Origin of the sequence: Musicola keenii (genome assembly GCF_014855505.1) — a bacterium.
GTDB lineage: Bacteria > Pseudomonadota > Gammaproteobacteria > Enterobacterales > Enterobacteriaceae > Musicola > Musicola paradisiaca.
Genome location: NZ_JAAWVW010000023.1, coordinates 1 through 48,840, shown reverse-complemented (window position 1 = coordinate 48,840; position 48,840 = coordinate 1). Strand labels below are relative to the sequence as shown.

General features: G+C 56.4%; 33 protein-coding genes, 2 tRNA genes, 2 rRNA genes and 1 riboswitch. Of the genes, 12 read left to right on the top strand and 25 right to left on the bottom strand.

Features of this window, described 5'->3' with window-relative positions; translation table 11 throughout:
- The 7 genes from HEP82_RS17820 to HEP82_RS17790 form a co-directional block, all read right to left on the bottom strand.
- Positions 1-3,679, bottom strand: a 3,679-nt coding sequence (locus tag HEP82_RS17820; RefSeq protein WP_192459294.1) for a DUF4347 domain-containing protein, incomplete at its 3' end; no start/stop codon positions are given.
- A 250-nt stretch (positions 3,680-3,929) separates the two neighbouring features.
- Positions 3,930-4,862: a phage tail protein gene (locus HEP82_RS17815; protein ID WP_192459293.1), complete on the bottom strand. Its 933-nt coding sequence runs from the start codon at positions 4,860-4,862 to the stop codon at positions 3,930-3,932.
- Positions 4,863-5,237: 375 nt separating this feature from the next.
- Positions 5,238-6,158, bottom strand: coding sequence for a phage tail protein (locus HEP82_RS17810; protein WP_192459292.1), 921 nt, complete (start codon positions 6,156-6,158; stop codon positions 5,238-5,240).
- Between the two features lie 272 nt (positions 6,159-6,430).
- Positions 6,431-8,536 carry an HlyD family efflux transporter periplasmic adaptor subunit gene (locus HEP82_RS17805; protein ID WP_192459291.1) on the bottom strand — a complete coding sequence of 702 codons (2,106 nt, stop codon included), beginning with the start codon at positions 8,534-8,536 and terminating at the stop codon, positions 6,431-6,433.
- Positions 8,533-9,843 carry an efflux RND transporter periplasmic adaptor subunit gene (locus HEP82_RS17800; protein WP_192459290.1) on the bottom strand — a complete coding sequence of 437 codons (1,311 nt, stop codon included), beginning with the start codon at positions 9,841-9,843 and terminating at the stop codon, positions 8,533-8,535. Before HEP82_RS17800 ends, HEP82_RS17805 begins: the two co-directional genes overlap by 4 nt.
- The gene (locus HEP82_RS17795; RefSeq protein ID WP_192459289.1) at positions 9,840-10,643 is read right to left on the bottom strand and encodes an efflux RND transporter periplasmic adaptor subunit; all 804 of its coding nucleotides are present in this window, start codon (positions 10,641-10,643) and stop codon (positions 9,840-9,842) included. The genes HEP82_RS17800 and HEP82_RS17795 overlap by 4 nt, the downstream gene beginning before the upstream one ends.
- Before the next feature lie 260 nt (positions 10,644-10,903).
- Positions 10,904-10,979 (bottom strand) — tRNA-Gly (locus tag HEP82_RS17790).
- On the opposite strand from HEP82_RS17790, the gene HEP82_RS17785 reads away from it, so the two are divergent.
- Complete coding sequence (locus HEP82_RS17785) at positions 10,953-11,204, top strand: hypothetical protein (RefSeq protein WP_192459288.1); 252 nt, start codon at positions 10,953-10,955, stop codon at positions 11,202-11,204. The genes HEP82_RS17790 and HEP82_RS17785 overlap by 27 nt on opposite strands.
- Here HEP82_RS17785 and orn read toward each other — a convergent pair.
- A complete protein-coding gene (orn, locus tag HEP82_RS17780; protein WP_012764106.1) occupies positions 11,191-11,733 on the bottom strand; it encodes an oligoribonuclease in 543 nt (180 codons plus the stop codon). The genes HEP82_RS17785 and orn overlap by 14 nt on opposite strands.
- Before the next feature lie 132 nt (positions 11,734-11,865).
- On the opposite strand from orn, the gene rsgA reads away from it, so the two are divergent.
- The 3 genes from rsgA to mscM all read left to right on the top strand — a co-directional run bounded on the left by rsgA (position 11,866) and on the right by mscM (position 17,244).
- Complete coding sequence (gene rsgA / locus HEP82_RS17775) at positions 11,866-12,915, top strand: small ribosomal subunit biogenesis GTPase RsgA (protein WP_192459287.1); 1,050 nt, start codon at positions 11,866-11,868, stop codon at positions 12,913-12,915.
- A 68-nt stretch (positions 12,916-12,983) separates the two neighbouring features.
- Positions 12,984-13,898, top strand: coding sequence for an archaetidylserine decarboxylase (asd, locus tag HEP82_RS17770; RefSeq protein ID WP_192459286.1), 915 nt, complete (start codon positions 12,984-12,986; stop codon positions 13,896-13,898).
- A gap of 31 nt (positions 13,899-13,929) precedes the next feature.
- A complete protein-coding gene (mscM, locus tag HEP82_RS17765) occupies positions 13,930-17,244 on the top strand; it encodes a miniconductance mechanosensitive channel MscM (RefSeq protein WP_192459285.1) in 3,315 nt (1,104 codons plus the stop codon).
- 77 nt (positions 17,245-17,321) lie between these two features.
- On the opposite strand, the gene epmA is transcribed toward mscM, so the two are convergent.
- On the bottom strand, positions 17,322-18,299 hold the full coding sequence (gene epmA / locus HEP82_RS17760) for an elongation factor P--(R)-beta-lysine ligase (RefSeq protein ID WP_192459284.1): 978 nt from the start codon (positions 18,297-18,299) through the stop codon (positions 17,322-17,324).
- A 703-nt stretch (positions 18,300-19,002) separates the two neighbouring features.
- Between epmA and frdA the strand changes: the two genes are divergently transcribed.
- Genes frdA through frdD form a run of 4 tightly spaced genes read left to right on the top strand, consistent with a single transcriptional unit; the run spans position 19,003 to position 22,310 of the window.
- Complete coding sequence (gene frdA / locus HEP82_RS17755; RefSeq protein WP_192459283.1) at positions 19,003-20,799, top strand: fumarate reductase (quinol) flavoprotein subunit; 1,797 nt, start codon at positions 19,003-19,005, stop codon at positions 20,797-20,799.
- Positions 20,792-21,526 (top strand): succinate dehydrogenase/fumarate reductase iron-sulfur subunit, encoded by a 735-nt coding sequence (locus tag HEP82_RS17750; RefSeq protein ID WP_192459282.1) that lies wholly within the window; start codon positions 20,792-20,794, stop codon positions 21,524-21,526. The genes frdA and HEP82_RS17750 overlap by 8 nt, the downstream gene beginning before the upstream one ends.
- Positions 21,527-21,543: 17 nt before the next feature.
- Complete coding sequence (gene frdC / locus HEP82_RS17745; protein ID WP_192459281.1) at positions 21,544-21,939, top strand: fumarate reductase subunit FrdC; 396 nt, start codon at positions 21,544-21,546, stop codon at positions 21,937-21,939.
- Positions 21,940-21,953: 14 nt separating this feature from the next.
- Entirely contained in the window at positions 21,954-22,310 is a 357-nt protein-coding gene (gene frdD / locus HEP82_RS17740; protein ID WP_192459280.1) for a fumarate reductase subunit FrdD, read from the top strand.
- Positions 22,311-22,851: 541 nt separating this feature from the next.
- Here the strand turns inward: frdD and HEP82_RS17735 are convergent.
- Entirely contained in the window at positions 22,852-23,205 is a 354-nt protein-coding gene (locus HEP82_RS17735; RefSeq protein ID WP_012764097.1) for a DMT family protein, read from the bottom strand.
- A gap of 143 nt (positions 23,206-23,348) precedes the next feature.
- Entirely contained in the window at positions 23,349-23,915 is a 567-nt protein-coding gene (efp, locus tag HEP82_RS17730) for an elongation factor P (RefSeq protein ID WP_012764096.1), read from the bottom strand.
- Between the two features lie 35 nt (positions 23,916-23,950).
- On the opposite strand from efp, the gene epmB reads away from it, so the two are divergent.
- Positions 23,951-24,979, top strand: a complete 1,029-nt coding sequence (gene epmB / locus HEP82_RS17725; protein ID WP_192459279.1) for an EF-P beta-lysylation protein EpmB — start codon at positions 23,951-23,953, stop codon at positions 24,977-24,979.
- Between the two features lie 41 nt (positions 24,980-25,020).
- Here the strand turns inward: epmB and HEP82_RS17720 are convergent, their stop codons facing one another.
- Positions 25,021-25,365 carry a DUF4156 domain-containing protein gene (locus HEP82_RS17720; protein WP_192459278.1) on the bottom strand — a complete coding sequence of 115 codons (345 nt, stop codon included), beginning with the start codon at positions 25,363-25,365 and terminating at the stop codon, positions 25,021-25,023.
- A 228-nt stretch (positions 25,366-25,593) separates the two neighbouring features.
- A complete protein-coding gene (pgi, locus tag HEP82_RS17715; RefSeq protein ID WP_192459277.1) occupies positions 25,594-27,246 on the bottom strand; it encodes a glucose-6-phosphate isomerase in 1,653 nt (550 codons plus the stop codon).
- Positions 27,247-27,416: 170 nt separating this feature from the next.
- Positions 27,417-27,618, top strand: a riboswitch (Lysine riboswitch).
- Positions 27,619-27,737: 119 nt separating this feature from the next.
- On the opposite strand from pgi, the gene lysC reads away from it, so the two are divergent.
- On the top strand, positions 27,738-29,108 hold the full coding sequence (lysC, locus tag HEP82_RS17710) for a lysine-sensitive aspartokinase 3 (protein WP_192459276.1): 1,371 nt from the start codon (positions 27,738-27,740) through the stop codon (positions 29,106-29,108).
- Positions 29,109-29,205: 97 nt separating this feature from the next.
- Here the strand turns inward: lysC and HEP82_RS17705 are convergent, their stop codons facing one another.
- Together HEP82_RS17705 and HEP82_RS17700 are read right to left on the bottom strand one after the other, a co-directional pair.
- The gene (locus HEP82_RS17705) at positions 29,206-30,852 is read right to left on the bottom strand and encodes a Na/Pi cotransporter family protein (RefSeq protein WP_192459275.1); all 1,647 of its coding nucleotides are present in this window, start codon (positions 30,850-30,852) and stop codon (positions 29,206-29,208) included.
- A gap of 228 nt (positions 30,853-31,080) precedes the next feature.
- Entirely contained in the window at positions 31,081-32,592 is a 1,512-nt protein-coding gene (locus HEP82_RS17700) for an MFS transporter (protein WP_192459274.1), read from the bottom strand.
- Between the two features lie 112 nt (positions 32,593-32,704).
- On the opposite strand from HEP82_RS17700, the gene HEP82_RS17695 reads away from it, so the two are divergent.
- Positions 32,705-33,589 (top strand): LysR family transcriptional regulator, encoded by an 885-nt coding sequence (locus HEP82_RS17695; RefSeq protein WP_192459298.1) that lies wholly within the window; start codon positions 32,705-32,707, stop codon positions 33,587-33,589.
- Positions 33,590-33,761: 172 nt separating this feature from the next.
- Here HEP82_RS17695 and foxA read toward each other — a convergent pair whose 3' ends face one another.
- The 3 genes from foxA to metH all read right to left on the bottom strand — a co-directional run bounded on the left by foxA (position 33,762) and on the right by metH (position 41,021).
- Complete coding sequence (gene foxA / locus HEP82_RS17690) at positions 33,762-35,879, bottom strand: ferrioxamine B receptor FoxA (protein WP_192459273.1); 2,118 nt, start codon at positions 35,877-35,879, stop codon at positions 33,762-33,764.
- Between the two features lie 138 nt (positions 35,880-36,017).
- Positions 36,018-37,013 carry a helix-turn-helix transcriptional regulator gene (locus HEP82_RS17685; RefSeq protein WP_192459272.1) on the bottom strand — a complete coding sequence of 332 codons (996 nt, stop codon included), beginning with the start codon at positions 37,011-37,013 and terminating at the stop codon, positions 36,018-36,020.
- Between the two features lie 321 nt (positions 37,014-37,334).
- The gene (metH, locus tag HEP82_RS17680; RefSeq protein ID WP_192459297.1) at positions 37,335-41,021 is read right to left on the bottom strand and encodes a methionine synthase; all 3,687 of its coding nucleotides are present in this window, start codon (positions 41,019-41,021) and stop codon (positions 37,335-37,337) included.
- A 223-nt stretch (positions 41,022-41,244) separates the two neighbouring features.
- Here metH and iclR point away from each other — a divergent pair, with 223 nt between their 5' ends.
- Entirely contained in the window at positions 41,245-42,078 is an 834-nt protein-coding gene (iclR, locus tag HEP82_RS17675) for a glyoxylate bypass operon transcriptional repressor IclR (RefSeq protein WP_012764083.1), read from the top strand.
- Positions 42,079-42,084: 6 nt separating this feature from the next.
- Here the strand turns inward: iclR and aceK are convergent, their stop codons facing one another.
- The 7 genes from aceK to rrf (HEP82_RS17640) form a co-directional block, all read right to left on the bottom strand.
- Positions 42,085-43,836: a bifunctional isocitrate dehydrogenase kinase/phosphatase gene (gene aceK / locus HEP82_RS17670; protein ID WP_192459296.1), complete on the bottom strand. Its 1,752-nt coding sequence runs from the start codon at positions 43,834-43,836 to the stop codon at positions 42,085-42,087.
- Between the two features lie 78 nt (positions 43,837-43,914).
- Positions 43,915-45,219: an isocitrate lyase gene (aceA, locus tag HEP82_RS17665; RefSeq protein WP_192459295.1), complete on the bottom strand. Its 1,305-nt coding sequence runs from the start codon at positions 45,217-45,219 to the stop codon at positions 43,915-43,917.
- 29 nt (positions 45,220-45,248) lie between these two features.
- Positions 45,249-46,847: a malate synthase A gene (gene aceB, locus HEP82_RS17660; RefSeq protein WP_192459271.1), complete on the bottom strand. Its 1,599-nt coding sequence runs from the start codon at positions 46,845-46,847 to the stop codon at positions 45,249-45,251.
- 305 nt (positions 46,848-47,152) lie between these two features.
- Positions 47,153-48,082 (bottom strand): homoserine O-acetyltransferase MetA, encoded by a 930-nt coding sequence (metA, locus tag HEP82_RS17655; RefSeq protein WP_192459270.1) that lies wholly within the window; start codon positions 48,080-48,082, stop codon positions 47,153-47,155.
- Positions 48,083-48,475: 393 nt separating this feature from the next.
- A 5S ribosomal RNA gene (rrf, locus tag HEP82_RS17650) occupies positions 48,476-48,591 on the bottom strand.
- Between the two features lie 43 nt (positions 48,592-48,634).
- Positions 48,635-48,710: transfer RNA gene (locus HEP82_RS17645), tRNA-Thr, on the bottom strand.
- A gap of 15 nt (positions 48,711-48,725) precedes the next feature.
- Positions 48,726-48,840 (bottom strand): 5S ribosomal RNA (gene rrf / locus HEP82_RS17640).

Sequence of the window (48,840 nt, the reverse complement as noted above, 5' to 3'; positions counted from 1 at the left end):
TAGCGCCATCCGGCACATAACGCAGCTGCGCCGTCGCACTGAGCAGCAGCGCCGATGAACTGGACACCGTGCCGACGCTGAACCAGTTGGCCCCGCTGTCCGTCGAGTATTGCCACGCCCCGTTGCCGCTCAGCGTCGTCAGCGCAATACCGCTGACCGCGCCGCTGTCCGCATCCGCATAACCGGCAGCGCTCAACAGCGACGACACCGTTGTGGACGACGAGGTGACGTTCTCGCTCGTGGAGGTCAGCGTCACCGACGCGCCGCTGGATAAGGTCGGCGCGTCATTGACGTCGCTCACCGTCAGTGACGCCTGCGCGCTGTTGCTGGAGAACGCGCTGCTGCCGCCGGTGGTCGAGGTATCCGCCAGCCCCCGGGTCGCCCCTGTGGTGGCCGTGCCGCTGGTCTGATCCCAGGCGTTGAAACTGAAGGCGGCGGTTTCGCCGTTAGCGCCATCCGGCACATAACGCAGCTGCGCCGTCGCACTGAGCAGCAACGCCGATGAACTGGACACCGTGCCGACGCTGAACCAGTTGGCCCCGCTGTCCGTCGAGTATTGCCACGCCCCATTGCCGCTCAGCGTCGTCAGCGCAATACCGCTGACCGCGCCGCTGTCTACATCTCCATAGCCCGTTGCACTTAGCAACGACGACACCGTTGTGGACGACGAGGTGACGTTCTCGCTCGTGGAGGTCAGCGTCACCGACGCGCCGCTGGATAAGGTCGGCGCATCATTGACCGGCGTAATGGAGAGCACCGCCTGGTTAGTACCGGCGCTATTCAACGAGCCGTCGTTGAACGTCCAGTTCAGGGTGACACTGCTCGGCGGACTGTCGGAACTGTTGGTATAGGTGATGGACTGCAAGACCGCATCGACAATCGCTGATGTCGCGTTGCTGTTGAATGTCAGCGCCAGCGTACCGTTTGAATTGGTGGTGACGCTGCCCACCGTCGTACCGTTGTAGGTAAAATTTTGCCCTTGCGTCAGTGTTCCCAGTAAACCGCTGTTGCCAAAAACATCGTTACTGCTGGCCCCGCCGTTGCGGGCGATGGTGAGCGATGCGCCGTTATAGTTGCCCTGGCTATTCAGCTCGGTATCCGCAACCGTGACATCACTGTCAATCACCACCGCGCTGCCGTTTTCGGTATAGGTGCCCCCGCCATTCAGGTTGCTGAATACCGGTGCGGAGTTGGTGGTCGAGGTGAGCGACGAACTGTTGGCCGCCGTCAGGCTGCCCGAAGTGGCCTGCAAGGCCAGCGTATCGGTACTGCCGCCGTTGGTATATTGAATAATCAAACCTGTGTAGGTAGCGATGCCCCCAGACGGCGTCAACGTTACCGTCGTGCCACTGGCATCCTGATCGCCGGATGTGACCGTAAGACTGTTGACGGTGCCATCGACCGTTCCATCGTTAGGGTCAGTGACCGAAAGCACGATGTTGGTGGTGTAATCCTGATCCACCATGCCGTTGGCATCGACCGCCTGCACCACCGGCACAGTGGTAAAGCTGGTGCTTTGACCATCCTGAACCGTGGTGGGGTCGGGCTGGGTGGAAAACACCAGTCGCGTCGCCACCACATCTGGATTGATCGATGCCGATGTAACGCTGATCAGGCTGCCGGACGCCGCTGTCAGCGTAAAGTTGGCGTCTGCGTCGCTGGCCGAGGTGTACTTCACGCCGCTGAAGGTGGCAATACCGTTTGAGGCAGTCACTTGGGTGGTACCGGTCAGCGAACCGCTGCCATTTTCGCTCAATGTCACCGAGCCGCTGAAATCAGTATCGATATTGCCGCGATCGTCAACAGCATACACCACAGGTTGGGTGGTAAAGTTGACGCCGCTGACGACTGAGGTAGACGGAGAGACGTTATAAACCAGTTTAGTGGCCGCCACATCAATACTGGCGCCGCTGCTGTTGGTGACGCTGGACTGGCTGCTAGCAAAGGTGGAACTGCCCGACCCAGTGGTAAAGTTACTGGCATTGACGGAGAGTATCACCGTGTGGTGATCGGTGATGTCGTTATTGCTGGCGTTATCGCTGTAATACGCCTTGATGGTGTAGGTTTCATTGCCGCCATCAGCAATCGATAAGCTGAGCCCGGAAAACGTAATTTTGCCGGTACTGCTGCTGTACGTACCGACGATATCAGTGGCATCCGGCCCACTGAGCAGGAAGATCATATTGCTCAGTTCTGATGATGTCGCGGTGCCGGTGACATCCACCGACAAGGTGCTGACGGTAGTGGCGACGCCATCCGATGCCCCCGTATCCGTGATGGTAAAATCCAGCAATGAGGTGGCGCTGGCAACCGAAGTTGCGGTGGTGGAAAACGTGGTTGCCTCGCTGGCTGCGCCGGCTGTTACTGTGGAGGTAGTGTCTGTTGACGTGATGGCCCGGACATCATTGATCACCAGATCCTGCATGCCGAAGGAAGGAATCGACGAGCCATTACTGGTTTTAATCGTCACAGAAATGACATCGTTAATCGCGGTTTGACCATTACTGAATGAGAAACTTGAAATGGTCTGCTCACCATCTTGTGTAGCAAGAAACGATGCTGTAGCCGTCGAGTTATCTGCATACGTCACGGTGATCGTAACGGTAGGCGCGCTTTCACTGCCCGACATCGACTCGGCATAATATTTGAACGAATTAATATCGAATGTATAGCCTGTCGCAGAGATCGTCACCTCAGTCTGATTGTTGACGTAATCAGAGCTATAAAGGTAATCAACACCAGAATATGTCGCGTTACCAAAGGAATCGACAGAAGTAAAGGTGATCGTCGCACCGCTCACCTGGCGCGTGAATACAGGCGATGTATAACTAAATTCACTTTCATGACCTGTATCACCAAAGGTCAGCGTATCCAGTAAATAATCATAATTACTGAACGACAGACCATGGCTATCGATGATGCCATCTTTGTTAACAGCCTCTAGCGTCCAGTTACCGCCAAGCGTTGATGCCCCGGTCGCATCCGTCGACGCGGCCACATCGGCACCCGTTAAGTCGGCCACTTCAGTAAGAAACTCCGCACCCGTATTGCTTGCCACATCACACCCGTACAGCAACAGATCCCCATCCTCCGTCAACGCGGAACCCAGCGTCGCCAAATCAGCGGCTCTTGATGCTGCCGTCGTCGTATTTAACGTTAACGTCCCCAGCGAAACCTGGCCTTCACTGCCATGGCTGATGATATGGATCGCATCATAGCCGCTGTGTGTTTGCGCCCATTCCGCCATCTGGGTCAGGCCATCTTTGCTGCTGTCTAGCAATACGACTTCTGTTCCGGCAGGCACCTGATTGACCAACGTTTGGTAATCAGCCACTGACGTGTCGACAAACACCACTTCTTTATGGGGAGTTTCACTGGCGACCGCCACAGCCTCGCTGCTATCAGAGGTTGTGCTCTGTGTACTGGTCCCTGAGGAAGATGAATCGGTGTGGTCGGTAGTACCATCGGCATGGCTACCGTCAGTCTGAGCGGCCGTCTCGGTTGAGGCCGTTTGCGTGGTCGTGGTTTGAGTTTCTGCGGTTTGATCGACCGTGGCGGCAATCGCACCATCAAACAACATACGGGCTTCCAGTGCATACCCCAACGGGATCTCGGAAACCGATGCAACCGGGCAAACCGAATGGCTGCCTTTCTTACGGAACAGATGACGCCATAACATAGAAGGACTCCGAAACCTCAAATTGCTGTCAACAATGATGCCAGTCAGTAACCGAACCGTTTGAAAACAAATAAATAATCGTTTTTTATTATGAGCAACTGTTTCAAATGACAAGAAAAGTTCAATTTATGTCTTCAGTTTGTAAATTGACAGTTATTTTTACATTTTGTGCTGTTTTCTGTGTTGTGATACCACTCGTTATTAGCAGCCAGAAGGGAGACAAACCGCCCCCCTTTCATTGAGCATCGCCTCAAGGACGAGTCGGGAAATACCCTCTGACTGCAATACAGGCCGTCATCACTAACGACGGATCGCGCACCGGTACCGAGACCACAACCGGCACCGTTACCGGAGCAGGCGTCGTCACATTCGCCCCCACCGTGACCGCCCCCGTTACCGGCAGGCTGATATTGCCCGATGCCGTTCCTGACAACTGGCCGCCGGTCGCGGTACCACTCACCGTACCGCTCGCGGTGCCGGTAACGCTGCCGTCCGGCCCTACCTGCCGATCGTTGGTGCCCGAAGGTGCATAGATCTGAGCAGTCGGCCCACCAACAGAGGTCAACAAGGCTTTATCCGTGAGACTCACGCTTCTGCCAGTGGTGGTGGACGAACCGATTTTGGCGATACCGGTGACACCCAGGCTGGTTACAGCGCTAAAAGGCAGGCTGGTGATACTGCCGGACAGCGCCAACGAGGCGGTGCCGCTGGCGACCGGTACTGAACCGGCGGTGCCGTTCAGCGTCAAGGTCGCAGGGTGCGTATGCGGTGGAATCTGTGCGGCAGTGAGCGTCACCGAGCCGTAACTGACAACGTTTGAGACTTCCTGCCCGACATACTGCCCTTGAGTATAAACCGACGTTGTTCCAGGTAGCTGTAGCAGGCCCGCGCCCATCACGGTTCTGCCCCGCAAATTAGGCACCGCGAAGGTTCCAGATGATGCACTACCACCATAAAGGGTGCCAATCACCGCATAGAGTGCCTGATACTGAGAGATGTTCAGCGTTTGGCCATTTGCAGGCAAATAATCATCGGCCGGGCAATAGGTACCGGCCATATAGCAAATGCTGCCGATATATGCGCCGTCGGCAGAACAACCCGCTACCGCCGGCGGCAAAAATACGCCGGCACTCAACGTGACGGCAATAGCTGATTTAACGAACAGATGTTGGACACGCTTCATACATCCCTCTCCTTAGACTGATACCGCTTCACCGCACGATGAAAGGCACCAGATAATTTTAATTATGCTGTGCCATCCCCATAAAATTGGGGGGCAGACTGTCACGAGATAGAACGAGGTAGAGCGGAAACGCATTGGGCTACAGTCAAAACATAGCCCAGCCGAGGTCAATCCGCCGCGTTAACCAAGAAATATTTATTAACATTGCGATGAGGGATAGATAAAAAATTTTACCTAATTATGCAGAACCATACCGAAACGTGGCTTAGCAAGGTTGTATCACTCCGTTCTCGCCGTCTTACCCAAGTAAAACGCCGTGTATTGATCCGCCCAGGCGGCAAAGATTCCTTTGCCGCCCTTGTACTAACAACCATCTTACGGACGAGATGGATAAATTCCCTCTACTGCAATACAAGCCGTCATCACTAACGACGGGTCGCGCACCGGTACCGAGACCACTACCGGCACCGTTACCGGAGCAGGCGTCGTCGCATTCGCCCCCACCGTGACCGCCCCCGTTACCGGCAGGCTGATATTGCCCGATGCCGTTCCTGACAACTGGCCGCCGGTCGCGGTACCACTCACCGTACCGCTCGCGGTGCCGGTAACGCTGCCGTCCGGCCCTACCTGCCGATCGTTGGTGCCCGAAGGTGCATAGATCTGAGCAGTCGGCCCACCAACAGAGGTCAACAAGGCTTTATCCGTGAGACTCACGCTTCTGCCAGTGGTGGTGGACGAACCGATTTTGGCGATACCGGTGACACCCAGGCTGGTTACAGCGCTAAAAGGCAGGCTGGTGATACTGCCGGACAGCGCCAACGAGGCGGTGCCGCTGGCGACCGGTACTGAACCGGCGGTGCCGTTCAGCGTCAAGGTCGCAGGGTGCGTATGCGGTGGAATCTGTGCAGCGGCGAGCGTCACCGAGCCGGAAGTAACAACGTTTGAGACTTCCTGCCCGACCTTCTGCCCTTGAGTATAAACCGACGTTGTTCCAAGTAATTGGCCCGCACCCATCGCGGTTCTGCCCCGCAAATCGGGCAACATAAAGTTGGTGGTCGCATTCCCCCCATAAAGGGTACCAATCACCGCATAAAGCGCCGGATACTGGGATACGCTCAATGTTCGACCATCTGCGGGCAAATAATAATTTGCCGGGCAATAGTTACCGGCCATATAACACACACTGCCGACGTAATCTTCAACCGAACAAGCAGCAGCGGCCTGTGGTAGCGACACTCCAGCGCTTAGAGCAACGGCAATCGCGGATTTAACGAACAGATATTGGACACGCTTCATACATCCCTCTCCTTAGACCGATGCCGTTTCACCACACGATGAAAGACACCAGATAGTTGTAATTATGCTGTGTCACCCCAACAGAATGGGGCATCTCAGGCTGTCACGAGATAGAACGAGGTAGAGCGGAAACGCATTGGGTTACAGTCAAAACATAGCCCAGAGAGGGTGATTTGCCGCGTCAATTTAGAAAAATTTCTTGATATTCACGAAAGGAATAGATGATCAAAAATTATAAATACACATTTATATCCACATAGATGCGATGCGCATCAAAAACCGCTTTCCCGAATCCCCAGCGCCGCCACCCGCCGCCATACCGCGCCGAGGATAGACTCACGTTCACCATCCAGTATCACGCTACCCCGCAAAGGTTGTGGCGGTGGCAGCCGATCATCCTCCACCCGAAAACGTATGCTGTACTGCGCCTGAACCGGCAGAGGGTTGTGATCCCGATCGCGGCGCACAGCGATCGGGCCGTGGCGATCGGACGCCAGCATTTCCCGTTGCAGGTAAGCAACGCCAGTGGGCGCGATATCGTTCAGTCGCACCGCCAGACGGGGATACGCCGGGTCATCGGCGATAAACGTGCCTGGCGCCCCCTCCTGCGCCCGTTTCAGCGCATCCTCCGGCAAATATCCCTGCACTCGCCCTGCGCCCGCGTCGACCACCCGCAACAACGGCATATCCGCCGTCAGCCAGCGCCCCACCGTCATATCCCGTGTCACATCCCTCACCAGCCCCGCCTGCGGCGCGACGATCGACAACCGTTGCTGCTGCGCCACCAGCCCTCGATAGCGCGCCAGCGATTCCGCCAGTTGCCGGTCAATCACCTGGGTTTCGCTGGCGGTTTCCTGACGCGCCGCGCCGCGCAGCAGCTTTTGCTGTAACACGGCGATCTGTTGGCGCTCAATCGCGATGCGATAATCCAAATCCGCAGAGGTCAGCTCCAGCAACACCTCTCCCGCCTTCACGCTCTGACCATCCACCACATGCAGCGCCTTAACCTGTGCCGGAATAGGCGCATACAGCACGCTGACATTTTCCGCCTCCAGCACTGCCGGAATGCGAATGCTGCCGCGCCATGGAAACAACAGGAATGCCAGAACCGCCGCGCAAATCAGGGCGGATCGCAGCACATTGATGGGGCGTGCCGCGTTACGCATAGACCACCATACGTACATCTCCTTTACAATCGGCAGCGCCACAAACCAGCCGATCTCAACCAGCATCAGGCCAATGCCGACCAGCTTGATGAAAAAGTGATACACCACCAGTGCGATACCGGTGAACAGGAAAAAGCGCCACACCCACGAGGCGTAACCCCAGATCAACAGTTTACGTTGCATGATAGGCGACCAGGTTTGCGGCGCCGGTCGACCATAGCCAAACAACGCTTCGCGCAGCCGCCAGCGACACAGGGCATAAGCGCGCTCCTGCAAATTCTCCACGCGCCAGAAATCACTCAGCAGGAAATAACCGTCGAACCTCATCAGGGGATTAAGATTGACGACCAATGTGGTTATCCAAGTTGCACTAGAGAGCATAAAAACAGCGCTGCGCACCGGGCCGTCAGGCAATAACGCCCATACCAGCAGTGCGATACCGGCCAGCAGCAGTTCCGCCAGAATGCCGCCGGCGCTGATCAGCAACCGGGCGCGATGATCCTTCAGTTTCCAGGCATCGCTTACATCGGTATAGAACAACGGAAACAGCACGATAAACGCCACCCCCATGTTTTGTACCCGGCATCCCGCGCGTTTGGCCATAAAAGCGTGCCCGAGTTCGTGCACAAACTTGGCGCAGAACAACGCGACGCCGAAAGTCGCCATACCTTGCAGGCTGAACAAATGGGGAAACGCATGGGTATAACGCACCCAGTCCCGGCTGACCAGAAAACCGCCCAGCAGTAGAATCAGCGGCAACCCAAAACGCAAAAAAGGCCGGCCATAACGCTGCAACCCAGGCCAACAGCGGCTCAGCCACGGGTCGGGACGCCACAGCGGAATACGGAAAAACAGGTACTGGTGCAGCAGGGACTTCCACAGGCTAGTCCGCATCGCCCCGGCTTTGATGGCATAAGCTTGCCGTTGAACCGGATCGCTGGCGGCGATCAGATCGTGATGACGCAGGAAGCGCAGCAATTGTTCCAGATCGCTACGCTGCAACAGCAGGCCCGGCTCGGTATTGGCGGCCGCCAGTACCGACTGAAGCTCCCGCAACGACCAATGCCGCAACAGGCGAATCGCCGAAGGCGTCAGCGTGAAGTAACGTCCGGTAGCCGGGTCAGACAATACCCATTGGGGCGCGCCATCCAGCCCTGCGGCCGACGCCACCAGTTGCAGATCGGCCCGCAGCGCCGGCAGGAATTCACTCATATCCCCACCGACTGACGCAATACCGCCAGCGGACGGCGGAACAGATAGACCGCCAGCGGCACATATTCGCCGGAGACTTTCGCCGTCCCTCGCAACCCGATGCGCGGCGGCTCGCCGGTGAAACGCGCATCCAGCCGATAAGCCAGATTACCTGCCGGCGTCGGCTCGGATTCATAAGCGATGCGATCCAGCAGCGCATCATGCGGCGTGACCGGATCGCTGTCGAGAAACAGGGTTATCGGCGCATCCGGCGCCAGACGAATAGCGTCGCCGACATCCAGCTCAATACGCAACGCCACCTGCGTCGGATCCGCTAAATCCATCAGGCGCTCGCCGGTTCTCACCGGTTTACCGCTCCAACGTTCAGCATCGGCAAATACGGCGATGCCGTCACGTTCGGCGCGAATCTCGGTGCGCCCCAGCAAGGCGTTGGCATAATCGCGTTCGGCGCGCTTCTGTGCCACCTGCGCGGCGAGGAAATCCAAGCGCGCCTTGGAATCGGCATCCTGAAACGCCCGTTGCGAGCTGGCGCGGTATTCCGCCTCCGCCACATTCAGCGCCCGTTCGGCGACATCCGCCTGCGCTTTCAATGTGGTGTCGTCGAAACGTACCAACAGGTCGCCTTTACGCACGCTCTGGTTAGGCTGAACGGCAAAAGACTGAATAACGCCATCCAGCGGCGCAGCGACCACACGCCCGTTAAACGGGATCACTTCTGCCGGCGCCAGCACCGACTGGCGTACAGGAATCAACAAACACGCCGCGATCAACAGACAGGGAATGGCGATCTTCCAGCGCCAACGCGCACGCCGCCAGGAAGAGAGTGGCTCCAGCGCCAACCAGGCGTGAGCGAAGGCGTGAGAGAGCCGCTCCGCCAGCAGTTGTTCGGCGTTCTGCCAGGGTTGTTCTCTGGCATACCAGATGCCGCCGAAAGGGCGCCCATGGCGATCGTTCAACGGCGCCCATAACGCTTCCGGTGCCGAAAGCGTTTGCCAGTCGTTGCGGGTTTGCTGATCCAACGACGCGGCAACAACCTGCGCACATCGCCCATCCGGCGGCAGTTGCGCACAGGCACGTTCAACAAAGGCGACAAAAGGGGCGTTGGGCGCAGGCTGCGTCACACCAGTCACGGCCCGAACGCGGCCGTTAATCACCAGCGCCGCATGGCGAAAACCAAACAGTGTCTGGCTATCGTTGACGATACAATAGGCCAGTTCTTCAACCGTTTTCGCTGAGCGGGCCTGATGCTCGAGATCCAGAAACCGGGCGAAAACACGTTCAGTGGAAACAGGTGGCGTTGTACTCAAAGTGACTCCGGAAAATGCGCTGTGCCGCTCATACCGGCCATCAGGCTGCTGTCCTGGGTTTCGATAATGCCGATCAGATTTAGCGTTTGGCTGCTTTCATCAATTCTGGCCCCCAATCGGGCGACGTGGGCGCGTAATGGTTTACCGGTTTCATCCGGCGTAAACGTGAAAGCCAGCCCAGGTTTAAGCACGGACAACCCACGGGAAGGAACCAGCAGATTGATCTCCAGACGACGGTTATTAACGATATCCAGCACCGGCATGCCGAGGCCGACGCTTTCATGCTCCTGAGCGCGCCGTTTCACTACCTGCCCATCGAACGGTGCCGGTATGCGGCAACGATTAACCTGAATCTGATAGACCTGGCTCTCCGCCTGCGCCTGGGCAAAACGGGCGGCAGACAACGCTACTGCATGCCGCCCGACCGATTTCATCTGCGCCAACTGCTGGTTCTGGCTCAACTCTGCCTCCGCCGCCCGCGCGGCTGCCTGTGAGGCCGCCAGCTGCGCCTGATAGATAGAGCAATCGAAGCGCACCAGCAGATCGCCTTTTTTAAACGACTCCCCTTCCCTGAACGGCATTTCAACGATACGCCCCGCCAAATCACTGGATAACGTTGCCTGATCTATGGCGACCAGAATGCCGCGCGCCGAGTTGTCGGCGGGCGCCAGGCTCGGTGTCTGGGAAGCGGGAGCAGCCAGCAGCGGGTCATCCGCCCGAACCTGAGCACCGCACGCCAGCGCCAGCGCACAAACCAGCCCGCCCGCAACACGTCGGGCTCGCGGATAGTTAGATGTCATGCTTACTACTCCCAGCCTGTTAAATCGTCGGTTCCGCCGGATGTACCATAGGAAAACCAGCGCATTATGTTCATTAGTGGTTGTTATTTCTGGAGTATAGCAATCAGTCGGGGAAAAAAGACCAACCAGCCCGGCAGAAAATCCGCGCATGACAGCAAAGCAGGAATAGCGAAACACAGAGAGTGAAGAGGACAAAAACAAAAAAACCACCTTCCGGTGGTTTCCTGCATCATGCAGATATACATCTGCACAACTGAATTTGGAGCGGGAAACGAGACTCGAACTCGCGACCCCGACCTTGGCAAGGTCGTGCTCTACCAACTGAGCTATTCCCGCATTGAGGTGCCGTACCTGAATTTCACTGCCGGTACGGGTTGCGCATTATACGAGAAAAGTTTTGTGCCGCAAGCCCTCAAACATAAATCCTCGTTCAAGTGCCGACAAAACCGTCAAAGCGCCGAGATTTTGTCCATGGCGACCGCCAAGCGGCCGTTTTCTGAACGTTCTCCCGCAGTGCGCGACGCACCTGGCGGGAGCGACATCGTGATTACAGCTGAATAAAGTGCTCGCGGTAATACGCCAGTTCCGCAACGGACTCGCGGATGTCATCCATCGCCTGATGGGTGTTGCGCTTTTTGAAACCGGCCAGCATCTCCGGCTTCCAGCGACGAGCCAGTTCTTTCAACGTACTGACATCCAGGTAGCGGTAGTGGAAGTAGGCTTCCAGTTCCGGCATATAACGGAACAGAAAACGGCGATCCTGACCGATGCTGTTACCGCAAATCGGCGATTTGCCCGCCGGCACCCACTGTTCCAGAAAGCGCAGGGTCGCCAGTTCGGCGGCGCGGTCGTCAAACGTACTGGCCTTGACGCGATCTACCAACCCGCTGGCGGTGTGAGTACGCACGTTCCAGTCATCCATCAGCGCCAGTTGGCTGTCGGATTGGTGCACCGCCAACGTCGGGCCTTCCGCCAGGACATTCAGATTGGCGTCCGTTACCAGCGTGGCGATTTCAATAATGCGGTCGCGCTCGGGATCCAGCCCCGTCATTTCCAGATCGATCCAGATCAGGTTGTTTTCGTTTACCATCGTCGCCTTTCCTGTGGAGTCAAGCCGCTGCCGGGCTATGCGCGTCCGGTGGCGGTTAATTAAAATGAAATAGTGTGTATTATAATCGCTTCAATTGTCACGGGCGATAAGCGATGAACCGAGAGAAACCGCGTGAGTAAAAAGAAACTGTCAAAGGGCCAGCAGCGCCGGGTAAGCGCCAACCATCAGCGTCGTCTGAAACATGCCGATCACAGCGTCGAATGGGATGACAACCAGTTGGGCGAGCCGCAGGAAGGCGTCATTATCAGCCGTTTTGGCATGCATGCCGACATCGAAGCACCGGACGGCGTCCTGCACCGCTGCAACATTCGCCGTACCATCAGCTCGCTGGTTACGGGCGATCGCGTCGTCTGGCGCGCAGGCAACGAGACACTTTCCGGCATCAGCGGCATCGTCGAAGCGGTGCATCCGCGCCAATCGGTGCTGACCCGCCCGGATTACTACGACGGGCTTAAGCCCATCGCCGCCAATATCGATCAGATCGTGATCGTCTCCGCCATTCTGCCGGAACTGTCCCTCAATATTATCGACCGTTATCTGGTGGCTTGCGAAACGCTGGAGGTCGAACCGTTGATCGTGCTGAACAAAATCGATCTGCTGGACGAAGAAGCGCGCGAATTCGTAGAAGAGGTGATGGATATCTATCGCCGGCTCCATTACCGGGTGCTGATGGTGTCCAGCAAGACCCAATCCGGCATCGCCGAGCTGGAAGCCGCCCTCACCCATCGCATCAGCATCTTTGCCGGCCAGTCCGGCGTGGGCAAATCCAGTCTGCTCAACGCCTTGCTCTACCCCGGCGAAACGCGCATTCAGATTAACGATGTTTCCGACGGCTCCGGGCTGGGCCAGCACACCACCACTGCGGCTCGGTTGTATCACTTCCCGCATGGCGGCGATGTGATCGACTCCCCCGGCGTGCGGGAATTTGGGCTGTGGCATCTGGAGCCGGAACAGGTGACGCGCGGTTTCATCGAGTTTCGCGACTACCTCGGCAGCTGCAAATTCCGCGACTGCAAACACGATACCGACCCTGGCTGCGCCATCCGGGAAGCGCTGGAGCGTGGAGAGATAGCGCCGGAACGTTTTGATAATTACCATCGCATTCTTGAAAGCATGACGCAGGTAAAAACGCGCAAATCCTTTTCCGGTTCGGATAACTGACATTTATCGTATCCACCGCTACAATGCGCCCCTTTCCACCGCGAACACTGACTATAACGAGGTTGACTGTGCTGGACAGTATCAAGATCGCGCTACACCATGCGCTTCCGAAAGTCGGGTTAACCCGACTGGCAGGCTGGGCCGCCGACAAGCAGGCGGGCAGATTGACCAAACTGGTGATCGACCTGTTCGTCCGCTGTTATAAAGTCAATATGCAGGAGGCGCAGCAGCCGAATACCGCCGCCTACCGCACCTTTAACGAATTTTTCGTCCGCCCGCTGAAGCCGGGCATTCGTCCGGTGGATCCACTGCCGCAACGCCTGGTGATGCCAGCCGACGGTATGATTTCCCAACTGGGCGTCATCGACGATGACCGTATCCTGCAGGCCAAACAGCACGACTACTCACTGGAAGCGCTACTGGCCGGTAACTACATCATCGCCGATTTATTCCGCGACGGTCTGTTCGTCACCACTTATCTTTCGCCGCGTGATTACCACCGCGTGCATATGCCGTGCGACGGCGTACTGCGCGACATGATTTATGTGCCGGGCGATCTGTTTTCCGTTAATCCGCTCACGGCGGAAAACGTTCCCAATCTGTTTGCCCGGAATGAACGGGTTATCTGTCTGTTTGATACGCCGTTTGGGCCAATGGTGCAGATTCTGGTGGGCGCGACCATCGTCGGCAGTATCGAAACCGTTTGGGCCGGGGTCGTTACGCCGCCGCGCGAAGGCATCATCAAGCGCTGGGCTTACCCGCCGGAAGGCGAAGACGCCGTCGTGCTGGAAAAAGGCGATGAGATGGGTCGTTTCCGGCTAGGCTCCACGGTGATCAATCTCTTTTCACCAGGCCACGTGCAGTTGATGCCTGGGCTTGCCAGCCAAAGTACCACCCGGATGGGCGAAGCGCTGGCTGAAGCGTTAACACCGGCTGATTCGTCCCCCATCAACGGCAGCGACTACCGCCAACATACCCCCTGACCCCGTCATCGCCATCACGAGGAGGCCAGCCGTGCGTCTGATCCTGATTTTCCTGTTGGGATGCCTGTTATCAACCACGTCGCTGGCGGCCTCCGAGCCCGGCGAAGCGCAGTTGCAGCAGGAGCTTCAACAGGCGCAAGCCAATAAAGACGCCCCCGGCCAGGCAGATATCATCCGGGAACTGCAGTCCGCACTGCGGTTGCTGGATGATCGTCGGGAAACCCGCCAACGCGCAGATCAATACCAGCGCATCATCGACGATTTTCCCCGGTTGATGCAGGACCTGCGCCAGCAATTGATGGCGGAGGAAAATAAACCGCCGTCATTGCCCAAAACCCAATCCGTCAATGAACTGGAACAACTGATTGTCCAGTTCGGCAGCCAGTTGCTGGAACAAAGCCGTCAACTCCAGCAGGAGCAGGATCGACTGCGTGAAATCAGCGATTCGTTGACCCAACTGCCGCAACAGCAAACGGAAGCCAACCGCGCCCTGAGCGATGTGGAACGCCGCGTGCAGGCGCTGGGCTCGCCGACCACCGCGCTGGGGCAAGCGCAGGCCGCCGCGTTGCAAACGGAACTGTCGCTGCGTAAAAGCCGGGTCAATGAACTGGAGCTGGAACAACTCTCTGCCAGTAATCGACAGGAACTCTCGCGCCTGCGGGCCGATCTCTACAAAAAACGCCGCGACCGGCTGGATAACCAATTACAGTCGCTGCGCAGCACGCTGAATACCCTACGTCAGAAAGAAGCCGAGCAGGCGCTGGAGCGTACCGAACTGCTGGCGGAACAGGAGGGCGAGCTGCCGGAAGCCATTTCCCGCCAGTTGCAGCTCAACCGCGAGCTCTCCGTGGCGCTCAACCAGCAGGCGCAGCGCATCGATCAGATCGCCGCCCAGCAACGGCAGACCACGGCGCAAACGCTGCAAGTGCGTCAGGCGCTCGGCACCCTGCGTGAACAAGCGCAGTGGTTGGGCGCCTCTCCGGCACTGGGAGAAACGCTGCGCGCGCAGGTGGCGCGGCTACCGGAAATGCCCAAATCTCAACGGCTGGACGGTGAAATGGCTCAGTTACGGGCCCAGCGTCTGCATTATGAGGATCTGCTGAACCGGCAGAGCCAGGACGCGCCAGCCTCTGTAGACGGCAACGCAACGCTCTCTGCCGCACAGCAGAAAATATTCAATGATCAGCGGCGCACCCAGCGCGATCTGCTGACCTCGCTGATGTCCGGTTGCGATACGCAGATTCTGGAGCTGACCAAACTGAAAGTCGCCAGCAACCAGCTGGAGGACGCGCTTAACGAAATTCGCGACGCCGCCCACCGCTATCTGTTCTGGGTCGCGGATGTGGATCCCGTCGGTTTCGCCTACCCGCTCGAACTGCTGCACGACCTCTCCCGGCTGTTGTCGCTGGATACGCTGACACAACTGAGCGGCGCGCTCCTCATGATGTTTACCAGTAGCGGCTCGCTGTTGCCGTTGCTGGGCGCATTGCTGCTGGTCGGGCTCAGCATCAGTTCCCGCCGCCACTACCATGCGTTTCTGGAACGGGCCAGTAGCCGGGTCGGCAAAGTGACGTTGGACTACTTCATGCTGACGCTGCGCACCGTGTTCTGGTCAATAATGGTGGCGATTCCGTTGCCGGTGCTCTGGGCGGCGTTGGGATATGGCCTGCAAAACGCCTGGCCCTATCCGGTGGCCGTCGCCATCGGCGACAGTGTGACCGCCACCGTCCCCCTGATGTGGGTAGTGATGATCAGTGCGTCCTTCGCTCACCGGCAGGGTTTGTTCATCGTGCATTTCGGCTGGCCGCCGCGACAGGTGGCGCGCGCCATGCGCTACTACCGACTCTCCATCGGCTTTATCGTTCCGCTGATCATGGCGCTGATTACCTTCGATAACCTCAATGATCGGGAGTTCTCCGGCTCGCTGGGGCGACTGTGCTTTGTCCTGCTGTGCATGGCGCTAAGTCTGGTCACTACCGGGCTGAAACGCGCCGGGATCCCGCTTTATCTGGATAAAGAAGGCTCCGGTGAGAATCCCATCAACCGGGCGATGTGGAACTTATTGATTTGTATTCCCCTTTTCGCTGCGCTGGCTGCCTGCCTTGGCTATCTGACCACCTCGCAAGCGCTGCTGGCCCGGCTGGAAACCTCGGTCGCCATCTGGTTCTTCCTGCTGGTGGTGTATCACATCATCCGGCGTTGGATGCTGATTCAGCGCCGCCGCATCGCGTTCGACCGCGCCAGGCAGCGCCGGGCGGAAATTCTGGCGGCGCGCGCCCGCGGCGAAGAAGATCAAACAGCCTATGAATCCGGCGTCGACAATATTGAAGAGCCGGTCGTCGATCTGGACGCCATCAGCGCCAGATCGCTGAAACTGGTACGCTCGATTCTGACGCTGATGGCCCTGGTCTCGGTGATCGTGTTGTGGTCGGAAATCCATTCCGCCTTCGCCTTTATGGAAAACATCAGTTTGTGGAATGTCACCAGTTCGGTGAAAGGCGTCGACAGTATCCAGCCGATTACTCTCGGCGCATTGCTGATCGCCACACTGATTTTCATCATCACCGCCCAATTGGTGCGCAACCTGCCCGCGTTGCTGGAGTTGGCGGTTTTGCAGCATATCGAGCTGTCGCCCGGCACCGGTTACGCCATTATCACCGTCAGCAAATACCTGCTGATTCTGGTGGGCGGCCTGATGGGATTCTCCATGATAGGCATCGAATGGTCGAAGTTACAGTGGCTGGTCGCCGCGCTGGGTGTGGGGTTGGGGTTCGGGCTGCAGGAGATCTTCGCCAACTTTATCTCCGGCCTGATCATCCTGTTCGAAAAGCCGATTCGTATCGGCGATACCGTCACCATCCGCGACCTGACCGGCAGCGTGATGCGTATCAATACCCGCGCCACGACGATTTCCGACTGGGATCGCAAAGAGATCATCGTCCCCAATAAAGCGTTCATCACTGAACAATTCATCAACTGGTCGCTGTCCGACTCGGTAACTCGCGTCGTCCTGACTATCCCCGCACCCGCCGACGCCAATACGCAGGATGTTACCGCGCTGCTGTTAGACGCAGTGCAACGCTGCTCGCTGGTGCTGGACAACCCGCCGCCGGAGGTCTTTCTGGTGGATCTGCGCCAGGGCATCCAGATTTTCGAATTGCGTATCTTCGCCGCAGAAATGGGCCACCGCATGCCGCTGCGCCACGAATTGCATCAGTTGATTCTGGAAAGTTATCGCCAGCACAACCTGGTGATGCCGTTCCCGCCGTTCCAGGTACAGATGGATTCGGTGCAAATCGTCGGGCGCAATGCCGCAGCCTCAACTCGCACTGCCGGTGGGTTATAGCCTTTCAGCAAAAAGAAAACCACGGTAAGCAACGGCTTCCGTGATTTTCTGCGGCAGACAACAAAAAGAACGGTATATCAGGCGCGTTCTACGGTAAACGCGATAACATCGCCGATGGACTCTGCATTCAGCGCCAGCATAATCAGACGATCTACCCCCAACGCCACGCCGGAACAGGGCGGGATCCCGGCGCTCAACGCCGAGAGCAGGTGTTCGTCGATCGGTTGTACCGTCAGGCCACGCGCTGCACGCTTACGGTTATCCTGTTCAAACCGCTGACGCTGTTCGTGGCTGTCGGTCAGTTCGCAAAAACCGTTCGCCAGTTCGATCCCTTTGAAGTAGGCCTCGAAGCGCTCCGCCACCCGGTGATCTTCGGTGCTGATTTCGGCCAGTGCGGCCTGCGTCGCCGGGAAATGGTAGACGAATGCCGGCTTGTCACGCCCGATGTGAGGCTCCACTCCCACGGTGAACAGCAGCTGCAGCAACGTATCGCGATCCTCTTCCTGACAAGCGACATCGCCGACGCCCAGCTTTTCCGCCACGTCGCGCAGTTGCGCTTTGTCGGCGGACAGCGGGTCGACCGCCAGATGGCGCTGAAACGCCTGCTGATAGGAAAGCATCTCGGCGCTCTCGCACTCCAGCACCTGCTGCAGCAGATCATCCACCTCGTTCATCAGGCGGTACATATCATAATGAGGGCGATACCACTCCAGCATGGTGAATTCCGGATTATGGAAACGACCGGACTCTTCATTGCGAAAGCTGCGACACAGCTGATAGATAGGGCCGCTGCCGGCCGCCAGCAGGCGCTTCATGTGGTATTCGGGACTGGTTATCATGTAGAGCTCGATGCCATCCGCTGCACCGGGGCCGACAAAACGGGTCTGGAAAGGAAATAGGTGAATGTCCGTGACCGTCGCTTGACTTAGGGCTGGTGTTTCCACCTCTAACACCCCGCGATCAGAGAAGAAGCGACGAATTTCTTTCATGATGGACGCACGCTTCAACAGATTGGCAATCGGAGCACTGGGCTGCCAGCTTACCGTTTCGCTCATGATGGTTTACTCCTAATCAAACGGAGGTGCAGTCTACCCGCATCATAGGGGCCAGACAATCCACCGTGTCGACGAATTAGACAACGCTACGACGGTACCAGAGATTAGCGGGCACATAATTAGAGGGCCATGCTGCCGGGCATCGAATCACGGCGTAGCGGCAAGTTTTACAACGAAACATTCGCTAAACGTCGCGGCATAATAAACACGCGCTCGGCATACGGCATACCCACAATTACCCCCATCATGCGTCAAGTTGGCGGTGTGTGAGCGGCGTTTGCCCACCCGAGTCACTGACTGAAGTAAGCATATCGGGATTCATTCACTTGCCCTCTTCCCGTCACCTGAATTATTTAGGGTATATCCAGTTGAAGATTTTCCCATATCGGCAACTAACCTATTATTAAAGAAATAAAAGTGCCATTTTTACCTGAATCACATTTTCCATCATGTTTTACCGATTATTTCTTATGAATTATTAAAAAACAGCAAAATGATGGATCACATCAAATTTCAGACGATAATGAATCGCTATAATCATTCCCATACAAAAAAAGAGTATTAATAGCTTAGTATTTGATACTCTGACATTTTTTAACTGACTTGATGCTTTGAAAATTAAACGGAAAATATTAAGGGCACTGTTTTAACCCATATTATTTTCTTAATTAATTTATTTAACTTAAGTAACTGGAGGAATGCAGTGCAAACCTTTAATGCCGATTTGGCCATTATCGGGGCCGGGGGAGCAGGTTTACGTGCAGCTATTGCAGCTGCTGAAGCTAATCCCCAACTCAAAATTGCGCTGATCTCTAAAGTCTACCCGATGCGTAGCCACACTGTGGCCGCCGAAGGTGGATCGGCAGCGGTCGCTCAAGATCATGACAGCTTTGATTTCCACTTCCACGATACGGTGGCAGGCGGTGACTGGCTGTGTGAGCAGGATGTGGTTGAGCATTTCGTGCAGAACTGTCCGCACGAGATGACCCTGATGGAGCAATGGGGCTGCCCGTGGAGCCGTAAACCGGACGGTTCGATCAACGTGCGTCGCTTCGGCGGCATGAAGATCGAACGTACCTGGTTCGCTGCGGACAAAACCGGCTTCCACATGCTGCACACGTTGTTCCAGACCTCGATCAAATACCCGCAGATCCAGCGCTTCGACGAACATTTCGTACTGGATATTCTGGTGGATGACGGCCATGCCCGCGGGCTTGTCGCCATCAACATGATGGAAGGCTCGCTGGTTCAGATCCGCGCCAACGCCGTCGTGATGGCAACCGGCGGCGCCGGCCGCGTTTACCGCTACAACACCAACGGCGGCATCGTGACCGGAGACGGTATGGGTATGGCGTTCCGCCACGGTATACCGCTGCGCGATATGGAATTCGTTCAGTACCATCCGACCGGCCTGCCGGGTTCCGGTATCCTGATGACTGAAGGCTGCCGCGGCGAAGGCGGTATCATGGTCAACAAGGACGGCTACCGTTATCTGCAGGACTACGGCCTCGGGCCGGAAACTCCGCTGGGCGAACCGAAAAACAAATACATGGAACTCGGCCCGCGCGACAAAGTCTCCCAGGCGTTCTGGCACGAATGGCGCGCCGGGCGCACCATCTCCACGCCGCTGGGCGATGTCGTGTACCTCGACCTGCGCCACCTGGGTGAGAAAAAGCTGAAAGAGCGTCTGCCGTTCATCTGCGAACTGGCGAAAGCTTACGTGGGCGTAGACCCGGTAAAAGAGCCGATTCCCATCCGTCCGACCGCGCACTACACCATGGGCGGTATCGAAACCGACCAGCAGTGTGAAACCCGTATCAAGGGTCTGTTCGCCGCCGGCGAATGTTCCTCTGTCGGTTTGCACGGCGCCAACCGTCTGGGTTCCAACTCACTGGCGGAATTGGTGGTCTTCGGCCGCGTAGCGGGCGAGAAAGCAGTAGAGCGCTCCCGTGAAGCCACGCCGGCCAACAGTAGCGCCCTCGACGCGCAAGCCCGCGATGTAGAACAGCGTCTGCACACGCTGATGAAGCAGGAAGGTACTGAAAGCTGGGCCAAAATCCGTGACGAAATGGGTCTGTCCATGGAAGAAGGCTGCGGCATCTACCGTACCACCGAGTTGATGCAGAAAACCGTCGACAAGCTGGCCGAGCTGAAAGAGCGCTTCAAACGAGTGAAAATTACCGATCACTCCAGCGTGTTCAACACCGATCTGCTCTACACCATCGAGCTGGGCCATAGCCTGGACGTTGCCGAATGTATGGCGCATTCCGCTATCAATCGTCGCGAATCACGCGGCGCGCACCAACGTCTGGATGAAGGCTGCACCAAACGCGATGACGTGAACTTCCTGAAACATACCCTGGCTTACTACAACCCGGAAGGCGCGCCGCGTCTGGAATACAGCGACGTGAAGATCACCAAGCTGCCGCCAGCCGAACGTGTTTACGGTGCAGAGGCTGAAGCTCAGGAGAAAAACAAGAAGGAGCAAGCGAATGGCTGAGTTGCAAACCCTGAAAATGGAAGTCATGCGCTACAATCCGGAACAGGACAACGCGCCGCACTTCGAAACCTATAGCGTGCCATACAGCCGTGAAACCTCACTGCTCGACGCGCTGGGCTACATCAAGGACAACCTGGCGCCAGACCTCTCCTACCGCTGGTCGTGCCGTATGGCTATCTGCGGCTCTTGCGGCATGATGGTCAACAATGTGCCGAAGTTGGCCTGTAAAACCTTCCTGCGCGACTATGCCGGCGGCATGAAAATCGAAGCGCTGGGCAACTTCCCGATCGAACGCGATCTGGTGGTGGACATGACTCATTTCATCGAGAGTCTGGAAGCCATCAAACCTTACGTCATCGGCAACGATCGCAAACCGGAGCAGGGCACCAACAAGCAAACTCCGGCGCAGATGGCCAAATACCACCAGTTTTCGGGGTGTATCAACTGCGGCCTGTGCTATGCCGCCTGCCCGCAGTTCGGCCTGAACCCGGAATTCATCGGCCCGGCCGCCATTACATTGGCGCACCGTTACAATCTGGATAGCCGCGACCACGGCAAGAAAGAGCGTATGCCTATGCTGAACGGTGACAACGGCGTCTGGAGCTGTACGTTCGTCGGTTACTGCTCCGAAGTGTGTCCGAAGCATGTTGATCCCGCAGCCGCCATTCAGCAAGGCAAAGTGGAAAGTGCCAAAGACTTCATGATCGCCATGCTGAAACCACAATAAGGGAGGGAGGCAAAATAATGACAACCAAACGTAAAGCGTATGTCCGCGGCATGACGCCTACCTGGTGGCAGAAGCTCGGGTTCTATCGCTTCTACATGTTGCGCGAAGGTACTGCCGTTTTGGCCGTGTGGTTCAGCATCGTTCTGCTGTACGGCGTATCTTCACTGAAAGGCGGTCCGGAAGGCTGGAGCCACTTCGTGTCGTTCCTGCAAAGCCCGCTGGTGCTGCTGATCAACCTGGTGGCGCTGCTGGCGGCGATACTGCATACCAAAACTTGGTTCGATCTGGCGCCGAAGGCATCTATTGTCATCGTCAACGATGAAAAAATGGCGCCGGAACCGATTATCAAAGGGCTGTGGGCCGTTACTGTCGTCGTCACTCTGGCGGTGCTGGCCATCGCCTTGCTGTTCTGAGCGGGAGGAATAACGTGATTAATCAGAAACCAAAACGTTCCGATGAACCACCATTCTGGGGGCTGTTCGGTGCCGGCGGCATGTGGAGCGCCATTTTCTCTCCGGTGATCATCCTGCTGATCGGCTTACTGTTGCCGTTGGGTCTGTTCCCCGGCGCACTGGCCTATGAACGCATCGCGGCCTTCAGCCACAGCTTCATCGGCCGCGCATTCCTGCTGCTGATGATCGTGTTGCCGCTGTGGTGCGGCCTGCACCGTATGCATCACGCCATGCACGATCTGAAAATCCACGTCCCAGCCGGGAAGTGGGTATTTTACGGTTTGGCCGCTATTTTGACTGTAGTGACCTTAATTAGCATCGTAACGCTGTAAAACGAACCGTAACCCTGCTCAACGGCCTGCATATGTAGGCCGTTTTTATTATTGTTCCCTACCGTTTCCCCCATGGCGATTTTTTATTCCCCGCGCGAATGAAAGCCATCGATTTATCACGTCACATGTCGGCACTAAAAATAATCGTCTGCAACATCCTGATAGGAAAAATAGACATATTTGACGAGCCACAGGAGCAAATTCATACACCATAACGACAAGGGATAAAATAGATTTGATAAATGATTAACAACGACAAAACATAATGTTTTCGAAACGGGAGAAATAACTCGTTTCCCACCACCTGACCGCAGTAAAAAATAATCAACCGATCAGATAAAACGTTACGAATAATAGTTAAAATTGCATTTCATTTTTATTATTTTATCACCTACCAATAGACAGCACGGCTATTGTCGTCGCGTCGACGACATCATGAATAGTGAAAAACCATCTATCTTTACTACGTCAAAGTACAGGACAACTGGCTGGCATGTTGCCCTGCAACGTGAAGCATGGCAGGTATAATCTGTTTATTTTTTCAGCCGAGAATCTTGTCCCTAAACATAAAAAATACCGCACCCAAGAGACACAACCCGGCCCAGATATAATCGGTTCGGAAAGGTTCTTTCAAAATAACGATGGAAAACGGAATGAAAACCGACAGGCTGATCACTTCCTGCAGAATTTTCAATTGGCCCGCCGATGCCACCTGATAGCCGATGCGGTTCGCCGGCACCTGCAGCAGATACTCAAACAGTGCGATCCCCCAGCTGACCAGTGCCGCCACAATCCAGGTGCGCCCGCTGAAATAACGCAAATGCCCATACCAGGCAAAGGTCATGAACAGGTTACTAAGGCTGAGCATACAAACGGTAATAATCAATGGCGACATAGGGCTTCTCCTTAACGAGTCAGGCGGCATTATTACGCCCCACGGGGAAAAACGCTATCAGACAGTCACCCACTCAACAGCGGCAGGGAAAAACAGGCAGGGAGATAAAAAAACCGCCGCGATTGCGGCGGTTCACCGGGGAATTACTTCACGCGGGAAACGTATTCGCCAGAGCGAGTGTCCACTTTGATCACTTCGCCAATCTGAACGAACAACGGCACCTTCACTACCGCACCGGTCGTCAAGGTTGCAGGTTTACCGCCAGTACCGGCCGTATCACCTTTCAGGCCCGGATCGGTCTCGGTAATTTCCAGTTCAACGAAGTTCGGCGGAGTCACCGCGATCGGCTGGCCGTTCCACAGCGTCAGCACACATTCAGCCTGCTCAACCAGCCACTTGGCGTTATCGCCAACAGCTTTGGCGTCTGCGGCCAACTGTTCGAAAGTTTCGTTATTCATGAAGTGCCAGAACTCACCGTCGTTGTAGAGGTAAGTCAGGTTCATGTCCATCACATCAGCCGCCTCGACGGAGTCGCCGGATTTGAAGGTTTTTTCCAGCACTTTACCGGAAATCAGCTTGCGGATTTTGACGCGGTTGAACGCCTGTCCCTTGCCCGGTTTCACAAATTCGTTTTCAACGATCGCACACGGCTCCCCGTCCTGCATGATTTTAAGACCGGAACGGAATTCGTTGGTACTATAAGACGCCATGTTGGTCCTCTTAATACTGGTAGCTTAGCCAAAAAATGGCACACATTATAACCCGAAAACCCGCAGCTGGAGAAGATTGGCTGCAACAACTCGCCGATGTCATCACCGATCCAGGTGAATTACTGCAACTTCTGGCACTTAGCGACCATCCATTGCTGTCTCAGGGACACGAAGCGCGGAAATTATTCCCCCTGCGCGTCCCCCGCGCATTCGCGGCGCGTATGCAGCCGGGCGATCCCGACGATCCGCTGTTAAAACAGGTGATCACTTCACAAGCGGAATTCCTGCTCGCGCCCGGATTCACCAACGATCCGCTGGACGAACAACGTAGCGTCGTGCCGGGATTGCTGCACAAATACTACAATCGGGCGCTGCTGCTGGTCAAAGGGGGTTGCGCAGTAAATTGCCGCTACTGTTTTCGCCGCCATTTTCCCTATCAGGAGAACCAGGGCAGCAAAGCCAACTGGCGGCAGGCACTGGACTATATCCACCAGCATCCGGAACTGGACGAAATTATTTTTTCCGGCGGCGACCCATTGATGGCCAAAGACCACGAACTGGACTGGTTATTGACCGGGCTGGAGCAAATAACGCACCTGAAACGGCTGCGTATTCATTCACGGTTGCCGGTTGTCATTCCGGCGCGTATCACCGAAACGTTAAGCCAGCGGCTGGCTCAATCCCGCCTGCAAATTCTGCTAGTCACCCATATCAATCATGCCAATGAAATCGATGCCGAACTGGCGCAAGGGCTGCAACGACTGCGCCGGGCAGGCGTCACACTACTGAACCAGAGCGTCCTGCTGCGCGGAGTCAATGACTCGGCCGATGAGCTGGCGAATCTGAGCCATGCTTTATTCGATGCAGGCGTCATGCCCTACTACCTGCATGTGCTGGATAAAGTGCAAGGAGCCGCACATTTTTTGGTGCCGGATGACGAGGCGATAGCACTGATCAAAACGTTAATGACCCAAGTGTCGGGTTATCTGGTGCCGCGGCTGGTCAGAGAAATTGGTGGTGAAGCCAGCAAAACGCCGCTGGAGCTGAGTATGCGGCAGCATTAGACGCTGCCGCTGGATTAACCGGTCAGGAAAACCTCACGACATCAGGGGCACTTGAACACCTGCCCCTGCATTTTGCTGTCCAGCGGCGCGAAGCTGGACAGGAAGGTCTGGCTAGGAGAGCTGATGCCAAAAATCACATTACCGCCCATCGCAGCGGCCTTATTACGCAGATCGTTGGCGGCGCCGCGCATGGAGCTGCCTTCATTGCCGCTGCCGGATAGCCAGTTAGACTGCGTCCCCGTCACCGACCCCAACAGCTGGCACTCACTGCCCGGTTTGGTATCCGTAAAGCGAACCGCTTGCCCTGCTGCGCTCAATTCATTGGTGGTACTGCATCCCGCCAACAACATTGCGGCAGAAAACCCCATCAGAACTCGAATCCGCATACACCCCTCCATGCTCATTAATTGACAGGTCGGTGCCGATACACCGGCGCCCCGGCCGCTTTAGGCTGCGTTGCATCATACCATCGCCACTTTAACGGTAATCGGGTGAACCATAACATTTCTGTTAAAAACCACCTTGATCGACGACATTCGATGCGTCACATCACTGCTTTCGATAAAAAACAGGCCCCGAAAACGGAGCCTATCATCCTAGCCGGACTCAATCGATTAGTGGGCACGCCACTGTTTGAAACGATTAATCAGCCCATTGGTGGAGCTGTCATGACTGCTGACGGCACTCTCATCCTGCAGTTCAGGCAGGATACGGTTGGCAAGCTGTTTGCCCAGTTCCACGCCCCACTGATCGAAGGTGAAAATGTTCAGGATCGCGCCCTGGGTGAAGATCTTGTGTTCATACAGCGCGATCAACGCACCTAGGCTGTACGGCGTGATTTCCCGCAGCAGGATAGAGTTGGTCGGGCGGTTCCCTTCGAACACTTTGAAAGGGGCCACATGTTCGACATCCTTGGCGGATTTGCCCGCCGCCGCAAACTCGGCTTCCACTTCCGCGCGGGATTTGCCGAACGCCAGCGCTTCAGTCTGGGCGAAGAAGTTGGACAGCAGCTTACTGTGGTGATCGCTAAGTGCGTTGTGAGTGAGTGCCGGCGCGATAAAGTCACACGGCACCAGCTTGGTGCCCTGGTGGATCAACTGGTAGAACGCATGCTGACCATTGGTGCCCGGCTCGCCCCAAATGATTGGCCCGGTCTGGTAATCCACCGCCTGACCGTTGCGATCGACATACTTACCGTTGGACTCCATATTGCCTTGCTGGAAATAAGCGGCAAAACGATGCATGTACTGGTCATAGGGCAGAATCGCTTCAGTTTCCGCGCCAAAAAAATTGTTATACCAAATGCCGATCAGCGCCAACAGCACCGGCAGGTTTTTCTCCGCCGGCACTGTGGCAAAGTGCTGATCCATGGCGTGCGCACCGCTCAGTAACTGCTCGAAATGGTCAAAACCGATAGACAAAATAATCGACAGCCCGATCGCCGACCACAGGGAATAACGACCGCCGACCCAGTCCCAGAACTCGAACATATTGTCGATATCAATGCCGAATTCGCTGACCGCCTTACCGTTGGTGGACAACGCCGCAAAATGTTTGGCGACATGCTTTTCATCACCCGCCGCCTTCAGGAACCAGTCGCGGGCGCTGTGGGCATTGGTCATGGTTTCCTGGGTAGTGAATGTTTTCGACGCCACCAGGAATAACGTGGTTTCCGGATCGACACGCTTGAGTGTCTCGGCGATATGAGTGCCGTCGACATTCGACACAAAGTGCATGACGAGGTGATTTTTGTACGGACGCAACGCTTCAGTCACCATGTAAGGGCCGAGATCGGAACCGCCGATGCCGATGTTCACGACATCGGTGATCGCCTTGCCGGTATACCCCTTCCAGTCGCCGCCGATGACTCGCTCGCTGAACGCCTTCATTTTTTGCAATACGGCATTGACCGCCGGCATCACATCCTGACCATCGACGATAATCGGGGTATTGCTACGGTTGCGCAGCGCGACATGTAATACGGCGCGGTCTTCGGTACGGTTGATTTTTTCGCCTGAAAACATCGACCTGATCGCCCCGGACAGATTAGTTTCACGCGCCAGCGCCTGCAGTTTTTCCAACGTCTCTGCGGTGATGCGGTTTTTGGAATAATCCACCAACATCAGATCATCAAACGTGGCGGAAAAACGGTCGAAACGGTTGGCATCCTTGGCGAACAAATCGCTGATAGTGACCTCGTTCATGGCAGCAAAATGCTGCTGCAATGCCTGCCAGGCGGCGGTTTGCGTCGGGTTGATATTTTTCATCACACTACTCTTTAGGTTAAGAATAAATCCGTAAGTTCTGTCCCGATTGTATCCCGTAACACTAGGCTTGAAAGCCCTTTTCTTGCGAAATACCAAAGCCCCGGTCATTGATGATTGACAGTCGTGCCGTTACCCGCTATTTGTAAAAGCCTACTTGCGCGCCCGTTGCGCAAGCCAGAAGAGGTGCATCGCCCAGGCAAGGTATCGGAGGAACCGTAATCCGTAAGAAGATACCCCAGGGGGAGCGATGCCGAGGCGGAATGAACGACACGGCGAGCATTCCGTCGACTGCAGGGGCTGAATCCCCTGGGTTGTCACCAGCATCGCTTTGCAAGCTCAAAGCGTTCAGCAAGGTGGAGCGCTTCTGGGTGTATCGTAGCCTGTGTTCCTACGCCTGCTCCCTGCTTACCGCTCTTTCCTTGTGCCAAGGCTGATTTACGGACCGCTGTTGTCGATGATGACAATTACGCCCCTGACACGAGGTTTTTGAAATGCCCACAACGACTGAAAATACCCTGATTATTGCCAAATTTGGCGGTACCAGCGTCGCCGACTTCGACGCCATGAACCGCAGCGCAGACATCGTTCTTACTGATCCTAACGTGCGTATCGTCGTGCTTTCCGCCTCCGCCGGCGTCACCAATCTGTTGGTGGCATTGGCTGAAGGACTGGCACCGGCAGAGCGAACAGCAAACCTGGACAAAATCCGCCAGATCCAATACGCCATCGTCAATCGCCTGACGCATCCGGATGTGATTCGAGAAGAGATCGATCGCATGCTGGATAATGTTGCCCGCCTGTCGGAAGCCACCGCGCTCGCCACCTCCAACGCGCTAACCGACGAACTGGTCAGTCACGGCGAACTGATGTCCACCCTGCTGTTCGTGGAAATTCTGCGCGAGCGCAACGTACCGTCCGAATGGTTTGATGTTCGCAAAATCATGCGCACCAACGACCGCTTCGGCCGTGCCGAACCAGACTGCGACGCGCTGGGCGAGCTCACCCAAAGCCAGTTGCAGCCGCGTCTGGCGCAAGGCAACCTGATCATAACTCAGGGTTTCATCGGCAGCGAAGCCAAAGGGCGCACCACCACATTGGGACGCGGCGGCAGCGACTACACCGCCGCGTTGTTGGGAGAAGCGTTGCGCGTTAACCGCATCGACATCTGGACCGACGTTCCCGGCATCTACACTACCGACCCGCGCGTGGTTCCCGCCGCTAAACGCATCGATCTAATTACCTTTGAAGAAGCCGCCGAGATGGCGACATTCGGCGCTAAAGTGCTGCACCCGGCCACGCTGTTGCCCGCAGTGCGCAGCGATATTCCGGTATTCGTCGGTTCCAGCAAAGATCCGGCCGCCGGCGGCACGCTGGTATGCAACCAAACCGAGAATCCGCCACTGTTCCGCGCGCTGGCGCTACGCCGCAAGCAGACGCTGCTGACGCTGCACAGCCTGAACATGTTGCACGCCCGCGGCTTCCTGGCAGAAGTATTCAGCATTCTGGCGCGTCATAACATCTCAGTGGATCTGATCACCACCTCGGAAGTGAACGTGGCGTTGACGCTGGATACCACCGGCTCCACCTCCACCGGAGATAGCCTGCTTTCCAGCGCTCTGCTGACGGAACTGTCGTCCCTGTGCCGGGTGGAAGTGGAGGAGAACCTGTCGCTGGTAGCGCTGATCGGCAACCAGTTGTCGCAGGCATGCGGCGTGGGCAAGGAGGTGTTTGGCGTACTGGAGCCGTTCAACATCCGGCTGATCTGCTACGGCGCCAGCACTCACAATCTGTGTTTTCTGGTGCCGTCCAGCGATGCCGAACAAGTGGTACAGACGCTGCACCGCAATTTGTTCGAAGAATGACGCGCCGGTTTCTCGACCGGAAACCGTCCGACACCGCCATCCGAAGCCATCACAGGCTTCGGATGTTTTATTTCCGCACCAGCACGCCACGTCGCGATTACAGTGACAATGTTGACCCTTCCCGCTCGTTATCTTCGTCTTCAGACGCCATCAGCACGCTATATGCCACCGAACAAAACAACGAATTCAGGCGGTTCATATCGCCCAACATACTCAGATGGAGCGAGCTGGTTTCCAGACTCTGCACATTCTGCTGGTGCAACCGTTCAACATGAGAATGGGAATACCGCCGGCTGAGAATGCGGAAGCGGTGTTTGGAACGACGCAAGCGCCTGGCCACTACGCTATCGCCGGACAGGAAGACTGACATGCTCAACCGAAGGTTCTCCACCAGCAACGCATACAGTTCGTTCAGCTCATTCATACCCGCCAGAGAAAAACTGCGCCGTACTCCGAGCGAATCATTGTTGATGTCATCGATGATGCGCTCGATGATATCGCCCGATTGCTCCATATCCATTGCCGTTTCAATAACTTCCGCCCAGCGCTGAGATTCGTGATCCGGTATGCCGACCCGGTCGATTTGCGCCAGATAGAGTTTGATGGCGTTGTACAACACATCCAGATCCTCATTGAGACGCCGGATGCCCTGCATCTGCTGATGGCTACCGTGGAGCGCGCCCTGAAAGCGCAGCAACATCTGTTCGACGATATCCCCCATGCGCAGCGTCTCCCTGGCCGCATTAGCCAGCGCCAGCGCCGGCGTTTCCAGTGCGCTGTTGTCCAGATGCTTCGGACGAACCCGGAGATCGAGCTCCTGTTCCATCGCGATCAAATGACTGCACAGTTTCGACATACTCTCGGCAAACGGCAACAGCAGCAGGCATCGAATCAGGTTGTAGGACAAATGGAAGTAGATCACCAGCTCCGAATCCGACAGGCCCGTAATTGCCAACCCGTCAGCCAGATACCCCATGGCCGGCAGCGCCGGCAGGCTGCCGATAAGTTTGAACAACATGCTGCCCAGCGCGACGCGACGCGCCGCTGCACCCTGCGCGCTGGTATTGATCATCGCCAGAATGCCGCTGCCCAGATTGGCGCCAATCACCAGACACAGCGCCACTTCCAGTGAAATCACATGGCTGGCGGTCAGCGTCGCCGTCAACAATACCGCCGCCAAACTGGAATAACTGACGATAGCGAACAGCGCCCCCAGTAACGCATCCAGTAAAATATCGCCGGTCAGCGTGGAGAACATGACTTTGACACCCGCCGCCTGCGTGATTGGCGTCGCTGCCTGCACAATCAACTCCAGCGCCAGAAGAATCAGGCCGAAGCCGATTGCCGCGCGCCCTATCTGCCCGGCGGGCATCTGTTTGCGGCTGAGAAACAAGACGACGCCCAGAAAAATCAGCAATGGCGAAAGCCAGGAGAGATCGAAGGTCATGACGCGCACCATCAGTGCGGTTCCGACATCCGCCCCCAGCAGAATCACCAGCGCCGGCGTCAGAGCAATCAGCCCCTGAGAGACGAACGAGGTCGTGAGCAATGCCGTGGCGTTACTGCTCTGCACCAACGCCGTCACCCCCAACCCGGCAAGAAATGCCAGCGGTTTGTGGCTGACGCTAGCGCTTATCGCTCGCCGCAACCGTGCGCCATAAACCCGCATAATCCCGGTACGGGCGATATGCGTTCCCCAGACCAACAACGCGATGGCCGACAACAGGTGCAACAGCGTCAACACAGAACAAATACTCCATCAGTCAAAGGAAATCGGTTCACCGTGACGGCGACGCCCGGTAAAAGGATCTGTCCAGCGGGCTCAGGCCGGCAGGGTCATTCCTCTATTGTGACAGTTTATCCGTTCTTAAGTGGTCTCATGGGCGCTTGGGCCGGAAATTTTTCAAAACTTCTGGCCTGATCAATAACCCTCGGTGTTTAGCACGCCGTTGGCAGGACAAGATCGCTGTTTTCAGCACGACGCCTCATCTTCCGCCGCCGATACAACAGGCGAATGAATGGATGACGAACGTCGATTCAGACAGACATGGATCAATAGCGCCGATAGCAAAGTCACAGCCGACAACAGCACCATCAGTTGATTGAAAGCGTGCAGATAGATCGTCCGCCAATACGCCAGCGGCATATACTGCAATAACGACGCATTGCCGCTGACCAAATAGCGGATATCGGCCAGGGCGGCGTCATTCGAGTTCGTCAGTTGCCCACTCATCAGCGCCACCAGACAGGTCGATACCGTCGCCAACGTGATGCCTTCTCCGGCAACTCGCACTGTACTGAAAATACCGGTCGCCATCCCGGCGCGATCGCGCGGAACCACGCTGACGGACAGCGCATCCATCAGCCCCCAGGGTAAACCGGCACCAATACCGATCGCCAACATCGACAGCAATGTCATCACATGCCGTTCGCTGACGCTCAGCGCGTACAGACCCGCCGCCGCAAGCACCAACCCCAGGCAGCACAAGCGAGCCGGCGCGGCCCAGCGCGTCAGGTATACGGCAAGTCCCGGCACCACCAGCATCGGGCCGGACAACGCCACCATAAACAGCCCCGTCGTCATGCTATCAAGCCCTTCAGCGCCCATAAAACGGGCGGGAAGCAGCGCCAATAACACCACAAAGCAGTAACAAGTCGCCACCGGCAGAAGCTGGACGCCGATAAACGCCGGATAGCGAAACAGCGACAAATCCAACATGGGAAACGGGGAACGTCGCGCCATCACCACGAACGCCACCCAACAACAGAGGCTGCCGCCCAGCAACAACTGTACCAACGGCGCCCCCCACCCTGACGACGCCACCTGCAAAATCCCCCAGGTCATTAGCGCCAGCGCCATGCTGAACAGCAGAATACCGGGCAGATCCAGTGGATTGGGCCGCGCGGCGCTCGACTCCCGCATCCAGCGTTTTCCCGCCAACGTCGCCAGCCCGCCGATCAATACCGACAACAGGAAAACACTGCGCCATCCGCCCTGCTCAACCAGATAACCGGCCAGTACCGGCCCGCACGACAGTCCAATGCCGAAACTGGTGCCCTGCATGCCGAACGCGCGTAACCTTGCCGACCCCTCAAACGCATCCGCCAGCGCCGCCCCACCGCCTGCCAGCATGGCAGCACCGGCAGCCCCTTGTACCGCACGCCAGAGATCCAGTATCAGGATATTGGGCGAAAAACCGATCAACAGCGATGCACAGGTAAAAACCACCACGCCCACAATAAATAGCCGCCTGCGACCGTGGTTGTCCGCCAGCGATCCCATCGTCATCAGCAAACTGCCGAACGCCAATATAAACGCATTCGATACCCAATTCAGCGCCTGCGGCGGCCCGCCCATCTCATGGGCAATCGCCGGGATCGCCAGTATGCCGCCGGTAAAATTGAGCGGCAAAATGCTGCTCGCCATGCAGACGGCCACCAGCGAACCCGCACGACTAAACCTGACCTGTGATCCCACTTTCATTACCCAATGCCCTCATTCATTTGTGATAGGCTGACAGGATAAAACGGCGGGTTAATGGCAAAAATACCCTGAAAATCCCCAATGACAGGACAAAAAATCCGGAATGAACGGTATCGAAAGTTTGAGCGGTATGATGGCCTTCGTGAAAGCGGTGGAAAGCGGCAGCTTTGCCAGCGCCTCGGAGCGGCTGGGGATCTCCGCCTCCGCCGTCGGCAAAAGCGTGGCCCGGCTGGAAAGCGCGCTGGGCGTCAGGTTGCTGAACCGCAGTACCCGGCAGCTCAGCCTGACGGATGAAGGACAACTGTTCTATGAGCGAGCCAGACGCATCGCCGTCGACCTCGAAGAAACGCAATTCGCGCTGGCGCAGCTCACCGGCAACCCCGCAGGGCGGCTACGCATCAGCCTGCCCGCTATCGGCTATCGCATGCTGCTGCCGAGCCTGCCGCAATTTGTGTCCCACTATCCTGACATCGAACTGGATTTGGATTTTACCGATCGGCTGGTGGATGTGATCGGCGAAGGCGTGGACGTGGCCATCCGCAGCGGTACGCTGGAGGATTCACAACTCCGTAGCCGACGGCTGGGCAGCTATCGTCTGTTGCTGGTCGCCGCACCGGACTACTTACAACGCTATGGTGCGCCGACGACACCGCAACAGCTAAGCCAACACCGCTGTCTGCACTACCGTTTTTCCCGTACCGGGCAGTTGATGCAGTGGGACATCCCCGGCGTCACCATGGCCGCCCTGTCGGAAAAACTGGTGTTTTCCAATCTGGAAGCTCAGCTTTCAGCCACGATACAAGGGCTGGGGATTGCTTATGTCCCGGACTTCGCCGTCAGACAGGAACTACAGGACGGGCGACTCACTGCGCTATTGACGGCGCATACCACGACCGGCGGGCACTTTTCCCTGTTGTGGCCGGATAACCGCCATATGCTGCCCAAGTTGCGCGCTTTTATCGACTTTCTATGCGAACACCATCCGCTGGGCCCGTAACGTTCCTGACGACGTGCGGCAAGCGACGATAATGGATGGAACGTACAGGCACCGCCAGTGACTCCCTATCAGCACGAACCTCGCCATCCCTGGCGCGGACGTTTTACTCTTCCCTGCGATTATCACCTTGTGATGAAAGCTGCCGGCGTGTGACGGTTTTGCACCTCACCGGTCAAAAGGCATACGACACACTGGCGACGATGCTGCGTTCCGCGCCGAAGTAACAGAACTCCAGCGAATTACAGGCGGCGATATAACGCTTGTCGGTCAAGTTGTTGACGTTAAGCTGCGTGCTCAACCCTTTCAGGCCGACTTTCGACAGATCATAGCCGATCGCCATATCCACCAGCGTGTAGGACGGCAACCGGTAAGTATTGGCGCGATCCGTCGTAATGCCGTTGACGTAACGCACCCCGGCGCCGAGGGTCAGTCCATCCAGCGGGCCGCGATGAACATCGTAGCTGGCCCAGGTGCTGACCTGATTGCGCGGCGCATACACCGCCTGTTTGCCCTGCTCGGTCAGGCTGCTCTTCTTGTAGCGGATATCGGTGTAGGTATAGGCCGTCTGCACGCGCAGGCTATCGGTAATATGACCGACCGCTTCCAGCTCTACCCCTTGCGATTCGATTTCGCCGATCGAGGTATAAGGGTCGGTCGGCTGCACTTTGGTGGCGATGTTTTTCTGGTTGATGCGAAACACCGACGCGCTGTACTGGCTCTTCGAGCCTTCAGGCTGGAATTTCAGCCCGGCTTCCCATTGCTGGCCCTTCATCGGCTCCAGCAATTTGCCGTCGGCATCGGTAAAGCTGGTCGGCGTGAAAGCGGTGGAATAGCTGACGTAAGGCGCAATGCCATTGTTGAACAGGTAAAGCAATGCGGCACGGGAACTGAAGTGGTTTCGATCCATCGCATCGTCGGCACCGTTCAGCTTGTCAATGCTCTCCAGCCTGACGGTGTCGTAGCGGCCGCCCAGCGTGAAACGCCAGTTGTCCCAGGACATCTGATCCTGGAGGTAAGCGCCGGTCTGACGCAGCTTATGCGTTCCCAGGGTTGAAAGCCCCATGTAGGTCGACGATGCGCCGTAGACTGGGTTAAACGCATCAATGACCGGGAATGTCCCCGAATACCAGGTCACATCATTGTCGCGCTGCTGATAGTCGATCCCCACCAATACGCGATGGCCCAGCGGGCCGGTATCGAAACTGCCATCCAGTTGATTATCCAACGTCACCGCCGACAGCGACTCTTCCCCGCCGGAGTAATAGCGGTTCAGAGTATTGCCGCTGCTCCAGCCGTAGGCATAAACCTGATTCAGCGTCACATCGCTGTTGAGATAACGCAGCTTCTGGCGTACCGACCAGCTGTTGTCGAAACGGTGTTCGAAGTTATAACCCACCATCGTTTGCTTGCGATCGAACTTTTCATCATTCTCTTCGCCTTCATAGAAGGTGTTCGAAATCTTCTGGCCATTGTGCTCAACGACGGTGCCCTCATAAGGCAAACCGGAGTGACTACCGCCATCGGGGTCATGCTGGAAGTAGGCCATCAGCTCCAGACGTGTCCGGTCGGAGACGCGCCACGTCAGGCTCGGCGCCAGCGCATAACGCTTCTCTTTAAGTGGGCCGAATTGGGTATCGGCCTCGCGCACCAACCCGTCGAGGCGGAACGCCAGCCGCTCGTTATCATCAACGGGCCCGGTGACGTCAAACGCGGCGCTGCGCTGCCCGTTATTGCCGGCGGAAAGCCGGATCTGGCCGCTGCGCTCGAACGAGGGCTGGCGCGAATTGAGCGCCACAATACCGCCGGGGGAGGCACGTCCATACAATACCGACGCCGGGCCGCGCACCACCTCAATACTGTCGAGGAACCAGGGGTCGATCACCAGCGAACTGAAGGAGTTGGTGTCGCCCATCAATTTCAGCCCGTCCAGATAGACGTTATCCAGACTGCCGTCCGAAAAACCGCGCAACACCATATAGTCATAACGATTGGAAGCACCGATCTGGTTGCTGTAGACGCCCGGCGTATAGCTGACCGCCTGACGCACGCTGGTCGCCCCCTGCTCTTGCGCCTGTTCGCGCGTCACAATGGAAACCGACTGCGGGGTTTCGATATCCGGCGTTGCCAGTTTGGTCGCGCCGCTCTGTGTCGGCGCCGTCACTACGATAGTTTCGTTTTGCGGCAGTTCCGCCGATGACGCGCTCTTCACCGCATCCGCAGCCATCGCCGAAGCGGCAAATCCCCCGGTAAGATATCCCACCATCAAAGCCAGTTGTGTTTTTCTGAACATGCGTTTCTCCACCGCGCTGTATTTTTGCAAATAAGAATTATTACCGTTTTTAAAACTGCAGCGGCTATGCGCAATGACAGGTTACGTATGAGAAAAAACAAACATGATCCTACCGATAAGCTGACCCCAATGAACGGTTCATCCTTGGATGCTGAACCGTACCTCGCTGGGGGCGATACCATAGCGGCGCCGGAACGCCGTGGCAAAATTGGTGGCATGCTGATAACCGGACAGCCAGGCCGCCTGCTGTACCGGATACCCCAACGCCAGATAGCGATGCGCCAGCGACAACCGGCACTCGCGCAAATAGTCAAACACCGAGATGCCATACTGCTGCCGAAACTTGTTTCTGAAGCTGGTAACACTCATGGCGGCGGCCTGCGCCAACGCCGGCAGCGTGTAAGGTTGCTCCGGGCTCTGCCGCAGCCGCTGGCGAATATTTTCAAGGCGGCAGCGCTCGCTGGATGACGACACTGCCCGTTTTACCTGACACCCCGGCAACGCATCCACACGGCAGAATACGCTGCCAAGCAGTTGCAACAGTGCGCCCTCCAGCATCAGTTGCCGTGGTAAAGCCGCCATCGGTTGATACAGAATATGCTGCAACCCCATCAGCAGGTAATCCGGCACCGGCCAGACAAACGCCGGTGCCTGAATATGCTCCCAGCGCTGCAATAGCGAAGAGACGGCCCGCGTAGGCTCTACCCGTTCAGGGTGTATTCCCAGGGACAGCGTTCTGAGCGAGCGCTCAATACGGTGGCTAGCCTTCATCACCCATTGCTCCCCCAGCCGTGTACTAAAAGCCATACCGGAACACACGACAAACTCCTGGGTATTGAGCTGAATATTTACCCGGCCTTCCAATACCACCAGCGTATATAACGGGGAACTCAGTAGCGAGGTGGTGTCATACGGTTGCAGCACCTCAATGGACGAGTTAGTCAGGCAAATGCCGGACGGCAACACCATTTCCTCGACGTCGCCCTGAACCACCGTCTGCTTCTCACGGTGACGTCCGCCGCTCGCGCCAAGAGCTGGGAAACGGTAGTCAATGCCATAGCGTTCGCCGAAGTCCAGAAAATCCTCGATGGAAAAACGACGCGCCGACGTCGCAGGAGAAGAGAGGTTGATCATGCTCAGAGCCACCATCAGGCCGGCTTTGCGGGGTAAATGCCGGGAAAATGATTCGTAGCCTCACCTTAGCATTCGCGGACATCGCCAGCAATAAAGGTGATAACAATTCTCATTATATCATTTGGCTATCAGGGAACCGGCATCGGGAGAAGAAAGGGCGGCTAACCGGTACGGTGCCGTTGACCCGTGCGGTTGAACAGAAAAACGCAAGGGAGAAACGTATCCCGGCGGACGGCCGCGCGATCCGGCACTTCGTGGCCGGTCACGATGGCTGGGAAACGGGAGCGATCCAGAAAGCCCCCGCGCCCAGCGGTGACAAGGTTAGTCGGCGTCATACCCCAAATTCGGTGCCAGCCAGCGTTCGACGTCGTCCACCGGCATGTGCTTGCGAGCGGCGTAGTCGTCCACTTGGTCGCGCTGAATTTGCGCCACGGCGAAATATTTGCTGTCCGGATGGCTGAAGTACCAGCCGGAGACCGACGCGCCCGGCCACATGGCGTAAGACTCCGTAAGCTTCATGCCGACGGTGTTATCCACATCCAGCAGTTGCCAGAGAACCGCTTTCTCGGTGTGATCCGGACAAGCCGGGTAGCCCGGCGCCGGGCGAATACCCTGATAATTTTCGCGGATCAGTTCGTCGTTGCCTAAGTTCTCATTCGGCGCATAACCCCAGTAAACCTTACGCACCCGCTCGTGCAGATATTCGGCGAAGGCCTCCGCCAACCGATCCGCCAGCGCCTTGAGCATGATTTTGTTGTAATCGTCATGCTGTGCTTCCCACTGCGCCGCCAGTTCATCCTCCTCCAGCCCGCCGGTCACAGCGAACGCGCCGATATAATCCGGCTTGCCGCTGGATTTCGGCGCCACAAAATCCGCCAGGCAGTAATTGGGAAAGTCGGTCTTTTCCGTCTGCTGACGCAGGTGGCAGCTCAGTACGGACACCGTGTCGCGGCGCTCGTCGATGTAAATCTCGATATCGTCGCCGACTCGGTTGGCCGGGAACAAGCCCACCACGCCGCGCGGATTGAGCGTGCCATCGGCAGAGAGTTTATCCAGCATGGCGTTGGCGTCGGCAAACAGCCGCTTGGCTTCCTCGCCGACGATCTCGTCTTCCAGAATACGGGGGTATTTGCCCGCCAGCGACCAGGTCATGAAGAACGGCGTCCAGTCGATGTAATGACGCAGCGTGTCGATGCTGGCGGACACCGGATGTACACCAAGACGGTGCGCCGCTGGCGGTGTGTAGCTTTCCCAGTCGAAGGACTGTGCGTTCTCCCGCGCCGCGTCCAGCGACACCGGCGGCGTACGCGGTTTCTTGCGGGCGTGCTGGATGCGCACCGTGTCATACTCGCGGCGAATACGCGCCACGAACTCGTCGTGCTGCGTCGCCGACAGCAGCGACGACACCACGCTCACCGAACGGGAAGCGTTCTGCACGTACACCGTCGGCCCGCTGTAATTCTGTTCGATCTTCACGGCGGTATGCGCCTTGGAGGTGGTCGCTCCGCCAATCAGCAACGGCAACGTGAACCCTTGACGTTCCATCTCCTTCGCCACGTTGACCATTTCATCCAGCGACGGGGTAATCAACCCAGACAGGCCGATGATATCCACCTTCTCTTCCCGTGCCGTTTTAAGAATTTTGTCCGACGGCACCATCACGCCAAGGTCGATGATTTCGTAGTTGTTGCATTGCAGCACCACGCCGACGATGTTTTTGCCGATGTCGTGCACATCGCCTTTTACCGTCGCCAGCAGGATTTTACCGGCGCTGCTGCCCGCCTCCTTGCTGGCCTGAATGAACGGCTCCAGGTAGGCCACCGCCTGCTTCATCACGCGCGCCGATTTCACCACCTGCGGCAGAAACATCTTACCCGCACCGAACAGATCGCCCACCACGTTCATACCGTCCATCAACGGCCCTTCGATCACTTCGATCGGCCGCGCCGCCTGCGCCCGCGCCTCTTCGGTATCCGCTTCGATGAATTCGGTAATCCCCTTAACCAGCGCGTACTCCAGCCGTTTTTTAACCGGCCAGCCGCGCCATTCGGCCTCGCCCTTGTTGCTATCGTCGTCGGATTTACTGCCGCGATACTTCTCGGCGATCGCCAACAGGCGTTCCGTCCCATCCGTGCGGCGATTGAGGACTACGTCCTCCACCGCATCGCGCAGCTCGGCGGGCAGGTCGTCGTAAATCGCCAGTTGGCCGGCATTGACGATGCCCATGTCCATACCGTTGCGGATGGCGTAATAGAGGAAGACGGCGTGGATCGCCTCACGCACCGGTTCATTGCCGCGGAACGAGAACGACACGTTGGACACCCCGCCGGAAATCAGCGCGTGCGGCAGTTGGGTCTTGATATCTTCACAGGCGCCGATGAAATCCACCGCATAGTTGTTGTGTTCTTCAATACCGGTAGCGACGGCAAAAATATTGGGGTCGAAAATGATGTCTTCCGGCGGGAAGCCAACGTCTTCGGTGAGAATCCGGTAAGCACGACGACAGATGTCGATCTTGCGCTCGCGGGTATCCGCTTGGCCGACGTCATCGAACGCCATCACCACCACGGCCGCGCCGTAACGGCGCACCTTTTTGGCATGTTCGATAAAGATATCCACCCCTTCCTTCATCGAGATGGAGTTGACGATACCCTTACCCTGAATGCACTTCAGGCCCGCTTCCACCACGTCCCACTTGGAGGAGTCGATCATGATCGGCACCCGGGCGATATCCGGCTCGCCGGCGATCAGATTGAGGAAACGCACCATCGCCGCTTCGGCGTCGAGCATGCCCTCGTCCATGTTGATATCGATAATCTGTGCACCGTTTTCCACCTGCTGACGCGCCACATCCAGCGCTTCATTGTATTTTTCTTCTTTTATCAAGCGTTTGAATTTAGCCGAACCGGTCACGTTGGTGCGTTCGCCGACATTCACGAACAGGGTGTCGGCACCGATGTTGAGCGGCTCCAAGCCGGATAGCCGGCAGGCCACCGGTGTCTGCGGCAGCTTGCGCGGCGGCACACCGTCCACCGCTTGCGCCATCGCGGCGATGTGCGCGGGCGTCGTGCCGCAACAACCGCCGATGATGTTCAGGAATCCTGATTGCGCCCACTCGCCGACCTGCTGCGCCATCTCCTGTGCGTCCAGATCATATTCGCCGAAGGCGTTCGGCAACCCGGCGTTGGGATGCGCTGACACATAACATTCGGAAATGCGTGCCAGTTCAGCCACGTACTGACGCAGTTCGTCCGGCCCCAATGCACAGTTAAGGCCAAACGAGAGTGGGCGGGCATGGCGCAGAGAATTGTAGAACGCTTCGGTGGTCTGCCCGGATAATGTACGACCGGACGCATCGGTAATGGTGCCGGAAATCATCACCGGCAAGGTGATGCCCAACGTTTCAAACTCGCACTCCACCGCATAAACCGCGGCTTTAGCGTTCAACGTATCGAAAATGGTCTCAATCAGAATCAGATCGACACCGCCTTCAATCAGCGCCCGGGTCGATTCCCGATAAGCGTCCACCAGTTGGTCAAAACTGATGTTGCGGTACGCCGGGTCGTTCACGTCCGGCGAAATGGACGCGGTGCGATTGGTCGGCCCCAATACCCCGGCGACATAACGCGGGCGCTCCGGCGTGCGCGCCGTCCATTCATCGGCGCAGGTGCGCGCCAGACGCGCGGCAACGGTATTGATTTCCGCCGACAGGGCTTCCATGTCGTAGTCGGCCATAGCGATGCGGGTAGCATTGAAGGTATTGGTTTCCAGAATATCAGCGCCGGCGGCCAGATAATCATGGTGGATGGCAGCGATCACATCCGGTTTCGTCAGCACCAGCAGGTCGTTGTTGCCTTTCAGGTCGCTATGCCAGTCGGCAAAACGCGCGCCGCGGTAGTCCGCTTCCTGTAACCGATACCCCTGGATCATGGTGCCCATGCCGCCGTCCAAAATCATGATGCGCTGATCCAGTTGCTGCTGTAATTCCTGCTGTCGATTTTTTGCCATCATTGTTCTCGTTATTACCCTTGTCGCGGTTGCCTGGCTCGCTCGCGCCGAATCGCGATATACGTCCAGCCGTCTATCCTAGCATAGATAATGACCGCCAACCCGACGCGCACAATGAGAGTTTTTCAATCGTTTCCAATGCCACGTCCCCAGCAGAAGCTGGTTGCAATCTTCGTTAAAAAAACGAAAATCAATTCCATGATATGAAAAAGGAACCCTCGCCATGACGCCTCCCGAACCCGCCAAGCGCGGCAAGAAACCCCGTGCCGCCAATACCGTCGCCGCCGCCCAGCCTGCTGGACAAGTACAGTCGCTGACCCGTGGCCTGACGCTGCTGGAGTACATCGCTCATGCCAACGGCAGCATCGCGCTGACTGATTTGGCGCAGCGGGCCGGCTTGCCTAACTCCACCACCCACCGGTTGCTGACCACCATGCAGCAGCAAGGCTTCGTGCGTCAGGTAGGCGATTTAGGGTTTTGGAGCATCGGTACGCAGGCTTTTATCGTCGGCAGCAGTTTCCTGCAGAGCCGCAATCTGCTGGCGATGGTGCATCCGATGTTGCGAAAGCTGATGGAAAACTCAGGGGAAACCGTCAACCTGGCGGTACTGGATCAGACCGACTACCAGGCGATCATCATCGATCAGGTACAGTGCACGGCACTGATGCGCATGTCGGCGCCGATCGGCGGTAAATTACCGATGCACGCTTCCGGCGCGGGCAAGGCATTTCTGGCGACGCTGCCGGACGATAAAGTCACGCAGTTACTGCATCGTAACGGGTTGCACAGCTACACGCCGCGAACCCTCAATGCCCAGACGTTGAAAGAAAACCTGGCGCAAATCCGCCGTCAGGGCTACTCCTATGACGATGAGGAGCACGCACTGGGGTTACGCTGTGTGGCGGCCTGCATTCTGGATGAACATCACGAAGCCGTGGCCGCACTGTCTATTTCCGGCCCGGTATCGCGCATTACCGACGATCGCGTGATCGAGCTCGGCGCGTTGGTGATCCGGGCAGCGAAGGAAATCACTATCGCCTATGGCGGGGCGCGTTAACCGCCGTCAGGCTATTTTAGCTGTCGCGCTGGCCCGCATGCCGTAACGCTGGCAGAAACGCTGTCGCTTCCGGTAGGCGAAAACATCCTCCACATGCCCGCTACGAATGCGTTGTTGCAAAGCCCGCCAGTAATCCGCCCGGAACAGATCGCCGTGCAACTCCTCAAACAGCGGCAATAGCCGGCGATCGCTGCACAGGAACTGGCGAAACTCTTCTGGGAATACGTCATGCGGCCCGACGCTGTACCAAGGCTCCGCCGCCAACTCGTCGGCGGGATCGCGCGGCGGCGGGATATCGCGGAAATTCACCTCGGTCATATAACAGATTTCATCGTAGTCGTAGAACACCACCCGACCGTGACGAGTGACGCCAAAATTCTTGAACAGCATATCGCCGGGGAAAATATTGGCCGCCGCCAACTGCCGGATAGCGTTGCCGTACTCTTCAATCGCATCTCGTAGCGCTTGGCCGTTTACCTGATCCAGATAGAGGTTGAGCGGCGTCATGCGACGTTCCATATACAGATGCCGAATGACCAGTCGATCGCCCAGATCCTCCAATTTGTCCGGCACTTCGCGCCATAACTCTGCCAACAACGCCGGGCTGATACGGGATTTCTCCAGCACGAAATTTTCATACTCCTGCGTGTCCGCCATGCGTCCGACGCGGTCGTGCTCTTTCACCATCTGGTAGCAGGCGCGTACCTGCGCTTCATTCACCTCTTTCTGCGGTGCGAAACGATCCTTGATAACCTTGAACACCCGGTCGAAAGAGGGCAGCGTGAACACCAACATCACCATGCCTTTCACGCCCGGCGCGATAACGAATTGCTCCTGCGAATGCGCCAGAAAATGCAGGTATTCCCGGTAATACTCCGTTTTGCTGTGCTTCTGGCAACCGATCGCCAGATAGAGTTCGGCGGTAGTTTTGGCCGGCAGAATCTCCCGCAGCCAGGCTACCATCGCTGAAGGTTGCGGCGCGTAAACCATAAAATAGGAGCGTGCAAAACCGAATACGATGCTGGCTTCATCATGGCGAGTTAGGCAGGTATCGATAAACAGCTCGCCCTGCTCGCTACGATGAATCGGCAACAAAAACGGAAAGACGCCCTGCGGCAGGATCAGTTTGCCAACCAGCCAGGCCGCCTTGTTGCGGTAGAACAGTTCATTGGCGACCTGCAACGATGCCCGCGCCAGCGACATTTTCGGGAAAGACTCCCGCAGCATCCGCACGACATAACCGATATCACGCGCCAGATCCTCCCACGGCAGGCGCAGCGGCAACGCGGTCAGAATACGATGCAGCATGCCGTCCCAGTTATCGTCAGGTTGGTAGACGCGCGCCAGCGGGCGCGGAATTTCGTGAAAACGCGCACTCGGCTGAGAGCTGAAGACGAACAGTTTATCCGGCGTCAACGCACGATGGTTAAACAGGCGGCAATACACCGAATTGAAGAAGCTCTCGGCAATCTCGAAACGGGGATAGTCAGGCAACAACCCGGTATAAATCTGTTTTACCCGTGCGACGAAATCGGCGTCATAGCACTGTTCGGTAATACAACGTAGCTGCTCGACGACCAGCCCGACGTGGTGATCGTAGAGATGAATACGCTGTTTCATGGCCAGCTGTACCGCCAGCCAGTCCGCTTGCTCAAAACGCCGCTGCGCCCCGGCCGTCACTTCCAGGAACCGTCCGTATTGCGCATCGAACCCTTGCAGAATAGTCTGCGCCACCAAATGTTCCCGATCGCGAATCATCCGCATCCACTCTCCCTTGTCTTTGGTTCAACGTCATGCGGCCAGCACCCGGCTGGCCGCATCGGCATCGGCTTATAATCAGAACTGCTGTTCTTCCGTCGAACCGGTCAACGCCGTGACGGAAGAGGATCCGCCCTGGATAATGGTCGTGACTTTGTCGAAGTAGCCGGTTCCCACCTCCTGCTGATGGGAGGAGAAAGTATACCCTTCTGAAATTGCAGCAAATTCTCTCTGCTGTACCTTCTCGACGTAATGCTTCATCCCCTCACCCTGTGCATAGGCATGAGCCAGATCAAACATGTTGAACCACATGCTGTGGATCCCGGCCAGCGTGATGAACTGGTACTTGTAGCCCATCTCGGACAGTTCATCCTGAAAACGGGCGATAGCGCGGTCATCCAGGTTCTTTTTCCAGTTGAACGACGGCGAACAGTTGTAGGCCAGCAGTTTGCCGGGGAAGCGGGCGTGAATAGCTTCGGCGAAGCGCCGAGCCAGAGCCAAATCCGGCGTTGAGGTTTCGCACCACACCAGATCGGCATACGGCGCGTAGGCTAACCCACGGCTGATTGCCTGTTCCACGCCAGCGCGGGTACGGAAGAACCCCTCAACGGTTCGTTCGCCAGTGACGAAATCCTGATCGTAGCTGTCGCAGTCGGAGGTCAGCAGATCTGCAGCATCCGCATCGGTACGGGCGACCAGCAACGTCGGCACACCCAGCACATCTGCCGCCAGACGTGCAGCGACCAGTTTCTGCACCGCTTCCTGCGTCGGCACCAGCACCTTGCCGCCCATATGGCCGCACTTCTTCACCGAGGCCAGTTGATCTTCGAAATGAACCGCCGCCGCACCCGCCTCAATCATCGATTTCATCAGCTCAAATGCGTTCAGTACGCCGCCGAATCCGGCTTCCGCATCCGCCACGATCGGCAGGAAATAGTCGATAAAACGCGGATCGCCCGGTTCAATGCCGTTCGCCCACTGGATCTGATCCGCACGACGAAAGGTACCGTTGATGCGCTGCACCACGGCCGGTACCGAGTTCGCCGGATAAAGCGACTGGTCGGGGTACATATTGGCGGCCAGGTTAGCATCCGCCGCAACCTGCCAACCAGACAGATACACCGCTTCCAGACCGGCTTTCGCCTGCTGCAACGCCTGGCCGCCGGTCAGCGCCCCCAAACAATTGATGTATCCCTTACGCGATTCTCCGTGCAGCAGGGCCCACAGTTTTTCCGCGCCTCGCTGCGCCAGCGTACAAGCTGGATTCACCGAGCCGCGCAGGTTAATCACATCCTCTGCCCGGTAAGGGCGGACAATGCCTTCCCAGCGTGGGGTTTTCCATTCCTGTTCGAGTTGCCGGATTTGTTGGGTACGAGAGGTAATGCTCATAGCGATTCCTTTTTTCTACAGGATTAATCAAGTAAGTCGTAACCGGGTAAGGTGAGAAAATCGATCAGCTCGCCCTGCGTGGTGATGCGTTCCATCAGGCGAGCGGCTTCACTAAAACGTCCAGCCTGAAAGCGTATATCACCGATCTCCTGCCGGACGACCTGCATTTCTTCCTCCAGCATTTGCTGGAACAGTACTTTAGTGACCACACGGCCATCACTGAGGGCTTTACCGTGGTGAATCCATTGCCAGATGGAAGTCCGTGAGATTTCAGCCGTTGCGGCATCTTCCATCAGGCCGTAGATCGGTACGCAGCCGTTGCCGGAAATCCAGGCTTCGATGTACTGCACCGCGACGCGGATGTTGGCGCGCATACCGGCTTCAGTACGCTCACCCGGGCAAGGCGCCAACAGATCGTCGGCAGTGACCGGCGCATCTTCTTCTCGCAGGACATCCAGCTGATTTTGTCGCCCCGCCAGTACACGATCGAAGACCGGCATAACGGTGTCCGCCAGGCCAGGATGTGCGACCCAGGTGCCGTCATGACCATTGCGAGCTTCTAACTCTTTGTCCTGTCGAACTTTTTCCTGTACCCAGTCGTTGCGTTCCTTATCCTTGCTGGGGATAAACGCCGACATGCCGCCCATAGCAAAAGCACCGCGACGATGACAGGTTTTAATCAACAGCCGTGAGTAAGCACTGAGGAACGGTTTATCCATCGTGACGGATTGCCGATCCGGCAATACGCGATCGGAATGATGCTTCAAGGTTTTGATATAGCTGAAAATATAATCCCAGCGACCACAATTCAGACCGACGATGTGATCACTCAGATAATAGAGAATCTCATCCATCTGGAAGACAGCGGGCAGCGTTTCAATCAGCACCGTCGCCTTGATCGTACCGCGCGGCAGACCGAAGCGATCCTCCGTGTGGCTGAATACCTCAGCCCACCAGGCGGCTTCCTGATAAGACTGTAATTTAGGCAGATAAAAATAGGGGCCGCTCCCTTTGCTGAGCAGTTGCCGATAGTTGTGGAAGAAATAGAGCGCAAAATCAAACAGGCTGCCAGGAATGGGCTCCTTCTGCCACACCACATGTTTTTCCGGCAGATGCAGGCCGCGAACCCGGCAAATCAATACCGCAGGGTGTGGTTTGAGTTGATAAATTTTACCGTCTTCGTTGGTGTAAGTGATGGCGCCACGAACCGCATCCCGCAGATTAATGTGCCCTTCAATGATCTTCTGCCAACCCGGCGCCAACGAATCCTCAAAATCCGCCATGAAGACCTTTACATTGGCATTCAATGCATTAATCACCATTTTGCGCTCGACTGGGCCCGTGATTTCTACTCGTCGGTCGAGCAAGTCATCCGGAATGCCTCGTATTTTCCACTCTGAATTTCTTATGGAAATAGTTTCCGAAATAAAATCAGGAAGTGCACCCTCATCAATCCGGCGTTGTACTTCTCGACGTTCCGCCAATAAGCGATTGCGCGAAAGCGTAAACCTCTCGACCAAATCGGTGAGAAACTCAATGGCTTCATCCGTAAGAATCTGTCGCTCAGCCTCGCCAAAACGCTGACTAAACGCCAGCTCCCTGTTCATCGTCTGTTGCGTCATGTGATTATTCCCGTACAAATAGTCTTCACTTCACCCGCTGAATCAATAACTCGCCAGTGCGATCATTTTTCAGCCAACAGAGCTAAGCCTAATCCAATAAAATTAAAAATCAAAAACAATTTCCATTTTTAATTTTAATTAAACTTATCATCATGAATTTAATGAATTTATTTAATAAAAACACATAGGAATAAATTTCACACACAATGGAGACATGTGAATCACGGAGGAAAAATTGGGAAGACCAAGGCAAAAAAGAGGCGCCGATCAGGCGCCTTTGACAGGAAAGGGGATAGACTCGGGGCTCAGTCCAACGTCGGGTTCATACGACGCAGATCATATGGTGTTATCTGGTATACATAGTAATTCAGCCAGTTGGAGAACAGCAGATGCCCGTGGCTGCGCCAGGCCGCTTTCGGCGTTCTCTGCGGATCATTATTAGGGAAGTAATTGACCGGAATCATCGGATCAAGATTGGCATCGACATCACGGAAATATTCACTGGCCAGTGTCAGCGCATCATACTCCGGATGCCCTGTCACAAAGACCTGGCGTTTATCCTTACTGGCAAGCAGATAGGCACCCGCCTCTTCGGATTCCACCAGGATATCTAAATCGGTATGCTCACGGATGACTTCGGAAGGAAAGTCGGCATAACGAGAATGCGGCGCCAGAAACGTTTCATCAAACCCTCGGGTCAGCAAAGCATGTGGTTGCAACGTCTGATGGGAATACACTCCCGATAGCTTCACTTCGCGCGTCAATTTCGGGATACCATACAACACATTTAATGCAGCCTGAACCGCCCAACAAACAAACAGCGTGGAGGTGACATGCTCTTTCGCCCAAGTCACGACACGTTCAATCTGAGGCCAATAAACCACATCGCAGAAATCTACCAGCCCCAACGGGGCACCCGTAACGATCAATCCATCGTAGTTTTCCTGCTCGATATCTTCAAAGTCGCAATAGAAATTATTGAGATGTTCAGTCGGTGTGTTCTTCGATTCTCTGCTATCGATACGCAACAGTTGGATATCAATCTGCAACGGAGAGTTGGAAAGCAGACGCAGAAACTGATTCTCCGTTTCGATCTTTTTTGGCATCAGGTTAAGTATCAATACCTTGAGTGGACGAATTTCCTGAGTCCTCGCACGAGAAGACGTCATGACAAAGACGTTCTCATTACGCAGAAAACTCACCGCCGGCAACTCATCAGGAACCCGAATTGGCATGACCTTATATCCTCACACACGTTTATACGTTTATACGTTTAGACTTCTAGGTAGCCAAAGATAGCCTTTTCCCCCTATGATGTCGAGGGGACAGCGTTCTGATTGAAAATGTTTCATCAAAAAATAGATATTGTATTTCCATTTAGCGTATAAGCCACGCCAATGACTTACATGATTTCCAAGTGTTAAATGAGAGGAAAGAAGCGGAAGGAAAAGGTCGGGGAAATAAAGATCACAGCGAATTGGCTATCAACGAATATAAAACAATCACCACTTTCTGGAAGGGCTATTCAGAGTTAATAATGAAAAACAATCACTACCTCCTAGGAGGTGGTTTACAGCTGACAATGAAAAAAGCCCTGAACTTATGTTCAGGGCTTTTTTCCAATTGAAACCTGGCAGTTCCCTACTCTCACATGGGGAGACCCCACACTACCATCGGCGCTACGGCGTTTCACTTCTGAGTTCGGCATGGGGTCAGGTGGGACCACCGCGCTATCGCCGCCAGGTAAATTCTTTTATTTGCCGAACTTATCTTCACTACATAATCAATGGTGCTGATACCCAGAGTCGAACTGGGGACCTCACCCTTACCAAGGGTGCGCTCTACCTACTGAGCCATATCAGCGCACCAGAAATTTAAGCCTGGCAGTTCCCTACTCTCACATGGGGAGACCCCACACTACCATCGGCGCTACGGCGTTTCACTTCTGAGTTCGGCATGGGGTCAGGTGGGACCACCGCGCTATCGCCGCCAG

What these genes read in the sequence shown, in the direction of transcription:
- HEP82_RS17815 (WP_192459293.1), bottom strand. Translation starts at nt 4,862, where the DNA reads ATGAAGCGTGTCCAACATCTGTTCGTTAAATCAGCTATTGCCGTCACG.
- HEP82_RS17810 (WP_192459292.1), bottom strand. Translation starts at nt 6,158, where the DNA reads ATGAAGCGTGTCCAATATCTGTTCGTTAAATCCGCGATTGCCGTTGCT.
- HEP82_RS17805 (WP_192459291.1), bottom strand. Translation starts at nt 8,536, where the DNA reads ATGAGTGAATTCCTGCCGGCGCTGCGGGCCGATCTGCAACTGGTGGCG.
- HEP82_RS17795 (WP_192459289.1), bottom strand. Translation starts at nt 10,643, where the DNA reads ATGACATCTAACTATCCGCGAGCCCGACGTGTTGCGGGCGGGCTGGTT.
- orn (WP_012764106.1), bottom strand. Translation starts at nt 11,733, where the DNA reads ATGGTAAACGAAAACAACCTGATCTGGATCGATCTGGAAATGACGGGG.
- epmA (WP_192459284.1), bottom strand. Translation starts at nt 18,299, where the DNA reads ATGAGCGAAACGGTAAGCTGGCAGCCCAGTGCTCCGATTGCCAATCTG.
- HEP82_RS17750 (WP_192459282.1), top strand. Translation starts at nt 20,792, where the DNA reads ATGGCTGAGTTGCAAACCCTGAAAATGGAAGTCATGCGCTACAATCCG.
- frdC (WP_192459281.1), top strand. Translation starts at nt 21,544, where the DNA reads ATGACAACCAAACGTAAAGCGTATGTCCGCGGCATGACGCCTACCTGG.
- HEP82_RS17735 (WP_012764097.1), bottom strand. Translation starts at nt 23,205, where the DNA reads ATGTCGCCATTGATTATTACCGTTTGTATGCTCAGCCTTAGTAACCTG.
- efp (WP_012764096.1), bottom strand. Translation starts at nt 23,915, where the DNA reads ATGGCGTCTTATAGTACCAACGAATTCCGTTCCGGTCTTAAAATCATG.
- epmB (WP_192459279.1), top strand. Translation starts at nt 23,951, where the DNA reads ATGGCACACATTATAACCCGAAAACCCGCAGCTGGAGAAGATTGGCTG.
- HEP82_RS17720 (WP_192459278.1), bottom strand. Translation starts at nt 25,365, where the DNA reads ATGCGGATTCGAGTTCTGATGGGGTTTTCTGCCGCAATGTTGTTGGCG.
- pgi (WP_192459277.1), bottom strand. Translation starts at nt 27,246, where the DNA reads ATGAAAAATATCAACCCGACGCAAACCGCCGCCTGGCAGGCATTGCAG.
- lysC (WP_192459276.1), top strand. Translation starts at nt 27,738, where the DNA reads ATGCCCACAACGACTGAAAATACCCTGATTATTGCCAAATTTGGCGGT.
- HEP82_RS17700 (WP_192459274.1), bottom strand. Translation starts at nt 32,592, where the DNA reads ATGAAAGTGGGATCACAGGTCAGGTTTAGTCGTGCGGGTTCGCTGGTG.
- foxA (WP_192459273.1), bottom strand. Translation starts at nt 35,879, where the DNA reads ATGTTCAGAAAAACACAACTGGCTTTGATGGTGGGATATCTTACCGGG.
- HEP82_RS17685 (WP_192459272.1), bottom strand. Translation starts at nt 37,013, where the DNA reads ATGATCAACCTCTCTTCTCCTGCGACGTCGGCGCGTCGTTTTTCCATC.
- metH (WP_192459297.1), bottom strand. Translation starts at nt 41,021, where the DNA reads ATGGCAAAAAATCGACAGCAGGAATTACAGCAGCAACTGGATCAGCGC.
- iclR (WP_012764083.1), top strand. Translation starts at nt 41,245, where the DNA reads ATGACGCCTCCCGAACCCGCCAAGCGCGGCAAGAAACCCCGTGCCGCC.
- aceK (WP_192459296.1), bottom strand. Translation starts at nt 43,836, where the DNA reads ATGATTCGCGATCGGGAACATTTGGTGGCGCAGACTATTCTGCAAGGG.
- aceB (WP_192459271.1), bottom strand. Translation starts at nt 46,847, where the DNA reads ATGACGCAACAGACGATGAACAGGGAGCTGGCGTTTAGTCAGCGTTTT.
- metA (WP_192459270.1), bottom strand. Translation starts at nt 48,082, where the DNA reads ATGCCAATTCGGGTTCCTGATGAGTTGCCGGCGGTGAGTTTTCTGCGT.